At 26.4% G+C, this 57,671-nt stretch carries 67 protein-coding genes (2 of these 67 cut by a window edge); 21 read left to right on the top strand and 46 right to left on the bottom strand.

Annotated features, from left to right (window positions below; genetic code table 11):
- Positions 1 to 801: the 3' portion of a multiheme c-type cytochrome gene (locus tag ABVS04_RS03175; RefSeq protein WP_368029219.1), read on the top strand. Its footprint begins 360 nt before the window's first position; the window shows 801 of its 1,161 coding nt (coding positions 361–1,161); its start codon lies beyond the left edge, outside the window; it ends in the stop codon at positions 799 to 801.
- A gap of 49 nt (positions 802 to 850) precedes the next feature.
- Positions 851 to 1,939, top strand: a complete 1,089-nt coding sequence (locus ABVS04_RS03180) for an ADP-ribosylglycohydrolase family protein (protein ID WP_368029220.1) — start codon at positions 851 to 853, stop codon at positions 1,937 to 1,939.
- A 54-nt stretch (positions 1,940 to 1,993) separates the two neighbouring features.
- Here ABVS04_RS03180 and ABVS04_RS03185 read toward each other — a convergent pair whose 3' ends face one another.
- On the bottom strand, positions 1,994 to 2,428 hold the full coding sequence (locus tag ABVS04_RS03185; protein ID WP_368029221.1) for a hypothetical protein: 435 nt from the start codon (positions 2,426 to 2,428) through the stop codon (positions 1,994 to 1,996).
- Positions 2,429 to 2,556: 128 nt separating this feature from the next.
- Between ABVS04_RS03185 and sfsA the strand changes: the two genes are divergently transcribed.
- The 3 genes from sfsA (at position 2,557) to ABVS04_RS03200 (ending at position 4,273) form a co-directional block, all read left to right on the top strand.
- On the top strand, positions 2,557 to 3,249 hold the full coding sequence (gene sfsA, locus ABVS04_RS03190; protein ID WP_368029222.1) for a DNA/RNA nuclease SfsA: 693 nt from the start codon (positions 2,557 to 2,559) through the stop codon (positions 3,247 to 3,249).
- 83 nt (positions 3,250 to 3,332) lie between these two features.
- Positions 3,333 to 4,013: a lysophospholipid acyltransferase family protein gene (locus ABVS04_RS03195; RefSeq protein WP_368029223.1), complete on the top strand. Its 681-nt coding sequence runs from the start codon at positions 3,333 to 3,335 to the stop codon at positions 4,011 to 4,013.
- Between the two features lie 68 nt (positions 4,014 to 4,081).
- The gene (locus ABVS04_RS03200) at positions 4,082 to 4,273 is read left to right on the top strand and encodes a DUF2892 domain-containing protein (protein ID WP_368029224.1); all 192 of its coding nucleotides are present in this window, start codon (positions 4,082 to 4,084) and stop codon (positions 4,271 to 4,273) included.
- Positions 4,274 to 4,308: 35 nt separating this feature from the next.
- Here ABVS04_RS03200 and ABVS04_RS03205 read toward each other — a convergent pair whose 3' ends face one another.
- Together ABVS04_RS03205 and ABVS04_RS03210 are read right to left on the bottom strand one after the other, a co-directional pair.
- Positions 4,309 to 4,596, bottom strand: a complete 288-nt coding sequence (locus ABVS04_RS03205; RefSeq protein WP_368029225.1) for a hypothetical protein — start codon at positions 4,594 to 4,596, stop codon at positions 4,309 to 4,311.
- Positions 4,586 to 5,890 (bottom strand): M99 family carboxypeptidase catalytic domain-containing protein, encoded by a 1,305-nt coding sequence (locus tag ABVS04_RS03210; RefSeq protein WP_368029226.1) that lies wholly within the window; start codon positions 5,888 to 5,890, stop codon positions 4,586 to 4,588. Before ABVS04_RS03210 ends, ABVS04_RS03205 begins: the two co-directional genes overlap by 11 nt.
- Before the next feature lie 218 nt (positions 5,891 to 6,108).
- On the opposite strand from ABVS04_RS03210, the gene ABVS04_RS03215 reads away from it, so the two are divergent.
- Positions 6,109 to 7,677 (top strand): SagB family peptide dehydrogenase, encoded by a 1,569-nt coding sequence (locus ABVS04_RS03215; protein ID WP_368029227.1) that lies wholly within the window; start codon positions 6,109 to 6,111, stop codon positions 7,675 to 7,677.
- Positions 7,678 to 7,703: 26 nt separating this feature from the next.
- Here ABVS04_RS03215 and ABVS04_RS03220 read toward each other — a convergent pair whose 3' ends face one another.
- Positions 7,704 to 8,273: an N-acetyltransferase family protein gene (locus ABVS04_RS03220; RefSeq protein WP_368029228.1), complete on the bottom strand. Its 570-nt coding sequence runs from the start codon at positions 8,271 to 8,273 to the stop codon at positions 7,704 to 7,706.
- Between the two features lie 20 nt (positions 8,274 to 8,293).
- Positions 8,294 to 9,028 (bottom strand): NYN domain-containing protein, encoded by a 735-nt coding sequence (locus tag ABVS04_RS03225; protein WP_368029229.1) that lies wholly within the window; start codon positions 9,026 to 9,028, stop codon positions 8,294 to 8,296.
- 124 nt (positions 9,029 to 9,152) lie between these two features.
- Between ABVS04_RS03225 and ABVS04_RS03230 the strand changes: the two genes are divergently transcribed.
- Positions 9,153 to 9,554: a hypothetical protein gene (locus ABVS04_RS03230; protein WP_368029230.1), complete on the top strand. Its 402-nt coding sequence runs from the start codon at positions 9,153 to 9,155 to the stop codon at positions 9,552 to 9,554.
- Positions 9,555 to 9,596: 42 nt separating this feature from the next.
- Here ABVS04_RS03230 and ABVS04_RS03235 read toward each other — a convergent pair whose 3' ends face one another.
- From ABVS04_RS03235 to ABVS04_RS03250, 4 genes are read right to left on the bottom strand one after another with little or no spacing between them, the layout of a single operon-like run.
- A complete protein-coding gene (locus ABVS04_RS03235; RefSeq protein ID WP_368029231.1) occupies positions 9,597 to 10,508 on the bottom strand; it encodes a cation diffusion facilitator family transporter in 912 nt (303 codons plus the stop codon).
- A 53-nt stretch (positions 10,509 to 10,561) separates the two neighbouring features.
- Entirely contained in the window at positions 10,562 to 11,128 is a 567-nt protein-coding gene (locus ABVS04_RS03240) for a pentapeptide repeat-containing protein (protein ID WP_368029232.1), read from the bottom strand.
- 46 nt (positions 11,129 to 11,174) lie between these two features.
- Positions 11,175 to 12,059 (bottom strand): DMT family transporter, encoded by an 885-nt coding sequence (locus ABVS04_RS03245; RefSeq protein WP_368029233.1) that lies wholly within the window; start codon positions 12,057 to 12,059, stop codon positions 11,175 to 11,177.
- Positions 12,040 to 12,507 (bottom strand): HAD family hydrolase, encoded by a 468-nt coding sequence (locus ABVS04_RS03250; protein ID WP_368029234.1) that lies wholly within the window; start codon positions 12,505 to 12,507, stop codon positions 12,040 to 12,042. Before ABVS04_RS03250 ends, ABVS04_RS03245 begins: the two co-directional genes overlap by 20 nt.
- A gap of 79 nt (positions 12,508 to 12,586) precedes the next feature.
- Here ABVS04_RS03250 and ABVS04_RS03255 point away from each other — a divergent pair, with 79 nt between their 5' ends.
- Complete coding sequence (locus ABVS04_RS03255) at positions 12,587 to 13,192, top strand: Crp/Fnr family transcriptional regulator (RefSeq protein ID WP_368029235.1); 606 nt, start codon at positions 12,587 to 12,589, stop codon at positions 13,190 to 13,192.
- 28 nt (positions 13,193 to 13,220) lie between these two features.
- Here the strand turns inward: ABVS04_RS03255 and ABVS04_RS03260 are convergent, their stop codons facing one another.
- The 21 genes from ABVS04_RS03260 to ABVS04_RS03360 form a co-directional block, all read right to left on the bottom strand.
- Positions 13,221 to 13,640, bottom strand: a complete 420-nt coding sequence (locus tag ABVS04_RS03260; protein WP_368029236.1) for a DoxX family protein — start codon at positions 13,638 to 13,640, stop codon at positions 13,221 to 13,223.
- A gap of 15 nt (positions 13,641 to 13,655) precedes the next feature.
- Entirely contained in the window at positions 13,656 to 14,327 is a 672-nt protein-coding gene (locus tag ABVS04_RS03265; protein ID WP_368029237.1) for a cytochrome c biogenesis CcdA family protein, read from the bottom strand.
- Positions 14,320 to 14,796: a TlpA family protein disulfide reductase gene (locus tag ABVS04_RS03270; RefSeq protein ID WP_368029238.1), complete on the bottom strand. Its 477-nt coding sequence runs from the start codon at positions 14,794 to 14,796 to the stop codon at positions 14,320 to 14,322. Before ABVS04_RS03270 ends, ABVS04_RS03265 begins: the two co-directional genes overlap by 8 nt.
- A gap of 94 nt (positions 14,797 to 14,890) precedes the next feature.
- Entirely contained in the window at positions 14,891 to 15,481 is a 591-nt protein-coding gene (gene msrA, locus ABVS04_RS03275) for a peptide-methionine (S)-S-oxide reductase MsrA (protein ID WP_368029239.1), read from the bottom strand.
- A 131-nt stretch (positions 15,482 to 15,612) separates the two neighbouring features.
- The gene (locus ABVS04_RS03280; RefSeq protein WP_368029240.1) at positions 15,613 to 16,278 is read right to left on the bottom strand and encodes a response regulator transcription factor; all 666 of its coding nucleotides are present in this window, start codon (positions 16,276 to 16,278) and stop codon (positions 15,613 to 15,615) included.
- Position 16,279: 1 nt separating this feature from the next.
- Positions 16,280 to 17,041 (bottom strand): sensor histidine kinase, encoded by a 762-nt coding sequence (locus ABVS04_RS03285; RefSeq protein WP_368029241.1) that lies wholly within the window; start codon positions 17,039 to 17,041, stop codon positions 16,280 to 16,282.
- A gap of 40 nt (positions 17,042 to 17,081) precedes the next feature.
- A complete protein-coding gene (locus ABVS04_RS03290) occupies positions 17,082 to 18,056 on the bottom strand; it encodes a 7TM-DISM domain-containing protein (protein WP_368029242.1) in 975 nt (324 codons plus the stop codon).
- 1 nt (position 18,057) lies between these two features.
- The gene (locus ABVS04_RS03295) at positions 18,058 to 20,106 is read right to left on the bottom strand and encodes an EAL domain-containing protein (RefSeq protein ID WP_368029243.1); all 2,049 of its coding nucleotides are present in this window, start codon (positions 20,104 to 20,106) and stop codon (positions 18,058 to 18,060) included.
- Positions 20,106 to 22,040, bottom strand: a complete 1,935-nt coding sequence (locus ABVS04_RS03300) for a methyl-accepting chemotaxis protein (RefSeq protein WP_368029244.1) — start codon at positions 22,038 to 22,040, stop codon at positions 20,106 to 20,108. Before ABVS04_RS03300 ends, ABVS04_RS03295 begins: the two co-directional genes overlap by 1 nt.
- A gap of 153 nt (positions 22,041 to 22,193) precedes the next feature.
- Positions 22,194 to 22,535 (bottom strand): ArsR/SmtB family transcription factor, encoded by a 342-nt coding sequence (locus ABVS04_RS03305; protein WP_368029245.1) that lies wholly within the window; start codon positions 22,533 to 22,535, stop codon positions 22,194 to 22,196.
- A 2-nt stretch (positions 22,536 to 22,537) separates the two neighbouring features.
- Positions 22,538 to 23,671 carry an SO_0444 family Cu/Zn efflux transporter gene (locus ABVS04_RS03310; RefSeq protein ID WP_368029246.1) on the bottom strand — a complete coding sequence of 378 codons (1,134 nt, stop codon included), beginning with the start codon at positions 23,669 to 23,671 and terminating at the stop codon, positions 22,538 to 22,540.
- Between the two features lie 230 nt (positions 23,672 to 23,901).
- Positions 23,902 to 24,186, bottom strand: a complete 285-nt coding sequence (locus ABVS04_RS03315; RefSeq protein ID WP_368029247.1) for a putative quinol monooxygenase — start codon at positions 24,184 to 24,186, stop codon at positions 23,902 to 23,904.
- 46 nt (positions 24,187 to 24,232) lie between these two features.
- On the bottom strand, positions 24,233 to 24,580 hold the full coding sequence (locus tag ABVS04_RS03320; RefSeq protein ID WP_368029248.1) for a rhodanese-like domain-containing protein: 348 nt from the start codon (positions 24,578 to 24,580) through the stop codon (positions 24,233 to 24,235).
- Positions 24,581 to 24,691: 111 nt separating this feature from the next.
- On the bottom strand, positions 24,692 to 25,321 hold the full coding sequence (locus tag ABVS04_RS03325) for a pseudouridine synthase (RefSeq protein ID WP_368029249.1): 630 nt from the start codon (positions 25,319 to 25,321) through the stop codon (positions 24,692 to 24,694).
- A gap of 166 nt (positions 25,322 to 25,487) precedes the next feature.
- Complete coding sequence (locus tag ABVS04_RS03330) at positions 25,488 to 25,640, bottom strand: hypothetical protein (protein WP_368029250.1); 153 nt, start codon at positions 25,638 to 25,640, stop codon at positions 25,488 to 25,490.
- 380 nt (positions 25,641 to 26,020) lie between these two features.
- Complete coding sequence (locus tag ABVS04_RS03335) at positions 26,021 to 26,911, bottom strand: dienelactone hydrolase family protein (RefSeq protein WP_368029251.1); 891 nt, start codon at positions 26,909 to 26,911, stop codon at positions 26,021 to 26,023.
- Positions 26,912 to 26,949: 38 nt separating this feature from the next.
- Positions 26,950 to 27,279 (bottom strand): type II toxin-antitoxin system RelE/ParE family toxin, encoded by a 330-nt coding sequence (locus ABVS04_RS03340; RefSeq protein WP_368029252.1) that lies wholly within the window; start codon positions 27,277 to 27,279, stop codon positions 26,950 to 26,952.
- Positions 27,280 to 27,285: 6 nt separating this feature from the next.
- Complete coding sequence (locus ABVS04_RS03345) at positions 27,286 to 27,558, bottom strand: type II toxin-antitoxin system Phd/YefM family antitoxin (RefSeq protein ID WP_368029253.1); 273 nt, start codon at positions 27,556 to 27,558, stop codon at positions 27,286 to 27,288.
- Positions 27,559 to 27,725: 167 nt separating this feature from the next.
- Positions 27,726 to 28,058, bottom strand: coding sequence for a DUF86 domain-containing protein (locus ABVS04_RS03350; RefSeq protein ID WP_368029352.1), 333 nt, complete (start codon positions 28,056 to 28,058; stop codon positions 27,726 to 27,728).
- 18 nt (positions 28,059 to 28,076) lie between these two features.
- Positions 28,077 to 28,457 (bottom strand): nucleotidyltransferase family protein, encoded by a 381-nt coding sequence (locus ABVS04_RS03355; protein WP_368029254.1) that lies wholly within the window; start codon positions 28,455 to 28,457, stop codon positions 28,077 to 28,079.
- A 234-nt stretch (positions 28,458 to 28,691) separates the two neighbouring features.
- The gene (locus ABVS04_RS03360; protein ID WP_368029255.1) at positions 28,692 to 29,303 is read right to left on the bottom strand and encodes a tetratricopeptide repeat protein; all 612 of its coding nucleotides are present in this window, start codon (positions 29,301 to 29,303) and stop codon (positions 28,692 to 28,694) included.
- Between the two features lie 421 nt (positions 29,304 to 29,724).
- Between ABVS04_RS03360 and ABVS04_RS03365 the strand changes: the two genes are divergently transcribed.
- On the top strand, positions 29,725 to 29,940 hold the full coding sequence (locus tag ABVS04_RS03365; protein WP_368029256.1) for a hypothetical protein: 216 nt from the start codon (positions 29,725 to 29,727) through the stop codon (positions 29,938 to 29,940).
- 321 nt (positions 29,941 to 30,261) lie between these two features.
- On the opposite strand, the gene ABVS04_RS03370 is transcribed toward ABVS04_RS03365, so the two are convergent.
- From ABVS04_RS03370 to hrpB, 3 genes are all read right to left on the bottom strand, one after another.
- Complete coding sequence (locus ABVS04_RS03370; protein ID WP_368029257.1) at positions 30,262 to 30,432, bottom strand: type II toxin-antitoxin system RelE/ParE family toxin; 171 nt, start codon at positions 30,430 to 30,432, stop codon at positions 30,262 to 30,264.
- On the bottom strand, positions 30,426 to 30,605 hold the full coding sequence (locus ABVS04_RS03375) for a hypothetical protein (protein WP_368029258.1): 180 nt from the start codon (positions 30,603 to 30,605) through the stop codon (positions 30,426 to 30,428). The genes ABVS04_RS03370 and ABVS04_RS03375 overlap by 7 nt, the downstream gene beginning before the upstream one ends.
- 68 nt (positions 30,606 to 30,673) lie before the next feature.
- On the bottom strand, positions 30,674 to 33,205 hold the full coding sequence (hrpB, locus tag ABVS04_RS03380; RefSeq protein WP_368029259.1) for an ATP-dependent helicase HrpB: 2,532 nt from the start codon (positions 33,203 to 33,205) through the stop codon (positions 30,674 to 30,676).
- Positions 33,206 to 33,387: 182 nt separating this feature from the next.
- Here hrpB and ABVS04_RS03385 point away from each other — a divergent pair, with 182 nt between their 5' ends.
- Genes ABVS04_RS03385 through ABVS04_RS03395 form a run of 3 tightly spaced genes read left to right on the top strand, consistent with a single transcriptional unit; the run spans position 33,388 to position 36,612 of the window.
- Positions 33,388 to 34,638 (top strand): ferritin-like domain-containing protein, encoded by a 1,251-nt coding sequence (locus ABVS04_RS03385; RefSeq protein WP_368029260.1) that lies wholly within the window; start codon positions 33,388 to 33,390, stop codon positions 34,636 to 34,638.
- Positions 34,639 to 34,646: 8 nt separating this feature from the next.
- Positions 34,647 to 35,774 (top strand): acyl-CoA dehydrogenase family protein, encoded by a 1,128-nt coding sequence (locus ABVS04_RS03390; protein WP_368029261.1) that lies wholly within the window; start codon positions 34,647 to 34,649, stop codon positions 35,772 to 35,774.
- Between the two features lie 10 nt (positions 35,775 to 35,784).
- Positions 35,785 to 36,612 carry a phosphate/phosphite/phosphonate ABC transporter substrate-binding protein gene (locus ABVS04_RS03395; RefSeq protein ID WP_368029262.1) on the top strand — a complete coding sequence of 276 codons (828 nt, stop codon included), beginning with the start codon at positions 35,785 to 35,787 and terminating at the stop codon, positions 36,610 to 36,612.
- A gap of 116 nt (positions 36,613 to 36,728) precedes the next feature.
- Here the strand turns inward: ABVS04_RS03395 and ABVS04_RS03400 are convergent, their stop codons facing one another.
- The 6 genes from ABVS04_RS03400 to ABVS04_RS03425 form a co-directional block, all read right to left on the bottom strand.
- Entirely contained in the window at positions 36,729 to 38,057 is a 1,329-nt protein-coding gene (locus ABVS04_RS03400; protein ID WP_368029263.1) for a DUF6198 family protein, read from the bottom strand.
- Positions 38,058 to 38,138: 81 nt separating this feature from the next.
- Positions 38,139 to 38,705 (bottom strand): 3'-5' exonuclease, encoded by a 567-nt coding sequence (locus tag ABVS04_RS03405; RefSeq protein ID WP_368029264.1) that lies wholly within the window; start codon positions 38,703 to 38,705, stop codon positions 38,139 to 38,141.
- Between the two features lie 521 nt (positions 38,706 to 39,226).
- Positions 39,227 to 39,592, bottom strand: coding sequence for a RidA family protein (locus ABVS04_RS03410; protein ID WP_368029265.1), 366 nt, complete (start codon positions 39,590 to 39,592; stop codon positions 39,227 to 39,229).
- A gap of 37 nt (positions 39,593 to 39,629) precedes the next feature.
- Positions 39,630 to 39,842 carry a hypothetical protein gene (locus ABVS04_RS03415; RefSeq protein WP_368029266.1) on the bottom strand — a complete coding sequence of 71 codons (213 nt, stop codon included), beginning with the start codon at positions 39,840 to 39,842 and terminating at the stop codon, positions 39,630 to 39,632.
- Positions 39,843 to 39,861: 19 nt separating this feature from the next.
- Positions 39,862 to 40,008 carry a hypothetical protein gene (locus ABVS04_RS03420; RefSeq protein ID WP_368029267.1) on the bottom strand — a complete coding sequence of 49 codons (147 nt, stop codon included), beginning with the start codon at positions 40,006 to 40,008 and terminating at the stop codon, positions 39,862 to 39,864.
- 72 nt (positions 40,009 to 40,080) lie between these two features.
- Positions 40,081 to 40,428: a hypothetical protein gene (locus ABVS04_RS03425; RefSeq protein ID WP_368029268.1), complete on the bottom strand. Its 348-nt coding sequence runs from the start codon at positions 40,426 to 40,428 to the stop codon at positions 40,081 to 40,083.
- Positions 40,429 to 40,600: 172 nt separating this feature from the next.
- Between ABVS04_RS03425 and ABVS04_RS03430 the strand changes: the two genes are divergently transcribed.
- Both ABVS04_RS03430 and ABVS04_RS03435 read left to right on the top strand, forming a co-directional pair.
- Positions 40,601 to 41,407, top strand: a complete 807-nt coding sequence (locus tag ABVS04_RS03430; RefSeq protein WP_368029269.1) for a DnaJ domain-containing protein — start codon at positions 40,601 to 40,603, stop codon at positions 41,405 to 41,407.
- A 54-nt stretch (positions 41,408 to 41,461) separates the two neighbouring features.
- On the top strand, positions 41,462 to 41,899 hold the full coding sequence (locus ABVS04_RS03435) for an isoprenylcysteine carboxylmethyltransferase family protein (RefSeq protein ID WP_368029270.1): 438 nt from the start codon (positions 41,462 to 41,464) through the stop codon (positions 41,897 to 41,899).
- A gap of 161 nt (positions 41,900 to 42,060) precedes the next feature.
- Here the strand turns inward: ABVS04_RS03435 and ABVS04_RS03440 are convergent, their stop codons facing one another.
- From ABVS04_RS03440 to ABVS04_RS03465, 6 genes are all read right to left on the bottom strand, one after another.
- Positions 42,061 to 42,549 carry a hypothetical protein gene (locus ABVS04_RS03440; protein ID WP_368029271.1) on the bottom strand — a complete coding sequence of 163 codons (489 nt, stop codon included), beginning with the start codon at positions 42,547 to 42,549 and terminating at the stop codon, positions 42,061 to 42,063.
- Entirely contained in the window at positions 42,549 to 43,556 is a 1,008-nt protein-coding gene (locus ABVS04_RS03445) for a hypothetical protein (protein WP_368029272.1), read from the bottom strand. Before ABVS04_RS03445 ends, ABVS04_RS03440 begins: the two co-directional genes overlap by 1 nt.
- A 252-nt stretch (positions 43,557 to 43,808) precedes the next feature.
- Positions 43,809 to 45,344: a glutamine-hydrolyzing GMP synthase gene (gene guaA / locus ABVS04_RS03450; RefSeq protein WP_368029273.1), complete on the bottom strand. Its 1,536-nt coding sequence runs from the start codon at positions 45,342 to 45,344 to the stop codon at positions 43,809 to 43,811.
- A gap of 163 nt (positions 45,345 to 45,507) precedes the next feature.
- Positions 45,508 to 46,890, bottom strand: coding sequence for a sodium:proton antiporter NhaD (gene nhaD, locus ABVS04_RS03455; protein WP_368029274.1), 1,383 nt, complete (start codon positions 46,888 to 46,890; stop codon positions 45,508 to 45,510).
- On the bottom strand, positions 46,890 to 48,341 hold the full coding sequence (gene nadB, locus ABVS04_RS03460; RefSeq protein ID WP_368029275.1) for an L-aspartate oxidase: 1,452 nt from the start codon (positions 48,339 to 48,341) through the stop codon (positions 46,890 to 46,892). Before nadB ends, nhaD begins: the two co-directional genes overlap by 1 nt.
- Complete coding sequence (locus tag ABVS04_RS03465) at positions 48,341 to 48,487, bottom strand: hypothetical protein (RefSeq protein WP_368029276.1); 147 nt, start codon at positions 48,485 to 48,487, stop codon at positions 48,341 to 48,343. Before ABVS04_RS03465 ends, nadB begins: the two co-directional genes overlap by 1 nt.
- A gap of 72 nt (positions 48,488 to 48,559) precedes the next feature.
- On the opposite strand from ABVS04_RS03465, the gene ABVS04_RS03470 reads away from it, so the two are divergent.
- Positions 48,560 to 48,874 carry a DUF721 domain-containing protein gene (locus tag ABVS04_RS03470; protein ID WP_368029277.1) on the top strand — a complete coding sequence of 105 codons (315 nt, stop codon included), beginning with the start codon at positions 48,560 to 48,562 and terminating at the stop codon, positions 48,872 to 48,874.
- Here the strand turns inward: ABVS04_RS03470 and ABVS04_RS03475 are convergent.
- On the bottom strand, positions 48,858 to 49,451 hold the full coding sequence (locus ABVS04_RS03475) for a M48 family metallopeptidase (protein WP_368029278.1): 594 nt from the start codon (positions 49,449 to 49,451) through the stop codon (positions 48,858 to 48,860). The genes ABVS04_RS03470 and ABVS04_RS03475 overlap by 17 nt on opposite strands.
- Positions 49,452 to 49,534: 83 nt before the next feature.
- Here ABVS04_RS03475 and ABVS04_RS03480 point away from each other — a divergent pair, with 83 nt between their 5' ends.
- The 6 genes from ABVS04_RS03480 to ABVS04_RS03505 all read left to right on the top strand — a co-directional run.
- Entirely contained in the window at positions 49,535 to 50,704 is a 1,170-nt protein-coding gene (locus ABVS04_RS03480) for a pyridoxal phosphate-dependent aminotransferase (protein WP_368029279.1), read from the top strand.
- On the top strand, positions 50,704 to 51,591 hold the full coding sequence (locus ABVS04_RS03485; RefSeq protein WP_368029280.1) for a cation diffusion facilitator family transporter: 888 nt from the start codon (positions 50,704 to 50,706) through the stop codon (positions 51,589 to 51,591). The genes ABVS04_RS03480 and ABVS04_RS03485 overlap by 1 nt, the downstream gene beginning before the upstream one ends.
- Before the next feature lie 69 nt (positions 51,592 to 51,660).
- The gene (locus tag ABVS04_RS03490) at positions 51,661 to 53,994 is read left to right on the top strand and encodes an HD domain-containing phosphohydrolase (protein ID WP_368029281.1); all 2,334 of its coding nucleotides are present in this window, start codon (positions 51,661 to 51,663) and stop codon (positions 53,992 to 53,994) included.
- 4 nt (positions 53,995 to 53,998) lie between these two features.
- Entirely contained in the window at positions 53,999 to 56,146 is a 2,148-nt protein-coding gene (locus ABVS04_RS03495) for a CHASE2 domain-containing protein (RefSeq protein WP_368029282.1), read from the top strand.
- Between the two features lie 35 nt (positions 56,147 to 56,181).
- Positions 56,182 to 57,528 carry a tetratricopeptide repeat protein gene (locus ABVS04_RS03500; protein WP_368029283.1) on the top strand — a complete coding sequence of 449 codons (1,347 nt, stop codon included), beginning with the start codon at positions 56,182 to 56,184 and terminating at the stop codon, positions 57,526 to 57,528.
- Positions 57,529 to 57,539: 11 nt separating this feature from the next.
- Positions 57,540 to 57,671 carry the 5' portion of a FecR domain-containing protein gene (locus ABVS04_RS03505; protein WP_368029284.1) on the top strand. The gene runs 1,212 nt beyond the window's last position, so only the first 132 of its 1,344 coding nucleotides appear in the window; it begins with the start codon at positions 57,540 to 57,542; its stop codon lies off the right edge, out of view.

Here is a 57,671-nt window from a genome sequence, read left to right on the forward strand (position 1 = left end):
AATAAAAATGTATCTTCTTTAAAAGAAAAAGTTTTTTATTCTGCAAATGAAGATAATAGAGAAGAAAAAAATAAAGAGTTCAAAGATGAAGTTTCATTATTTGGAATGATAAAAGAGAAATCAGGCTCTCCTTTTCATAAAATAGATTATTCAAATGAAAATTTTTATACAGGAAAAATGTGTATGGGATGTCATTCTCATCTTCAAAATGACAGTAGTTTTGATTTATGCAGAGTTGAAGAAAAAGGCTCAACAAGTGAAGAAACAAATTGTATTTCATGCCATATGCCAAAAATCGCAGGAACGGCAACTTCAATAAAAATTACAAAAGAGCATAGATATCATGGTTTTGCAAATGGAGCTAAAAATCAAGAATTATTAGCAGAATATATAAAAATTGATTTTAAAGAAAATACAAATAATTTTGAAGTATCAATAAAAAATGAAGCAAGTCATAATTTGTTTTTACAACCTTTAAGATTGGCTCAATTAAAAGTAAACATATTAAGAAATAATAAAACTACAGCTCTTGAAACAAAATCATTCACAAGAATAATAGGAAAAGATGGAAAAGCTACAATGCCTTGGCTTGCAGACTCTGAAGTTACAAATACAATGATAAAAGCAAATGAAACAAGAGTTATAAACTATGATTTTAAACTAGAAAAAGATGACAAAATAGAAGTTATTTTTGGTTTTTATTCTGTTAATCCAAAAATGATAGAAAAATTAAATCTTCAAGATGATGAAGAGAGTAAAAAGTTCAATATATTATTTAGCAAATTCTTTTATGCTAAATAAATATTCCTTGGTTATAATCTGGTATTAAATAAATACTAGGTTATAAATTATGAATACATTATCAAATGAAAATTTAAAAGAAAAAAATATAAAAGGTGCTTTTTTTGGAGCACTTGTAGGTGATGCTTTATGTTTAGGTACACACTATGAGTATGATGCAAAAAAAATCTATGAAGCTTATGGTCAAAAACCAATAGAAAAGTTTATGAGTCCTGGTGAAATGATGGGTGGACAGACTCATGGTATTGGATGGGGTGAAAGAAATTATCATCCAGGAAAAAGTGCTGGTGGAACTACTGATTATGGTGATTACAATATTGTAATTCTTGAACATTTAGCAGCAACTTCAAATCCTCCTAGAGCTTTTTCTGTGCAAGATTTGATTCCACATTGGATGAATAGACTTGAAAATGGTTGGGGTTCTTGGATTTGTACAATGACAAAAGAAACTTACTCACAAGTAAAACACGGAACAAAAGTAGAAAATCTAGGTGGAATATCAAATGCTATGGCAATACGTCATGTGGCAGCTCATGGATACTATGAAAATGAAGATGAGTTAGTTGATGTTGCAAGAAAAGCTATGTTTACTCACAAAGATTTTTCTGCACTTGGTGGTGGTGAGTTTTTTGCAAGAGTTACCCATAGAGTTTTAAGAGGTGTTAGTCCTAGAGATGCTATTGAAGAAGTGGCTATTTTAATGGGTGGTTTCTTTGAAGATAAAACAAAACAAGCAATAGCAAAATATGAAGAAGAAGCAAATCCAGAAACACAGCTTTCAAAAGAGCAATTCAGTGATGATTTAGCACTAACAAGTATGGCCAGACTTTGGGATATAGGAAGAAGTGAACCTATAAAAGTAGGAAAAGCTAGTCCAACAGAAGGAACACTTCCAGGAAGCATTTATTTCATACTAAAATATGCAAATAAAGAAGAGGGATTAAAAAAAGCCCTACAAGCAAATGCAATGGTTGGAGGAGATAATGCTTCAAGATCTATTGCTATTGGTATGGTTTTAGGAGCATATTTTGGTCTTGATGCAATTCCAAAAGAGTGGAAAGAAACACTTACACAATGGGAGTATTGTGAAAACCTTTTAAATAAACTTCCATTGATAAAAAAACTACAAGAAGCTTAATATTAAGCTAAATTTTTATTCCCAAATTTTTTGGGAATAAAATATTTTACAATATTAATTAACTTCATGTTCAATTAATACATTATTTTTTAGATTTACATTTCGTAGATGAGCTGATAAATCACTATCCATACTAAGTAAATGAAAATCAAACCAATATGGTATTTTTTCTAAATAATAAGATTTTAAAATATTCATACCAAATAAACTATATGATTTATCTATAAAAAATTGTAATTCTGCTAATACTTTATTGTGCTCATTTTTATGCTCTAAACTTCTTGGATAATTATATCTATCCATTAATTTTTCTTCTTCCATAAAATGTTTTTTTGTATGAATTAATAATTCCATAGATTTTAATTTAATACTATCTGTTGAGTTTATATCAACACTATTGTAAATATCTAAAAATTCCATATGTAAAACATCCATTGTATTATTTTTTAATAGATGCTTTTTTTCATCAAATATTTTTATTTTTTTCATATAAACTCCAATAATTTAAAGATTAATTATGCAACTTTTATTCCATAGTGATTATTAATTAAAATAAAATATAAGTTGAAGTAGTATGCTATGTAAAATGATATTAATTATAAAATAAAGGGATTTTAATGCAATTTGAGAAACTGATAAAAGGAAATTTGCTAAAAAGATATAAAAGATTTTTAGCAGATATTATACTTGAAGATGGCACTTTTATAACTGCCCATGTACCAAATAGTGGAGCTATGACTTCTTGTATTGAAGATAATTGTGAAGTATGGGTAACTTTTCATGACAATCCAAAAAGAAAATTAAAATACACATTAGAGCTTACAAAAATGGGTGAAAATTTAATCTGTACAAATACAGGAGTTGCAAATAAAATCGCAATTGAAGCTATAGAAAATGGAGTTATTAAAGAACTTCAAGGATACTCCTCACTTAAACCTGAGCAAAAATATGGACAAAATAGTCGAATTGATATTTTACTTGAAAATGAAAATCAAAAGTGTTATGTTGAGGTAAAAAGCGTAAGTCTTAAGATAGAAGATAATTTAGCTTTTCCTGATGCTGTTACAAGCAGAGGAACAAAACACTTAAATGAACTTTCTTGTATGGTTCAAGAAGGACATAGAGCAGTAATGTTATATATTGTTCAAAGAACAGATGATTTGCCTTTTAGATTAGCTTGTGAAATAGACAAAAAATATTGTGAAGCTTTTAGTGAAGTTACAAAAAAAGGTGTTGAAGTTTTAGTTTACCAATCTAATATCACACTTGAAAAAATAGAAATAAAAAAATACATAGATTTTAAATTATAAATAAATATGAAAAAATTTGTATATAAATTATATATGCATCATAATAATTAGATATAATCACAAAAAAATAAATTAGGACAATCTTGAATCTAAAACAAATAAGCATGGCTATATATGCAACATATTTAACGAATAAATATGGCTTCAAATTAAAAAAAGCAAAATCATCAAAAGAGAAAAAAGATTTGAGATATGAATATTCTCAAACTCTACTGTCAAAACTAAATATTAGTATTAAAGTTACAAATAAAGAAAATATCCCAAATGATGGTAAGTATTTACTTATTTCAAATCATAGAAGTATTATTGATCCTCTTATAATCGAAATTGCATTAAAAGATTCATTAATACATGGATTTTGGGTATCAAAAAAAGAGTTATATAATTCACTTTTTTTTGGCACATTTACTAGAAATTCTGACTCTATATTACTTGATAGAGAAGCTTCTAATATGTCATCATTTTTTAAAGACACAAAAGAAGTTGTAAGTAATGGTCATTCGATATTTATTTTTCCAGAGGGAACAAGAAATAAAGAAAATACTCCTCTTAGTAGTTTTAAAGATGGAGCAAGATTAATTGCACTTAAAAATAGACTTCCATTATTACCTGTATTTATAAGAACAAATGCAAATGAAATTTTAAAAGATGCTATAAACAATAGAACAAAAGATTTAGAAATAGAAATCCAAATTGGTGAGATAATCGACTATAAAGATAAAGCTCCATTAGAAGAGAATTATAGAAAAATGTTTAATATATAAGTTATTCTTATTTATAAACTATTAAGTTTAATTATATAATAATTCATTTTTTAGAAGAAGGATAAATAATGAACAAATTTGATAAATTTAGAAGTTTTTGTAGACCATTTAGAATTGTACTAGGTTTAGTTTTAATAGCAGTTGGATTCTTTACAAGCAATGCTTGGTTTTATTTAGGTGTTATCCCATTAATTGCAGGATTAGCAGATTTTTGTCCTGTATGTATTATAAGTAAAAAGTGTACTCCAAAAATAAAATAAACTAAAAAGAAGAATTTAATTCTTCTTTTTAGTTCTTAACTTAATTCAACTCCACATTTTTCACAGTTCTTTCTAAACCATCCACGACCTGGATATTCACCACAACTAGGACATTTCCAAAGAAAAAACATATATCCTAGATAAATAACAAATCCAGCAATTGCTGCATTAAACCAAATTTCTTTTGATAAACCTAATATTTCAGTTAAACCTTTTACTTGCAATACTATATTTGGTGTTAAAAGAAGAAAAAATATAAATGCGGTGATTTTAGCATTTCTAATAACAATTGCAAACTCTTTTTTTACATCTTTATTTTTCATTTTTTTCCTTTTTAAAGTTTAAAATAATCATTCCATAGAACTTACCATCTTTATAAAATTCAGCTCTATATTTAGTTTTTCCATTATCAACTGAATAATTATCTTGAATATCTTTTTCTTCAATTAAAACATCATCTTCACTATCAAGCCCTGATTTACTAAATCCAATAATATTAACTCTATAATCACTTTTTACAATTTTAAACTCTTTTTTGATATCAATTTGAGATGCAAATGGTGCTTCTATAACTTTTCCATCAACTTCAATTTTTATATTTTTATCAGCTTTTGCTATTTCAAATATTTGAGGATAGAACTCTGTTACTTTTATATTTCCAATATAAATTTCATATCTTCCATCAATATATTTATAAGCACCTAAACTATGTTCAAATCTAAATTCATTATCATTTTCCTTTAAAGGAACAAATTTTGTGTAATTTTTAATATCACTTAAATCAAAAACTATATTATTATTAACTCTTACTTTTCCAAAATCTAAAAGCTTTTTTTGAACATCATCATAACTATTTATATCAAATTTTCTTTCAAATTTAATATGCATAATATTCATAAACTCTTCTATAGATTTTAATTGATATATAACTTTATGTGTTAAATCAGTTATATTTTTACTTGTTTCTATGGCAAAGGCAGGTTTATTATGAGTTACTGCAAAAAAAGTTAAAGATAATTGCATTTGCTCATCTTTAAATTTTGTTTCAGTATTTTTAACACCAAAAGAATGAAAATCCTTAAATAAACTATCATTATTTAGAGAATTATTTACTTGACTTGCAATTTCATCTAAGTTTCCAAACTTATCTAATCCATTTATCTTTTCTTGATCAATAATAGTTGCTTGTCCCCAAGCATTTGGATTAAAAATTGCATTTTCATACTTATTTCTATAAAAACCATATCCATCATGTAAATTTAATATTAAATCAACTTTTTTATCAAGTATTATCTCTTTTACTTTTGTAACAGTATCATAATCAGGATCACTTTTTTCAATAGTACTAAACTTTCTATTCATATCATTATAAAGACCTCTATTATTAGCCATAATACTATCTGCATTTAAATCTGGTATTACCCAAACATTTCCTGATTTAATTTCATAATATTTCTCTAAAAAAGCTGGAGCAAAATAGCCTCCTGGCTCATCTCCATGAATTCCTCCAATTATTAATAATGTATTTCCTTTTTCATTGCTTTCTTTTTTAAACAATTCAAAATTTAGATTTGCAGCATTTATAATTAAAGGAATAAAAAGTAACAAAAATTTCATTATATTCCTAATAGTTTAAATAAATATTTATAATAATTATTTTTAAAAAATAAACATTATAAATATAGTGTCGGAATAATATCATATGCTATTTTAGAGCATGTTTAAAATTTATTATATTATTAATTTCTATTATAAAACTATTAAATTTTAATTCACTTTTATTTGAATTTGTCTCAGCTTGTTAATAAATGTAATATTTTATGTTAACATAATGAATGAATAAAAATTTACAAATGGTTTATACCTATCACAACGAAACAAAACACTCACAGCAAAGATACGCAAGATCTTTAGGTTATATGGATTGGGATACACAACCAAACCCATATAGAACATATGCAGGGGCTAAAAAAATAGCATTACCCTTATCTTTTGATAATAATACTTTAGAATATAGTCAAATATTTAATCCAAATGAAAATACACTCAACGCTCCTTTATGTAAAGAAGCAATATCACAATTTTTTCAATTTTCACTAGGACTGGCTGCAATTAAAGAGTATGGAAATCAATCTTGGGCTTTAAGATGTAATGCCTCAAGTGGAAATCTACAACCAAGTGAAGCTTATATGATTTCAAATGAAATTGTAGGAATTGATGATGGACTTTATCACTATTCACCACAAGAGCATGAACTTGAGTTATTATCAAATGCAAATGAAAAATTAAGCCTTCCTAAAAATAGTTTTTTACTATGTTTGTCTTCAATAGTTTGGAGAGAAGCTTGGAAATATGGGGAGCGGTCATGGAGATATACTCAACTTGACTGTGGACACGCTCTTAAAGCTTTAGAAATTTCAGCTTTGATATTAGGATGGAAAATTGAAGTTCTAAATACAAAAGATAGTGAACTTCAAAAACTAATAGGTTTTGATCAAGCTCATAGATATGTTCCAGAAGAAAGAGAACTTCCTGATATGCTTATTTTAGTTTCTCTTGCAAATAATTCAATAGATAGTGATTCTATAGATATTAATACTATTAGAAATACCCTACAAGAAAAATATGATGGAAAAGCAAATCAATTAAGCTACGCTTGGCACAAATGGGATATCTTAGAAAAAATAGAAGATGCCACATTAAGTGATGATTTACAAACAAAAAAATATACAAATGATATATATGAGAAAAATCCATATAGAATACCATCAGCATTAGCAAAAGATGTAGTTCTAAAAAGACGATCTGCTCAAATGATGAACAAAGATGATTGTACTTTTACAAAAAAAGAGTTTGAAACTATAATAGGCTCTGTTAAATCAAACAACTCAAGTATACACTTAGTTATTTTTGTGCATAGTGTTGAAGAGATAGATTCAGGACTTTATATACTTATTAGAAACAATGAGCATAAAACACAATTACAAGCTTTATTAAAAGAAAGTTTCCTTTGGGAAAAAGTAGACACAGATTCAGGTGAACTGTATAAACTTGAAGATGGTGATTTTAAATTTCTTGCAAAAGCAATTTCTTGTAATCAAGATATAGCAAGTGATGGTGCATTTACATTAGGAATGTTAGCGCAGTTTAAAACACAAGTAGAAGATATATCAGTAGCAAAATATAAACACTTATATTGGGATTGTGGAGCAATTGGTCAACAATTATACCTTGAAACTACATCTTTAGGTTTATCAGCAACTGGAATTGGATGTTTCTTAGATGATATTTTACATGGAGTTATTGGCTTAAAAACAAATGAATTTCAAACACTTTATCACTTTACAATTGGTCGTGGTTTAGTTGATAATAGATTATCTACTAAAAAACCTTATATAAAATAAAGAAGTTTTTCTTCTTTATTTTAATTTTATCTACTTTCTAACACTCTTTTAGAAGTATCATAAACCATTTCATAGTATCTATTATTGTTAAATTCAAACTCTTGAATAACATCAATACCTAATTTCCTCTTATGAGCTGCATATGATCTTTCATTTATTTTATTTACAAAAGTTACTAGTATTGGATATCTTTTTGACATTGATTCAAGTGCAAAATCAAAAAGTTTTTCTAAAAGTCCACTTCCTCTAACACTTTTATCAATACAAACAGGCCCGTATTGATATGAATTATCTACACTTAAAGTTTGTCCTAGATATGTTAAGTTTGGTAAATCTTTTATCATAAATGCAAACATAGGCCACTTTGACCAAAATTGCCACGATGCTGACATCACATATCCTAAAACAACATCATTTTCAACAGCTATGAAAATCCCCTGCTCTAACGTTATAATATCTGCTAATTCTTCTTTTGAAAATCCAGTTGTTACAAAGCCATCTTTTTTATCATCTTCAGCTATTGTTGCTAACTGATATTTTGCGTGTAGTTTTAATATATTTTCAATATCTTTTATTTCTGCTATTTTTAATTTCATATTTGATTTCCTTTATTATTTTAATATCTCTCATATTTTTCTCTTATTTTTATATAAATATGCACATTATTTGAATCATCGTTAAATTCACGTTCATCAACTATAATATAATTTAAATTTCTAATTAATTTACCTAATTTATCATAACCATAATTTCTAGAATCAAAAGAAGGATGATTTTTATTTATATATCCACCTACATTTGATAATTGTGCCCAACCATCATCTTTTGAAACTGCATTAATTGCTGAGATTATAAGAGGTCTTAGTTCAAGATTATTTGATTCATCTTGATATTTTGGAACTTCTTTTTTTTCTTTTAGAATTTCTGTAAATACAAACTTATCACAAGCTGCAATAAAGGCTTCAGGAGTTTTTTTCTCACCAAAACCATATACTATAAGCCCTGATTCTCTGATTCTTGTTGCAAGTCTTGTAAAATCACTATCAGAAGAAATCAAACAAAACCCATCTAAACTATTTTCATGTAAAATATCCATAGCATCAATAATCAAAGATGCATCAGTTGCATTTTTTCCTGATGTATATGAAAACTGCTGCATAGGTTGAATTGCGTGTTTATTTAAGTGATCTTTCCACTGTTTTAAGTGACTATTCGTCCAATCACCATAAGCTCTTTTAATACTTGCTATTCCAAATTTAGCAACTTCTGCTAATAGTTCAGAGATAAGTGAAGCTTGAGCATTATCTGCATCTATTAATACTGCAAGTTTTATAGTTCTATTTTCGCTCATATTATTCCTTGGATTATTTCAAATTACAATTGGTATTATAATATCTACTTAATTGTTAGTTTATTCTTCAAACTAATTATTAATAACAATTTTGATAAAATTCGCAAAACAAGGAAATTATTATATGAAAACACAAAACTTATTTATACTATCATTTTTTGCAATTATAGCAACATATCTTTATGTATTTGGACAAGAAAAAACAATAGAAATGATAAAAGAAGAATATTTATTTATTATAGGATTATTTATACTTACTGCTATTTTTGTATTTTTTAAATTTAAACTAAAAGATCATAAGATAAGACAATTTCCTCAGAATAATCTATCTTTTAAATCAACAGTTATATTTTTTCTTATTTTTCAAGTAGTAGATTATATAGTAGAAGATGGTTTTATAGGAATGATATCGCAGTGGTTTTTATATTGGGTTATGGGACTTATTGCTTTAGTTTTAATAGAAAATATAAATTACTTTAAAAACTATCAATTAATAAAAAATCAAATCAATAACAAGTACACTTAAAATTATTAGTAACAATTCAAAGTAGAAAATATTTAATTGAAACTAATGCAACAGATTTTTATTCTCACAGCAATCATATTCAGCTTGCAAAGTTATATGTGAAATATGATACTTAGATTTTAAATACTTTTCAATCTTTGAAGTGATTTGATTTACTTCTTCTAAAAGAAGATTTTCCTTAAAATCAACATGTGCTTCAAGATGAATATCATGGTCATCTAATCTCCAAATATGTAAATGATGAATATTTAAAACCTCATCAAAAGTTTCTACATTTTTTTTAATATCTTTTATATCTATATTAGAAGGTGCTCCTTGCATAAGTATATTTACAGATTCAATTAAAAGAAAATAAGATGCTTTAATAAGATAAAAAGCTATTAAAAGAGATATTACAGGATCTATCCAAAATATATTGTAGTAATACATTAAAACTCCACCAATAACAACTGCAACTGAAGTCATAACATCTGTAACAAGATGTAAATATGCAGCTTTTACATTCATATTATTATGGGCATCATCTTTTACTAGTAAAACACTTATAGCATTTAAAATAATACTTAATATTCCTAAGCCTATAACTAAAATAGAATCTATACTTTGAGGATTGAAAAACTTATTTATAGATTCAATTATTAGATAAATTGCAATTATTATAAGAGTAGTACTATTAAATAAAGTCGCTAAAATTTCAGCCCTTTTATAACCAAAAGTTTTATAGTTGTTTTTATCTTTTTTAGCAATTTTATTTGTCCAGTAAGTTAAAACTAAGGCTAAAACATCACTAAAATTATGTAAGGCATCACTTAAAAGTGCAAGAGAACCTGACATTATCCCACCAATAATTTGTGATAAGGTAATGATGATATTTAAGACTATTGTGATAAAAAGATTTTTACCGCTTACATTATGACTGTGGCTATGATTGTGGTGATGTTCGTGCTCTGACATTTTTGATTCCTAAACAATTTATATTTTGTGTTTAAATAGCTTTATTATTATATCTATCTTATTTTAATAGGAAGCAAAGATAAAAAACTCAAAGCTTCAGGAAGTGAAAACTCAGCTTTATCTATATCATTTTGTTTTGGATCTATTAGATAGTTTTTAGCGCTTACAAAATTTGCTTTTTTTAAATTATTATTTATAAATGAACTTAATTCTAAATCACAATTATCAAATAACGATCGTTCTAGATTACACTCTTCAAAACCTGTATCTTTTATAAGGGAATTAATAAACTTCATTTGTCGTAAATCCATAAGATGAAAAGAGTTTTGAGAGATATTACATAAATTAAATGTTACATTAAAAGGTTCTTCACAATTACTCCAAGAAAGACCAAGTAGTCTACACTTTTCAAAAGTGATGTCATTAAAAACACAATTTTTCAATAATGCAAGAGATAAATCGCAATCTATAAAAATACATTCTGTAAACTTACAAGATGAAATAATAGCTTTTGAAAAATCACATTTTATAAAGGTACAATCATCAAAATATATTGAATCTAATTTTTTATCATTATATTCAATAAACTCTTCTTCCCAATAATCATTTATTGTAAACATTTTTCTCTTTTTTTATTTGATTTTATCCTATTTGAGATAAAAAGTCTTATTTCTTGCTAACTAAAATCCCACCAATTACAATAAGCAAAATACCTAAAAAAGTATACATATCAGGTATAGAATCACCAAGAACCATTCCAAAACCAAGAGCAAAAGGAATACTTGTATAGCTAATAACTCCTATGATACTTGCAGCGCTAATACTATATGCTCTTGTTAAAAACCATTGTGAAGCAGTTGATAAAATAGCCATAAAAGATATGAGTATCCAAATAATAGGATCCGTATGCATTTTAAAATGTACATAAGGAGTAAATACAAGTAATAAAGGAATAATCACTCCAATTCCCATAAAAGAAAGCATAATAACTCTTGCATCATAAATATCTTTTATTTTTTTAATAGTTGCATATGCAGCTGCTGCAAAAAAACCACCTAAAACTCCTAAAAGATGTGCACTTGAAATACTCATTCCAAAAGGCTCTATTATTAGAACAACACCAATAAATCCAATAATCAAAGCAAAAAATGTTCGTAGATTTATACTCTCTTTCATCAAATAATACGCAAGAATTGTCACAAAAAATGGTGATGTTTTATTTAAAATCACAGCTTCACCAAGTGGAATTTTTGCAATTGTATAAAAGAACAATAACATAGCTAGTGAACCAAAAACACCTCTTAGAAATAATAAGTGTAGTTTTGAAGTATCTATACTTACTGGAATCTTTTTTAAACTATAAAGTATTATCATAACACCTAATAAATTTCTATAAAATACAATTTCAATAGGGTCCATATCTTCTGATAGTATTTTTGCAACTGCTCCATTTAGTGCTCCAATAAAAGCACTTAAAAGCATAAATAAAATACCTTTATCTATTAATCTTAATTTTGATATCAAATCTAATCTAATTTCGCAATGTTGCAATTAATCTATTTGAATCTTTTAAAAATGCAAAAACATCAAATATTGATTTTACTAAAATATCAGAGTTTAAAAGTGTTTCAGTACAAAGTCCTTCATCTTGTAAAATTGCTATTCCTAAAATTGACTCTTTTAGCATCAATTTGTCATTTCTTCCATTACCTACACTTAAGCATGTATTTAAACCTAGTTCTTTTACAAAATTTAACTTGCTAAGATCTTGGGCCAAAGCAGGTATTGTAATTACCTTACAATTTGTATTTTCTAACTCTTTTTTAACTGTTCCATATGTATCTGCGGTTATTACATAAAAATTAAAACTTGATGATAGTTCATTTATGTATTTTGAAACATCACTTATTAGTTTTCCATCAATTGCAATTGTTCCGTTATAATCAAAAACAACGTCTTTTATTTCTAAAGTTTTTCTTCCTGGTATTTCTATTATCATAAATTACTCTTTACTTTTTATAATGATTTATATTTACTAAACATTAAAATACTATATTTACACTAAAAAAAGGATAATTATGGAATCTTTTGATTTCTTTAATACATTACTACCTTCTAGTAGAACTCAACTTCTTGAAGCATCAACTTTTATAAAAATTCCTGCTGGAACAACTTTATACTCTCAAGGAGATGTTTGTGCAGATATTCTTTTTCTAACAAAAGGACGAGTTCGAGTTGCAAGACAACATGAAAATGGTCAGAGCGTATTGCTTTATTACTTCTCTCAAGGAGAACAGTGCAATGTTAATTTTACAAGTTCATATAACTCTGCACCTGCAGTGGGAACGGCTATTGCTGAAACGGATTTGGAAGGTTTTGATTTACCAGTTGAATTGATTGCCAAACTTTTTATTGAAGATAAAGAGTTTCAAAGATATGTATTTGATCAATATGTTAATCGCTTAGAATCAATGGCTTCATTAGTTGAAGAGATACGATTTTTGAGTTTAGATACTAGATTGCTTCATTGGTTACAATCTCAAGATACAAAAGAAATTCTTCTTTCCCATGAACAAATAGGTGATATAATTGGAACTTCAAGGGAAGTTGTAAGTCGAATATTAAAAAGTTTTGAAAAGAACAATATTGTTAAACTATCTCGAAAAAAAATAGAACTTTTATAAAATAAAGAGTTCTATTTTTCAATAAGTTTTATTTACAATTTTTTCTTATTCTATCTAGAGAAAATCTGTTTAATTCAATTAAATATGAAAGAATAAAAAAGAATATTGCATATATCATTTGAGAAGACATTACATTCCAGTTTTCTTGTAAACCTGAACCAAATACTAGAGCTGTTATTAATAATGCACCTAAAAGTAAAGCCCTACTTGTAAATAATCCTAAGATTAATAAAACACCAATAATCAACTCAACAAATGGAATCACATAAGATGAAAGGCTTACCAAAAACTCTGGCAAGATAGTATTAGAAAACTGTCCTATCATCCATGTATTAAACTTCTCAAGATCTAAAAGTCTTGCGACTCCATGGGTGAACATATTTACACCCATGGTTAATCTTAATATAAAATAAGCTAATTCTATTGTTTTTTGTTTTGATTCATTCATAAATTTTTCCTTATCCTAAAATAATGATGATTGATAATAAATAATATAAACTCCTGCAACAATAAGAAAAACTGCGCTTATTTTTTGCATATGAGGTAATATAGAATTTATTTTTCTACTTATAAAATCTTTTGCAAAAATTGAACTCATAATTGTAATTAGCATTAATAAACTAATACCTACAAAATAAGCCACAATATAACTTACACCTAAAGCAGTATTTGGCTCACTAAAAGCCTGAGTTGCTACTACTAAAAATAGTGGAAATAAACATCCTAAAGCACCAATAGCATAAGCAATTCCAAAGAAAAATGCTTCTTTAATTTCGTTTTCATGCTTTTTTTGATTCATATGAATATTTACACTAAAATCTTTTCCAAGTAACATTAATATAGCAACTACTATAAGTATAGCTCCTAATGAAATTGCTACGTATTTCATGTAACTTTTTATTAGTTCAGCTGCTAAGACAATAAAACCACTTGCAATTGCATATATAACTAAAATGCCCAATATTGAGAAAAATGCTAATTTCAAACCTCTTAATAAAAGAGGAATTTTACTTTGATTTGATACATTATTTCTAGAGATAAAAGAGACGATATAAGCAGGAAGAAGTGCGACTGCACAAGGGGCAAAAAATGCAAATACCCCTTGAAGAAACGAAAAATATATAAAACTATTCATTACTTAGTGCGTCATCTAACAACTTTGTATAATCTTCTAATGTAAGATGCCCTCTTTCTTTATATGTAATTTCACCTTTTGAATTAACCATAACCGTAGTAGCTTGAGCTGTTACACCAAAATCAACCATAATTTTTGGATTACCAGCAACTGATGGATAAACTAAATCATGCTTTTTAGCTAATTTACTTAAGACTTCAGCCGTATCAGTTGGATCAATACTAATAGATACAAAATTTACTCTGTCTTTATACGTTTTATACACACTATTGATTGATGGCCAGTTTTTAGCACAAGTTGGACACCAAGAAGCTGTAAAATATACTAATGTTGGTTTTTTTGTTGCTAAATATCCATCTAAACTTACTTTTTCACCTGTAATTGTTGTTGCTTCAAATTGTGGAGCCATAGTAGGTGCTGCAAAAAGAGAACCTATAAATAACGCTAAACCTAATATAATTTTTTTCATAATATTCCTTTAATTTTTTTAAGATACAAGTATTATATGTAATAATAAAATAATTGTATGTGACAAATGTTACTTTCGACTTTTAATTATTTAATTAGTCAAATATTTTTTTATAAACATGACAATATGGAGTTTTACCTGTTCTTACATAATAATCTTGATGAAATGTTTCTGCTGCATAAAAAGGACTACTTGGTTTTAAAGTTGTAGCAACGTTGTAGCCTTTTGTTTTAAGAATTTCAATTAATTTTTGAGTTGTTCTCTTCTCTTCATCATTTTCGTAAAATACTACAGAAAGATATTGACTTCCAATATCTGGACCTTGACCATTTTTTTGCGTTGAGTCATGTATTTCAAAAAATAGTTTTGCAAGACTTTCATATGATATTTCAGAAGGATTATAAACAACTTCCACAGTTTCAACATGACCTGTATCGCCTTTTATAACCGCTTTATAAGAAGGATTCGGTACATGACCACCCATAAATCCACTAACTACATCTTTAACACCTTTTTGCTTTTCAAACAAATGCTCGACTCCCCAAAAACAACCACCTGCAAAGTGAGCTTTTTTAGTATTTGTATAATCAATATTTTTAGTTATTGGTTCGGATATATCTTTACTAAAAGCGGTTGTCATAAAAGCTAATACTCCAAAAGCAATCATTAGTATATATTTATTCATGTTATTCCTTTTTTATTTTTGTTTAATTCTACTTGTATTTTATGTAGTGATTGTTTATTTCTTAAAAATAAAAAAATATAAGATGGAAGTTTTAATAAAGATGATTTTAAATGATATTATTTTGATAATTTTTATTCAATATTAAATTTATATCCAAGCCCATAAACATTTAATATAATATCTTGATGAGTTTTTAGTCTGAATCTTTTTATTACCATTTTTAATTTATTTTCATTATAGTCAAAATCATCATAAAGTTGGAGATACATATCTTCATAACTTACTACATTTTTACCTTTTAGACAAAAATTATTTAATAATGAGATTTCCATTTTTGTGAGTTGTATATTTATACCATTATGAGATAATAATTCTTCTTCTTGATTCCAAATAAAGTCACCAACTAATTTTATAGTTTTATTATTATACTCTTTATCTTTTACTTTAGAAATAGCTTCTAATAGAGTTTCTTTGAACTCTTTTCTTTGAATTGGTTTTAATAAATATTTAGTTAAACCTAAAGTAGTTGCTTCAAGTAAAGTTTCTTTATCTTCCCTTGCTGAAAGAATTATAATAATTGTTTTACGATCAAATTCTCGTATCTTTTTAGCAAGGCTTATTCCATCAATCGAAGGTAAATTAATATCTAATAAAATAATATCAGGTTTTATTACTTGATAAAGTTCAAAAGCTATTTTTCCGTCAGATGCTTCATAAATATCATCAAACAATGTATTTAAATAGTCTCGAAAGCTATTTCTGATTATGTCATCATCTTCAACAAATAATAATTTCATATTATCCTCTTATACAAAATTTAACACCATTTTTGGTATTTCTAACTTTTATTTCTTTATTCATACTTTCTTCTATGATCATTTTTGCTATATATAAGCCAAGACCTTCATTTTTTTTATTGATTTTTGTTGTAAAATATGGATCAAAAATTTGACTTAAATTTTCATCAGAAATATTATTTCCACTATTTTCAATAGAAATAAAAGATAATCCAGACTCCTTACCAATTTCACAAATTATTTCTTTTTTATGAATATTATCATTTGTAAAGGAATCTAAAGCATTATCAAATATTATTAATAACACTTGTTTAAACTCTTCTTCAAATCCCTTTATAGCAATATTTTTATTATCACAATTTATATATACAAATATCTTTTTTTTTTCAAATTGATCTTTATACATATTAAGAACTTCTTCTAAAATATTATATAAATTTATAAATTTGATCTCCTTATGCGGATGAAAATACTTACTAAAAGTTCTTATAGTTTTGGCCATATAATCGGTTTCATGCTCTATGGAATCCAAGTATTTATCTAATTTCTTACTTTTTTCTAAATTTGTATCTATAGCTAAAAGAATTGAATTTATTCTCATTAATGGTTGTTTCCATTGATGAGTTATACTAGATAACATTTTTCCCATTGATGCAAATTTTGATTGTTGAAGTAAATTTATTTCTGCATTTTTACTTATAATAATTAATTCATTTTTCTCTTTTTCTATAATGCTTAATTTTAATCCAATAATCAATGACATTAACATAGCTTCAATAATTAAAATAAATTGGACAAAAACATTAAGTATATTTAAATCTATAAAAAATGCTTATTGTCACTACCACAAGTACTACTAATGCAAGACAACTAATTGAAGTTGCGATATAAAATATCTGTTCAGAATAATAAGAATATAAATATGTATGTATACTATTTAATAAAAAAACAATGATTAACAAAAAATTCAAAGAAATATTAAATCTAGACTTTTTTTCTAGTTCTAAAATACTTTTCACAAAAAAAACCAATGTAACTAAAAATATAAATTCACTATATTGAATAAAAATCTTATTTAAAAAAGTTTGATTTGGATAAATATATTTAAACGTATATCCTAACTCAACAATATTTAGAATTAAAATAGAAAAAATATATATCAAATAGTATTTATATGATTTAACTTTTATAAAGAAATAAATAATGAGATTATAAAAGAATACGAATAATAATAAAGATATTATTATTCCCGTAATAAAATTAAAGAAAAAATCACGTTTATTAAAAATTTCTTCAGAATATAAGGTAATTGACGCTAAATTAGGTTGTAAATTATTTGAACTTTCTATATAAATAGTATAAATCTCATCTTTTTCAATATCAATTGGAAACATAAATTTATTTGAATCAATTGGCCTACTTTGGAAATTTCTACTTAGACCCGTTTTAAACTCACTAATAAGTTTATTTTCTTTTGTAATATATACATTTAATACTTCAACTGTTGTTGATCCATATTCTAAAAATATTTTATCAGAAATACTTTTCCTTAAATCAAATTTTACCCATCTGAAAATTGTTGAATATCTAAAATTAATAATTTCTTCTGTTGTAATTTCCCAATTCTCACTTTTTATTGCTTGCTCTAGAGATAAAGATTTTTCAGGAATTAATATTTTAGAATTAGGAATAGCATTAATAATTTTATTATCTTCAATTTTTAATATTGAAGCATTAATATAAATAAATAAGAATAAAAATAAAAATATTTTTTTCAAACTAAGTATTATCCTTACATAATTCCAATAAAGGAACAGGTTTAGCAAATAAATACCCTTGGAAATATTTGCATCCCATAGATTTTAATTTCTCAAATTGTTCTTTAGTTTCAACACCCTCTGCAATTAGTTCTAAATTGAATTTTTCAGCAATAGAAATCATAGTTTCAACAATAATATAATCATTTGAATCTCTTGTTAAATCTTCAATAAACGATTTATCAATTTTAAGTTCGTCGATTGATAACTTCTTTAAATATGCAAGAGATGAGTATCCTGTACCAAAATCATCTATTGATAAACTTATACCTAAATTATTTAGCTCATTAATTTTATTAATTGCTTCTTGCGTATTTTTAATTAAAAGATTTTCAGTTAATTCCAATCTTAATTTTGAAGGATTAATATTATATTTCTGAATTAATGATTTTATTGTATCAATAAAATTCTTTTCTTCAAATTGTTTACTGCTTATATTAATAGAAACACGCCAATATTTTCTGACTTCATCATTTTCCCATTGCTTAATTTGACTAATTGTAGTTTCTAAAATCCATTTTCCCAAAGAAATAATAAGTCCAGTTTCTTCAGCAAGTGATATAAATTTATCTGGACGAATAACTCCTTTTTTCCCATCAATCCATCTAACTAATGCTTCAACTCCTATAATAGTTTCACTATTATTTTCTGAAAAAATTTGAAGTTGATAATACATAGCCATACTATTATTTTCAATAGCCTCTCTTAAAAGCTTAATTAAATCAGCTTTTTCTTCAATAATTAGTTGTAATTTAGGATCAAAATATGTAAAAGTATCTCGTCCTTTATCCTTAGAACTATACATTGCAATATCAGAAAATCTTAATAATTCATTTATTTCATATTCATCTTTGAATAAAACAATTCCTATACTTGCAGAGAGTCTAAAATCAAAGTCAGATATTAGATATGGCTCTCTAATTTCACTTAAAATCTTATTAGCAATGATATTTACATGATGAATTGATATTAATTCATTTTCATGATTTAATTCAAGAGCAACTAAGAACTCATCTCCACTTAAGCGTGATACAATATCTGTATCTCTTAATACCTTTTTAATTCTGTTCGCAGTTTCAACAAGAACCATATCTCCAATTATATGCCCTTTTGTATCATTAATTATTTTAAAATGATCTAAATCAACAAATAATAATGCACCATAACAATTATTTCTATTAATTCTTTTAACCATACTTGAAAAAAGTTCTTTAAATAACAATCTATTTGGAATTTTTGTTAATCCATCATAATGGGCTAATTGTAAAATTTCTTTCTCTTTTCTTTTAGCCTCTGTGTTATCTATAACTGCTGATATTCTGATTTTTTTTCCAAAAAGATTTAAGTTTCTACCTCTTAGAATTGATGGGAAAGTTGAACCATCTTTTCTAATCATTTCAGCTTCATAATGCTCTTGATCATCATTTTCAATTACTCTTTTTACTAAAGCTAAGGAGGATGGAGAGATAAAGTCAAATGCAGATTTTCCAATCATTTCTTCTTTTGTATAACCTAAAAAATTTGAAGCAACTTGATTTGATTGAATACATCTTTTATCTTCATCATATGCAATAATTCCTTCTAATGTTGAATCAATAATCAATTCAAATGTTTTTATAAAATTATCTTTTTCTTCAATTATTTTTTTTTCTAACCTTTTTTGTTCAGTTATATCTATACCAAATTGAACATTAACTTTTCTTTCATCTTTCCATTTTGCAACACGACTAGTAAAGGCATAATAATTATTGTTTATTGAATTTTCATTTTCCCATTTATAAGTATTTCCAAAAGAAAGATTTAATGAAGAAACTGTTTGTTGATTTAAAGGGCAAAAAAAGCAAGGTTTATTTATATTTTTTTGTAAAACTTTATAACAAGTTTTATTCACAATATTGCCAAACTCTTCTATACATCTTTTATTTGCAAAAAGTATTTCATGTGTTTCTAAATCAATTACATAAATTAATGCTCCACTATTTTCAACTATCGTTTCCATTTCATCAAACATTAGAAATTTTCCCATTCATCTTTAGTTAAATTTTCATTTTTTGTTTCAACTTTTTTTACATTTGTAGATTTTGAAACAGCTTGTGATTTACTTGAATTTAATTTTTTAGATTTAACTTCATTTTTTCCTATAAACTCTTTTTCATTTGCATCATTTACAATTAATTTTGCAATTTGATCTGTAATTGATGCTACATCATGTGTTTGTGCAGCAACGGCAGCATTTTTTTGAGTTTGTTGATCAAGACTATTTACAGCATCATTTATTTGTTCAATTCCTAAAAGTTGTTCTTTTGAAGCATTTTGAATATCTGAAATTAAATTAGTTGTATGGGAAATATTTTCATTTAGTTTTTTATATCCATCAATCATATCAGCAGATATTTTTTTACCATCATTTGCTTTAGCTGTTGCATTTTCAACTATTGTTTTAATCTCTTTTGCAGCTTCTGCACTTCTTGAAGCTAGGTTTCTAACTTCAGCTGCAACAACTGCAAATCCACGTCCTGCTTCACCAGCTGTTGCTGCTTCTACAGCTGCATTTAAAGATAAGATATTTGTTTGAAATGCAATTTGATCAATTACAGTAATTGCTTCATTTATCATATTAACTTGTATATTAATTTCATCCATTGCAATTGTAGTTTCATTTGCTAATTTTTCACCATTTGTTGCTGAAGCTGTTACTTCTGTTGAAAGTGCTGCCATTTTTGAAATATTTTCAGTATTAAATCTAATATTACTTGTAATTTCTTCAATTGCAGCAGCTGTTTCTTCAAGATTGGCAGCTGCTTCATTTGAACTTATATTTAATTTATCAACATTTGCTAATAAAATATCTGAGCTCTCATCAAGAGTTAAACCATTTGATTTATTATCAATTAACATTTGAGTAATTGAACTTTGTAGAGTATTAATTCCAAGAACTAATCTTTCAAATACTCCACCTTTTTCATCTGATGGTTTCAAATGAAGATTTTTTGTATAATTTAGTTTTGTGTAATCTTCTAGTACTATATCAACTTCTTCAAATCTTTCTTTTGTACTTTGAATCATTTTGTTTACATTATTTTTAAATTCTTCTAAAGAAGCATTAGTAGTTGATTTTTCAATAAGCTGAGAATACCAACCATTATTTACCCTTGACATCACAACTTTAGCATCTTCAATTAAAGCTGCATCCTGATTTAAAGTTTTTTCGATTTGTTTAATATTTTCATTTACAAATGAAGCCATTTCTCCAAATTCATCTTTAGTAGTATCTTCTAATAATATCGAATTAGATGTTTTTTTATTTAAATAATCAAAGAACGATAAAAGTCCGTTTTTAAAATCATTTAAAGATTTTGTAATCATATTAGAAATCAGTAATGAAATTAAAACAAAGAAAATTATTGAAAGAATAGCTAAAATTATTAAACTAGTATTTAATAAATTATTAGATTCTTCTTTTAGTTTAGTTGCACTATTTCCAATTTCTAAGATTTTAGTTTCAAGTAATTCTCCCTCCTTAACCATTTTAGAAATTATAGTTTTAAACTCAGGTGATTCTACTTTTTCCTTAATAAGTATTGATGAAAGTAAATCAAAACTAGTAATATAACTTTTTGAAGAAGCAAGAATTTCATCACATAAAATTCTATTATTTTCTAGTGTTAAAATATTTTTGAGTGCTAAAACATCCGTATCTAATTTTTCAAAATTAGTTACTACTTTTTGAGCATTTTCATTAGTAGGTGTTCTCAAAAATTGGTAAACAGAAATTCTTCCTTTTAAAAGTTGTTCTACAAATTCATTGGTTTGAAAGGCAACATTCGTTCTTACCTCTTTTTGATTATCAAAATAAGAGTACACAAACCCTGATATAGCAGTTATTATTATAAACATAAGAGGGAATAATAATAATTTACTTTTTGTTTTCAAGTTTTTAAACATCTTTTTCCTTTTTCTAACATTTTTAATCTGTACTTGTTTTAAAAATATTATAATTAGAAATAGTGTCAAAATAATCACAATAATAAGATTTTTTTTATATTAAAATAACTATTGTTTTATTTATTTTTAGTTTGTTATCTTTTAAAATTTATTTTAAAAAAATGAAGCTAATTCAGTTTTATATGAAGAATTTACATAATAATTTATTAAAACACCTTCTCTTTTAGCAATCAAGATATCTGCATCTTTTAATTTTCTTAAGTGTTGTGATACGGGTGATTGATTCATTTGTAGTATTTCACTAATATCACATACACAAAGCTTCTCGTATTTTAAAAGAAGATAGATAATCTTTAGTCTAACTTCACTGCCTAATAAGGAGAATAGTTTTTCTTTTTTAAAAAATTCTTCATTTTCTAAAATTAATTGTTCTTTTTCATAAGCAATGATATCCTTATTATTATCTACTTTTAAACAAATATTTTCGTTTCCCAATTTTATTCCTTTACTCTAAAAATGATATCTTTTTTTATATCATTACTAAACTTAGGCTTTAATGTCAAATCAATATTTTTATTTGAACAAGAACTTTCTTTTTTACTAAATGTATCTTTGATTAGATGATAAAATATTAAAACCATCATTAACACAGATGCCATAATATTAAAAATATTAATATGTTCATGATCTGTAATAATTGTCAATAATGTAAGCTCTTTAAAAAAAGTATCATAAATAAATCCAAATAATAATGCTAAAACAGCAATAATACTTGAATAGATAATCAAAGAAGTTTTTCCTAACATTTTATAAACTACACTCATGGTAATAGCACTTGTAGCAGGTCCTGCTGTCAAAAAGATAAATACTGCTCCAGGAGACATTCCTTGTAACATAAATGCAGCAGCAAGTGGAAGTGAAGCAGTTGCGCAAGTATATAAAGGCATTGAAAATAAAATAATTACAATATAAGTTAAAAATTGATTTTCAAATAAAACCTGTGTATATTCTTTTGGCATAAATGTTACAAATAATGAACCCAAAACAAGACCAATTAAAAGTGCTTTTGCCATACTATTAAACAATACAACATATCCATAAGTAAAGACATTTGTAAATGAGAATTTCTTTTTAACACTTTTATTAGCTTCACAACTTGAAGAAGAACAACAAGAAGTTTTAAAAGTTGTTTCAAAAGATTCATTTTTTATATTATCATTCTTTTGTACAAAATTTTGAATAAGACCAACAGTAATAGCAATAATAATAGATGAAATAATTCTAAAAATAACAAAAATAAAACCAAATAATGAGTATGTAGCAAGTATAGAATCAACACCTGTAATTGGAGTTGATATTAAAAAGCTTTGAATAGCACCTTTGCTTGCTCCTTCTTTTTTTAACCCCTGAGCTAATGGTATAACAGAACAGCAACAAACAGGTAATGGTATTCCAAATAATGTTGCTTTGATAACTGAAGCTGTAGAATTTTTCCCTAGGTGAGAACTTACAAAATTTTCTGGTATTACTTGTTTTAAAATACCTGCTATGAATAAACCTATGATTATGTAAATCGACATTGCATTTAATAAAATTATAAAATTGTCTAAAAAACTTGATACTAATTCCATAGTAACTCCTTTATATATTAGAATATTCTAATATATAAATATTTAAAGAATTATAAAATCAAAATAATAACCTTGAATATTTTTATACCATTAAAGAAAATCATGTAGTTCAGTCTTATAAATAGTGCTAAGATTTAAAAATTCTGAATACATATTAATTATTTTATAACTCATAGTTTTAAATTTAATCTAAATTAAAAAGAAGTAGATTAACTAGATAATTTTTTTGACTATAAAACTTCCAACTCAAAAGGCTCAATATGAGCATTATATTGTTTAAAGTTATTTAAAAAATATGAATAATGTTCACTTTCATAATGTTTATTTAAAGCTTCTTCATTTTCCCATGAATCAATAACTATAAATTCTACTAGATTAGTTTTTGTTTGAAAAACCTCATACATTAAACAACCCTGCTCTTTTTTTGTATCTTCAATAGTATTTTTAAGAAGAGCTTTTAATTCTTCAATACAATTTCTTTTTGCTAAAAAGATTATTTGCCTTGTTATTGCCATTATTATTACCTTTATTTCTATTTATTTTTATAAAAAATAGACACTATTAAAACTTATTAAGAGATCTCCATGTTCCTGCATTGTGAACATTTTCATATCCATTTGAAAGAAAAGTACGCTTTGCAATTGCACTTCTGCTTCCACTTGCGCAACAAACTATTATAGGTTTAGTTTTATCTAATTCGTTTATTCTGCTATTAAGTGCATTTAATGGAATATTGATACTTCCTTTTTTATTAGCTCTCGCAAATTCTTCTACAGTTCTAACATCAACAATTTGTCCACCTTGCTTAAGCAAAGCTGGAACAAGTTTTAATACTTGGTATTGAGTATATTTTTTATAAGCTATATAAGCTGCTAGTCCAATAAACGCATAAATTATATTATCATTCAAAAATTATCCTTATTTAATTATTTCGTAACTTACAGCATATTATATGAATTTTAACTTAACAGTAAAAGAAAATTTAGATTCATTTTTATTTCATTTATTTAGAATTTGAGATTAGCAATTAAGTGCATCATTAAAATTAGCTAGAGCAACAACATCGCTTGCATTCATACTATCTATATGAATATCACCAATTCTAACTCTTACAAGTCTTAAGGTGGCAAAACCAACAGCAGCTGTCATTTTTCTTATCTGACGATTTTTACCTTCACAAATTGTAATAGAAATCCAGCTAGTAGGTCCATGTCTTGAATCACGAATTTTAAAACCACGAGCGGGAAGTTTAGGCTCTTTTTCAAGCACCAATGCCTTACAAGGAAGTGTAAGATAATTAGTCCCATTAATACTAATTTCAACACCATTTTGCAGCTTTGATATGGCTTCTTGCGTAATTTCTCCATCAACTTGAACATAGTATTCTTTTTCTATATCTTTATCTCTTATTTTATAACTCATCATACCATCAGTTGTAAGTAACAATAATCCTTCAGAATCATGATCTAATCGCCCTATTGCCATAGTTTTATCAGGAAAGTTAAATAACTCACCCAATAATTTTTTTTTCTTTCTAGGTTCAGGTACAAACTGACTTAAAAAACCATATGGTTTAAATATTTTGAAGTGTTGGTGAGTTTGAACTGGTTCGTGGAGTTCTGTTAAACTGTTTTGATTAGTGTTTGGCATTAAATATGACCTTGAATGTTTTGAATATTGAGTTTTGTTGTTCTAATTTTAATTTTATAAAATTGATTATGACCTTTTTCTATTTTTAATTAATTATTGAAAACTTATTATATATAAGATAGGCTGAATTATATAAAATTTATTTATTGAAAACTTTCATTAATTCTTATAGTCTATCAAATGCTTTTTTATAAACTTCCATATCGTGACGTTTACCAATAACAATGGTATAAATACTTAGTATATCATCTTGTATTTCGTAAACTATTCTAACTTTCTTTTTTGATACATATACTTTTCTAAAACCACTAAGATCCATATTGTTTTTATTACCAAGAGGAAGTCCTAATTGAGGTGATTCTTATATTTGTTTCAGCTTCTTAAATACTTGAATTCTAATAGAATGGTCAAGTTCTTTTAAATCATCTTCAATTTTAGGATGTAATTTTAATTCATACATAATTTATATTCTGATAATTCAAATTCTTCTATGCCTGTGCTTAGGTATTCATCATAAAGTTTATCTTCTGGTATATGCAAAATTTTTTTCTCATGTTTTTGATAATACAAAAATAGATAATAAAACATATCCAATAAAACCTGAAAATGTGGATTATGATTGTCCTTATTGTAAGTAAGTAACTATACAATACCAAAATTTACACACTCATCGCTGAAGATGAGTGTGAGAAAAAAATACTAAATTAATTTTTTATTAAAAAACTCAATAGTACGACTCCAAGCAAGTTGCGCATTTGCTTTATCATATCGAGCGGTAGAGTCGTTGTGAAAGCCATGATTAGCATCTTTATACATGTACATTGTATATTCTACATTATTTGCTTTTAAGTCCTGTTCATATTGGGGCCATGAATCATTAACACGTTTATCTAATTCACCCAGATGAATCATAAGCGGTGCTTTGATATTTTTACGTAAATTTTCACTTGCAGGAGTACCATAAAACGGAACACCAGCACTAAGAAGGTTTGAATCAACTGCAGCTAAATAATTTACAATATAACCACCAAAACAAAAACCAACAGCACCTAATTTACCATTACTATGAGAGTGGGATTTTAAAAAATGAGCTGCTGCTACAAAATCATTTTGGATTTTATCTTTATCCATAGATTTTTGCATTTCACGCCCTTCATCATCATTACCTGGATAACCACCTAAAGGAAATAATACATCAGGAGCAAAGGCAATAAAGCCAGCTTTTGCAAGTCGTCTTGCAACATCTTGAATATAAGGATTTAATCCACGATTTTCATGTATAACTAATACAATAGGAAGCTTAGCGTCTAAATTTTTAGGAACTACAAGATAACCTCTTCCTTTACCATGCCCATCAGGTGAATCAAATTCTTCATATGTTGCTTTTATCGCTTCATCATTAAAAGACACTTGCTCTGCTAAGAGATAATTAGGTAATAAAGCTGAAGTTAATACACTCATAGAAAAACCAAGAGCAGTTAACCCGCCAAGCTTTTTCATAAAAGTACGTCTATCAATTAAACCATGTGCATATTCATCATACCAATCGAATGCTTCTTGAGGTATGTGATCTGATTGTTGAGTATTCATATTTAATCCTTTTTTCTTTTTTTTGTTATGAGTTGTTATCATTTTTTGTCAATTAATCTTTGAAATAATATATCTTCTAAATTTCTTCGTGAATCAACTACTAACAAAACATAAACTTTTGTATTATCAATTTTAAAAATCACTCTGTGTCTTTCAAGAATAATTTCTCTATATTTTAAAATACCAATTTGTTGTAATTCAGGTACAACTCTTTTTCTTTGGGGAAAATAGTGTAAATTAGCACACTCATTTTTGATTTCAAAAAATATCTTTTTTGCTATATTTACACTATCTATTTTGATATATTCGATGATTGATTCCAAATCAAATATAGCATTTTTTGTCCAGATAACTTCAAATTGCTTCATTTGAGATTATCCAAATAATTTTTGTTCAAGATTTTCAAACATTTTGTCTTGCTCTATAACTTCATTATTCTCAATATCATTCTCACTTTGAACAATTAATTTTAATAAATTCAAAGAATTTTGTAAATTTTCATATGTTTTAATATCTTGAATAACAGCTTTCGCTTCACCATTTTGTGTGATGATTATCGTTCTTTGATTTTCATTTACACTATTTATTACATCAGCTGTTTTTGCTTTTAGGTAACTAATTGGTTTTATATCTTGACTTAAATGCATAAAATTTACCTTTTTTATTAAGATAATAAATTGTACTAAATTTAGATTTAATTTGGTATTAAAGAGGCAAAATCAAAAGTGGGAAAGGAGGGAAAGGGGACAGGAAAATTTTTTATTAATTTAAAGTTGCTTGTTTCCTTTATTTCTTTATATTTCTTTATTTTTTTTTAATTACTTTTGTCTATAACTTTTAAACATTGAGTTTTAAACTTAGGAAGACCAAATCTAATTATCCATTCAATAATAGATAAGTTTACACCTTCATAATCATGTGCAATATATGTTCTCACATCATAAAGACCTTTTAAATCATCTTTATCAAATTCATTTAAAATTTCATCAGCATGGGATTGTTTTAATTTATTAAATTGTTCAGCTATAGCTGTTAGATGCATAAGTATTGCAGGTCTTGAAGTAACTAGGTCTTCTAAAGCAGCAGAAATAGTTCCATTATTTTTTACAATTTCTTCTATATATTCTATTTTCTCAATAATAAATATATTTTAGAAATAGATTCTTTAGACATAAATAGCTCTATCAATAATAAATTTTTTTGCAGTTTTTCCCATGCCTGAACTATCTGCTAAATCCACAGGTATCCCAAATATAGTACTAATTTCTTCTTTTATTTCATTTATTCTACTAATGGCTTTAAAACCATATGTTGAAGCAAAATCAGGTGTTGATTCAACTAGAATATCAATATCACTAGTATTTGTAGCTTCATCTCTCGAATATGAACCAAATAAGCCTTGTATAATGAAACCCTCTTTACTATAAAGAGGTTTTAGTTCTTTTAGTTTTAAAATTATTTCATTTTTTTGAATCACGATTTTACCTTTATATTTTATATCAATACTATATCCAAAGTTTCGTTTATCATTGTTTATAAATATCATTAATTCATTAAACGAAAATATTTCTAAATATCTCTAAATCTCACTTTATTTATAACTATGATAAAAAGTATACTTAATTTGTCTATTTCTTTCTTCTTTGATATTTATATTTATAAATATTTTCTCTTTTTATTTTATAGAGTGGCGATTCATGACCTGACCCCTTGTTTTTCTACTATTTTTTTCATACTTTATATTTTCCTTTTTAATAAATTATAGTTTTTAAATGTAAAATTATTTTTTATTTAATTTTATATATGCATCACATCCTTGTTGTAATTGATTATCACAAGCTTTTCCAAATAATTCTTTTGCTTTTTTAATATCTTGTTTTATACCTTCTCCTTTAAAATAACTAATACCTAAGTTAAAACAACTCATTGCCAAGCCCCCATCACAACTTTTTCCAAATAATTCATTAGCTTTAAAATAGTCTTGTTTTACTCCTTGTCCATCATAATAATTATTTCCAAGATTATAACAACCTTCTAGAATTTTTGCATCACAAGCTTTTGTATATAATTCATTAGCTTTAAATCGATCTTGCTTTATTCCTTTTCCATTAAAATACATAATTCCAAGGTTTAAACAACCTTGCATAAATCCACCATCACAAGATTTTGTATAAAATTCTTTTGCTTTTAAATAATCTTGTTGTGCTTCAAATAATTGTGCAATAATTCCACAACTATTTGAATTGCCATCTTCACAAGCTTTTCTAAATAATTCTTTTGCTTTTGGGGAATCACCTTTTTTATATGTTTCAATACCTAATTCATAATCTCCACCAAACAAATTTAATCCACAAAAAATACTAAAAATCAACCCTACTACTATTTTTCTCATACTTTATATTTCCCTTTTTAAGTGCTCATACTTTTATTTTATTATTTTATCCTAACAATTATTAATTATTTGACTATCTAATTTTTAAAAGCAATAGAAAAAAAACTCTATAAATTTACTAATTTATCTTTCAAAACCATAAAAAAACGAAGTACATAAAATCTTTTCCTTAAAATAAATTCTATATAAAAATTAATTTTTATATACAAATATTTATAAATAAGGATTAAAAAATGGATAGTAAACTAACACTTGATAGAGTTGAAGATAGTTGTAAAAGCAACAACAAAACAATAATTTATATTAAAAAAGATTTTTAAAAAAATTTTTAGAAAAAGATACATTAAAACAAATCTTATTACATTCATCAAATGTAATATTTGATAGTTCAAATCAAGATTTTTTAAAAAAGCAAAGAATTTTGGCTTTAATAAATTTAGTAAAGAGTATTAGAGAAAATATTGAAAATAAAAATGATAAGTATTCATTAAATCTAATTATTAGAAATCTTGAAGCCTATAAGGAAAATCAAAAACTAAATGAAAATTATGTTTTAAATGAAGATATAGAAATTGTTATAGCTACACTTATAATATTAGCATTTAATAAAATCTTAAAATCGTTATATATTAAGTAATAGAGTATATACAAATGACTTTACTAATTATAGATTTATTACAAAATTGATGAAACTAACATCAAAATGAAAAGGGGTCAGGTCATGAATTGCCACTTTTAAATTTCCTTAATAACTTTTGATATTGTAAATTCCAGTGACAATTTATAACTATAAGAATTTAATTAAGGTTACGACTGCCTTAAAATTTCGACTATTTTATAAATATCTTTCAATATCCAATGCTTCATGAAATACACCTAAAATATCAATTGTATTTTCATCTTTAATTAAATATGCAATTCTATAATGACCATAAAGTAATATTCTTATCTCTTTATCTTAGCTATTTTCGTATTCATAACCAATTCGTGGAAATGATTGAAGTATTTGTACCTTTTGATATATTTCTGTTACAACTTTTTTGGCAATAGTACTTTTATCTAAGGCTATATAATCATATATATTTTTAAGCCAATTTTCTGCTTCATCTGTCCAATGGATATCTACCATTGTTTAATTCTATTTTTCATCTCTTGATTTGAAATAGTTTTATTTTCAGATGAGTCTTTTAATCCTCTTTGAATCATTCTATCAAAAGCTAACTCTTTTAATATTTCATCATAAGATGTGTCTTCTGGTAAGGAATCAATCACTTTTTTTGCTTCTTGTTTTGGTGCTGTCATAATAAACTCCAATATTTAAAATATAAATTATTTTAGCAAAATGATGTATATTTTATCTTTAAAAAATATCACTCACCAGAATTCAATTCACCCTTCATCATATGCTTCTTAGTCCTACTAGTAGCCACCGCCTCAAAAGGGTTTAAAGGCCAATAATGTTTTTTATACTTTGGAAACAACTCTTTTCTTACCTCATCGTATGAGTTTTCCCAGAAGCTTTTTAAATCACTTGTTATTTGTATTGGTCTTAAAGCTGGGCTTAGAAGATGTATTTGTAAGGCTATGGTATTGTTTAGTATTTTTGGAGTAACACTCAGTCCAAACATCTCTTGTATTTTTACTGCTAAGATAGGATTTTTTTGGTTTGAATAATCAATATTTATATTTGAGCCACTTGGGACTTTTATACTAGTTGGAGCCAAAGTATCTAAAAGCTGTTGTTTATCCCAAGGGATTATTCCTAGTAAGATAGTGTACATATCTAAGGCTTCTAGTTCTTTTACTGTTGTTATATTTTGAAGATATGGTTCAAGCCAAAAATCTACTGTTTCTACTAAGGCTTCATTTGTGAATAGTGGAAATTCATTATTCATATTTTCATTTATAAAGTTCACCCTATTTTGTAGCTCTATAGCTTTTTTACTCCAAGTTAGTAGTTCTAAGCCCTCTTTTTTTATCAAGTCTAAAAGAAGTTTTGAAAAGTCATGTTTAGCATCAAAGAATATTGCTCTTGAGTATAACTCTAATTCATAGAAATAGTAGTGTTCTTTTATATCAAATTTTTTATTCTCTTTATTGTAAGTGATTGATTCTTTCTTTTTTATATATGATTCAAACTCTTTTTCTATTGTTTGCAAAGATATCTTTAGGGCTTGGTTTATATATGAGTCTTTTGTTTGTGCATTTAGATTTGCTATTACTAAAAACTCTTCATTAAATAAGCTATCTTCTATATTTAGAACTGCGCCTTTACCGTTGCTTAGTTTATATTTATTGTCATTTTTTCCTCTTTGTTTTGCAAGTCTGTCTGGATATGCTAAAAGAAGTAAAATGCTCAAACTCTCTTCATCTATCTTTCTTGTATTTTTATTTATAGTTTCAATGCTTTTTAATTTGCTATAAAAAAACTCTGCTTGTTTTAAAACAGCTCTTGCGTTGTGGGAACTTATATATGCACTATTGAAATCTTTTTCATACAAGTGTAAAAACCTTGAATATATATCGCAGTTAAAACTCATATTTTTAAATATATCTTTTTCACTCAACATTGCACTTAAAAGAGAAGCTTCATATGCAAAGCCTAAGTCATTAGCCTTTAATATCATAAAAGCAAATCGTGGATGAACACCAAGATTTAAGGCTTTTTTACCAAAGTTTGTTATTTGATTATCTTCATTTAGCATTTGAAGTTCTTGAAGTATTAGTTTCGTACTATTTTGTACAGCTTCAATAGGATAATCCAAAAACTTAAACTCTTTTATATCTTCATAACCCCATAAAGATAAATCTAAAAAAAATGAACTCAAATCAGTTCTTAGAATTTCTGCTTTACTTGACTTTTCTAATATCTTACTTTTATGCCAAAGTTTATAGCACTTTCCATTGCTTAACCTTCCTGCTCGCCCTGCTCTTTGTATTGCTGAATCATTTGAAATAAATGATAGTTCTAAGTGATTCATACCATTTGAGTAGTTGTAAAGTGATACTTTTTCTAAACCTGAATCAATCACAACTTTTACACCTTCGATTGTCAAAGATGTTTGTGCGATATTTGTAGAGAGGATTATCTTTCTTTTATTTGATTTACTTATTGCTTTATCTTGTTTTTCTTTACTTAGAGTTGAGTATAAAGGAAGTACTTCTATGTCTGCACCTGATAATCTCTCTTCTAGTAAAGCTTGCAGTTTTTGTATCTCTCTTGAGCCTGCTAAAAAAACTAATATATCACCCTCATCCTCTTTTATAGCTTTTTCTGTAGTATTTAAAAGAAGTGTATTTATACTTTTACTATCTGGCTGTTTTATATTTGTTTCAAGATATATATTTTCAACATCATATATTTTTCCTTTTGAAATAATAACTGGCACTTCACCTAAAAGGTTTATTAGTTCACCTGAATCAAGAGTTGCAGACATAATCAATAGTTTTAAATCAGCTCTTAAAAGTTCTTGCACTTGAACACAAAGAGCAAGGGATAAATCAGTATGAATACTTCGTTCATGAAACTCATCAAAAATCACCATTGCCACATCTTCCAAAGCTTGGTCACTTTGCAGTTTTCTCACTAGTATTGCTTCTGTTACAACAAGTAGTTTTGTATTCTTTGAGTAACAGCTATCCATTTTTACTTGATAACCTACACTTTGCCCTACTTCTTCTCCAAGAAGTTTTGCCATTTGAACAGCCACCATACGAGCAGCTACTCTTCTTGGTTCTAGCATTATGATGATTTTATTTTCAAGCCAAGTTTCATTTAGTAAAGAAATAGGAACAACAGTGCTTTTTCCTGCACCTGGAGGTGCTTCAAGGATAAGTGTTGATTCATTGTTAAGAGTTGTTTTAATATGGCCTAAGACATCATTTATAGGTAGTTTTTTCATATGGACTATTATACTTCAAAGATAAAATATTTCCAAGTTTTTTGAAACTATTATTGGTTAACTTTTTTTTACCATTTCAATTAACTTTTAATAATATTTTAATACAATATATCAATGTCTCAGGTTGAGATGCCATCATATTATTAGATGGACCAAAATCAATCATAATTTTGGAAATTCTTTTGCACACACTAAATCACTCCATATCAATCCAAATAGGTAATATACCTCCTTCAAAAGAGCTTTTTTTAAAGCTAGAGAATGCTTTTTTAATCGCATCATATGGTGAAATCATTGAAATAGTATCTTTGAAATCTAACATTGAAATAGAACTTCGAGGTTGGGCAAGACTAAGAGGACATCTTTATTTAGGTAGAGAAAGTCTAAAAGAGCAATACTCATATAAAATCCAAAAAATCTCTCAAGATAATTTTTCTCAAAAAGCATCTTGGAATAAAAAAATGAAAGGGATTGAAACTTCAAATCCAAAATTAAAAGATTTGGAACTTTCAAATGAAATACTTTCAAAAGCACCCGATTCAAATGGTCTTATGACAAGAGGTATAATAGCTCAAGAAGGAAGTACTGTTTATGGTTTTGAACTTTCCCATAAAGAACAAGTTTGGTCACAATCTGTTGCATCTTTATATGAAGAAGGGAAAAATGCCCAATGGAATGCCACAAGTGATATAGCGTGGAATGAAATACCAACTTTTGATCCAATAATGGAAAAAGCTATTTGTCAAATCATGACATATTTAGTAGAAAACGAGTTTTCAGCACTTTATATTCCTGGAAAATTTATCAGTAAAATCAATCCTTACTATATGGAAGTACCACTTTTTTTATCATCTTTGATGAATGATGAAGCAAGACATATAGAAGTTTTTACAAAAAGAGCAAATGCAAATGGTGGTGGATTTCAATACTCTAGTGAAGTAACACAGCGTTCTTTATTTTCACTATTCAAAGAAGATGATTATCTAAAAAGTTCTTTTTTACTTCATGTTATGGGCGAAGGCACTTTTATAGATTTATTAAGTTTTCTAGAAAAACATATACCTGACGAAACTACAAAAAAAATCATACGACTTTCAAAAAGAGATGAGATAAGACATGTTACTTATGGAATGCAACATGTAAAATCAGCAATTGAACAAAATCCAAATAGAATAAATGCTATAAAAAATAGTGCCTATAAAAGAAAAGAGTTTATGGATGAAGTTAGTTCAGAATCATCTATGCTTTTAGAATCACTTGCAATATTAGCAGGAGGAAGTGATTCTGCAATTGATTATAAAAGAGGATTTGATTTAGTTGAAGAGTTAAAAGCAACAATGAATGAAAATAGAATTAAAAGATTAATACAAATAGGTATGGATGAAGATTTAGCCCATGATATTTCTAAAGTTCATACACCAAATTTTATGTAAGGAAAACAATGGAAAATATATATAATAAAATGATAGATTTTGCAAAACAAAATATTGCACCTTATACAGACAAGGTTGATGAAGATGCAAAATTTCCGATTGATAGTTTTGAAGCTATTAAAAAAGAAAAAATTACAGGATTAGTTGTACCAAAAGAGTATGGAGGAATGGGTCTAGGTCTTGAAGAACATACTCAAACTGTTCTTGCTTTTGCTTCATCTTGCGCAACAACAGGACTTTGTTATATGATGCATAATGTTGCAACTATGTGTATTGTTGCCTTTGGTAGTGATGAAATGAAAAATGATTACTTACCTAAGATTGCAAATGGTGAATTACTTTTAGCTTTAGCATTTAGTGAAACAGGAACAGGAACACACTTTTATAATCCAGAAATAAGTGTTACAAAAAAAGATAATAGTTTATTGATGAATGGTAGAAAAAGTTTTGTTACTTCTGCACTTTATGCTGATTTTTATTTGGTACTAACAGGTAGTTTTGATGCAGAAGGTTTAGATAATTGGATTATCAAAAAAGACTTAAGCGGAGTAAGTTTTGAAGAAACAGCTTGGAATGGATTAGGTATGAGAGGAAATGCTTCTATGCCTATGTTATTTAACAATGTTAGTGTAGATGTAGAAAATAGAGTTGGTCCTGCTGGAAGTGGAGCACAACAAGTGTTTACAGTTGTTGCACCATTTTTTGTAATAGGTTTAAGTGCTGTTTATACAGGTGTTGCATTAAATGCTTGTAATACTATTATTGAATACTCTCAAGCAAGAAAATATAGTGATGAATCAGCATTGTGTACTATTCCAACAGTTCAAAATCATATAGCTGATATTTTCACAAATGCAACAAGTGCAAAACACTTTACTCTTGCAGCTGCAAAAAGTGGAGCTTGCGGTGATGCAGATGCACTAGCTCAAATTATAGCAGCAAGATTGAATGCTTCTAATATGGCTGTTGAAGTTTGTAGTAAAGCTATGAAAATTGGTGGTGGTACAGCCTATGCTAAACGAATTATTATTGAAAGATTACTAAGAGATGCTTATGCAGCACAAGTTATGGCACCAAGTACTGATGTATTATCAATATGGCTTGGAAAAGCACTTACAAATCAACCAATACCTTAAGGAGAAGATTATGCAAAAACCAATAATGCTAGGAGCTGTAGCTTATGATCCAAAAGTTATTCCTATTTGGGATATTATAAGAGACAATTTTAATGAAAATGGCCTAAGACTTGATTATATTTTGTTTTCAAATTATGAAGCACAAGTAGAATATTTATTATCAGGGAAAATTGATGTAGCATGGAATACAAATGTTGCATGGGTAAGATCTTATGAACTAAGTGGTGGAAAAACAAAAGCTTTAGTTATGAGAGATACAGATATAGATTTTCAATCTGTGTTTATCACAAAAGCAAATAGTGGTATCAAAACTATTCAAGATTTAAATGGAAGAAAATTTGCCCTTGGAAGTGCTGATTCTGCACAAGCGGCAATCTTACCTTTAAAATATATTGAAGATGCATTAGGGAAAAGTCATAATGTAAACATTATAAGATTTGACTCAGATTTAGGAAAACATGGAGATACAGGAAGAAGTGAATTTGATATTCTTGATGCACTTTTAAGTAATGAAATAGATGCAGGTTCTATTGGGATATCTTCTTGGATTAGAATGTTAGAAGAAGGAATGTTTCCAAGTGGAGAAGTTGAATCATTTTATGTAAGCGAAGGTTATTGTCATTGTAACTTTACAGTATTAGATAGCTTAGATGAAAATATACAAAAGCAATTTACAAATAGATTACTTTCACAAGATCCAAATGACCCTATCATTAAAAAAATGATGCAAATGGAAGGATTAAATAAGTGGGTTAAAACAGGCTCTAAAGAATTAGAAGGATATGAACTTTTAACTCAAGCAATGAAAGAACAAGATTTAATGAAAAATAATTGGTAGATTTTATATATTATTTACAATAAAAAATATCAAAATATCTCTTAATACTTTGTATATTTTTTCAATTATTTGAAAAAAATACAAAGATAGAGATAAGTTTTATTTCTAATAATTTATTAATTCTTAAAAAATTTATTTCCCACTCTACTTTTAAAAAATTTGATAATTTTTCTTGCACTCTCTTTTGAGCCATACAATGAACTATCTAGTGTCATATGATAGTTTGTAGCATCTTTCCAATCTTTTTTTGCAAAGTGTCTGCTATAATTTGCTCTTTGCTCATCTGATTGTGCTAAATCTGCGTTTGTAATAGGTCTTTCTAGCTCATAGTGATTATTTAAAATTTCTTTTCTGTATTCTTTATTTGCATGGATAAAGATATTTATACAATTAGGATGATCTTTTAAAATAAAATTGGCACACCGTCCTACTATAACGCAAGATTCATCTTTACAAATATCTCTTATGATTTTACTTTGGATTAAAAAAAGTGTATCTTTTGGTGGTATTTCATTATTTACATAAGAAAAGTTTTGTTCATATAAATCGTACATTAACAAGTTTGCAAGTTTTTGTTCATTTTCCTTTATATACTCAGCTGTATAACCTGTTTCTTGTGCAGTTAAATCAACCAATTCTTTATCATAAAATCCTATTCCTAAACTTTTTGCAATATATTCACCAATCTCATGTCCACCACTTCCAAATTCTCTTGAAATAGTGATTACAAAAGTATTGTTATATTTTGGACTCTCAACTGCTTCACTTGATACTTCATTGATATTTTCTTCAAAAAGCCATTTTTCTACATGAGGTATCTTCATAGTAAAATATTTAATAAGAGCCCCAATAGATAAAGCAGCTATAAGACTTCCTTCTCTAATTCCTAATAATTCATGTAAAAAAACAAAAGAGCTAAATACACCTATTATAAGCATCAAAACATCCATAGAAATCTTCATTTTTCCAAACTCTTTTTGAAATTTCTGAGCAATAACAAGCACTAAACCTTCTAAGGGCATGTAAGTTAGTTTTGTTTTGATTAGAAGAAATATCCCAAAAGCTAAAAAAACACAAGCTATTAAGCATAAAATTAACTGCAAAAAATAGTTTGTAGGATTTAGACCATCAAACATCCACATAGTAATATCAATACAATAACCAAAAACAATAATTGCAGGAAGCTGTACTAACTGCATAATATTGTAATCTTTACGAAGTATAGCTATTTGTATTAATATAAATAAAGTATTTATAATTATTGTAAACTCACCAATAGTAAGAGGAAACCTCAAACTATAAATATAAGGTACACAAGAAATTGGAGATATTCCTATTTGAGCTTTTACGGAGAAAGTAACTCCAAAAGCCATAATAAAAACTCCCACAATAAAAACTAAAATTCTTTTTGCGAAAGGTATATTGAATATATTTTCTAATTGCATATTATTAATGTCCATCTGTAGAATTTAAAAGTGTAGTTAACACTTAATTTGGTGTAAGTATTTAAGTACTTAATATAGTATTTATACTCTTTCTTTAAACCATAAAGGCATAGCTTCTATTACAAATGGATATTTATTTAATAAATGAATTGTAATATCAAGTGCAACGGCTGCATCTTCTGCTGCATATTTGATTTGACTATCGCTTAGAATATCATTTTCCCAGTTTGAAGTACTCATTTTTTTTGATTTTTGTAAATCTTTTTTTAGAAATATTTTTGCTGCTTTTTTTGCACCAATACTATCTTTTGAAGTAAGTTTTGATAATATACTATCAATCTCGATAGTAGCTTTCATTCTAATTTTAAATTGAGAATATAAAGCATGATTATCTCCTGCTAAATTTATTCCAACCTTTGGAATATCTTCACTTTCAAGTAGTTCAAAAAGTGCAGATAAATTATCTATTTTTTTAACTTGAATAATATAACACTCTTTTGTACTAGATAATTGAATTGTAGCTATTCCATGAGATTTTTCATTTTTTTTAAAAGTAGGTTTTTGTTCACTATCAAAGCCTAATAATTTTTCTGATTTTAGTGATTCAATAGCTTTTATTAACTCTTCTGTATTTTGAACAACCTGCACTTTTCTATCATCTAATGAATAAGAAGGATATATTGTTGATTGATCTTGTTTTGATGTATCTAGTAAAGCAAAAAACTCCGTTAATAATGTAAGAGATTCAGGTCCATTTAAAAAAACTTCACTTACAGCTTTATTTAATTGGTCTATTACATCTTCGCCAACATATTTACGTATTAAATTTAATCGACGTGAATTAGATATTATTTCAATATTTTTGATTTAATTTTCCTTACTAATATAAGGCTTTACTCATATTAGCTTGAGATTAGCATTATTTTTAATTTGATTTTATCATCTTTTAAATTTAATTAAAGAGAGATTAAATAAATACTTTATAATTTGAATATCCAAAAGACAAACATTATTGCAATAATTATACCCATAAGAGGAAGAAAAACACCAGAATAAGGCATTTACAGGATAATACCAGGAAAAGTAATTTCACAAAATAAAAAAACTCTATTAGTATAAAAAAACATAGAAATATTTTTTATATCTAAGTTTTTTTACTTTAATTTAAATTATGATTGATATTTTTCACCAGCTGCAACTGTAAAAGTCATTTCAACTAATAAATCAGGATCAATTAATTCAGCTTTTACACAAGCTCTACTTGGAGCACAATTTTCAGGGAACCATGAATCCCAAACTTCATTAAACCCATCTACATTTGCAAAATCTGTTAGATAAATAGTCACTGCTAAAACTCTAGATTTATCACTATCAATTAAAGCAAGGCTAGTTGCTGCTTGTTCAAATATTTGAGCAACCTGCCCTTTAATATCAGCTTTAGGATCAGTATCAGCCACCTCTGTAAAAGTTGCAATTCCATTAAAAACTGTTATATCCGACCATCTTTTACATGGGTTTACTCTATGTATTTTCATTGATTATTTCCTTGATAAATAAAATTTATTTAATATATTAAAGATTAATTTTATCTAAAATAATTTTAAATAAATAAATACCCCAATCATCTATATCAAGAACTATCAAAACTATTTGTTTCATTACACTTTTTGCATCATCATGTTGTAGGGCAAGGAGCATTTCCTGACATGGCTCGCACCAACTTGCAGATATACAAATAAGAGGTATTTTACCTGCTTCTAAAACAATTTTTCTATATTCTGCCATTCGTTTTTTTGTGTTCTTATCATTCTTGACTTTCTATCTCTTTAATAAAATCTGGACACTCTTCAATCAATCCAATTGTTTTAGCAATAACAACTGCTTGCCATTGAACTTCTTTATAATCACGAACATCAACTTGAAGCCATAGCCACTCTTTTTTATTATCCATAGATGAAAAAACATCATTAAATGCATCTTCTATTGCATTTTTCTCAATTTTTTTATCTATTTGATTCCATAATTATTCTCCATTTAATACAGACATTATTGTTACTCTACTTGTATTTAATTCTTTTGATATTTTTGATATATTTAAATCACCATTGATAGTATAATAGTTTTCATCATCTAACATTTTCAATATCATATCTTTTTTATCAAGTATCTCTTGGGATGTTTGTTTAGTTTGAAAAGTGAAATCTTCATCACTCATGGTTTTTAGTGCTTCTAAATCTCTTTTTATTGTTGGAAGGGTAACTTTCAGTTCTTTTGCTAATTCTTTTGGCTCTTCAATACCTTGTAAAATCAAATCTCTTATTACTATTCTTCTTATTTTGATTTTACGCCTACGGTGATAAGAAATTTTCATTATTATTTGTATCCATTAACTTTTTTATTTTTATTATTTATACCCGTTAATCATTTGATTTTATCATAAAATTCATTATTTTTACTTTCTACAATATAAGGTTAAGACGATATAATCTTATAATACAAAATAAATGGTCTTAAAAATTGACCTAATGAAAATGGAAAAAATGATGAATTTAAAAAAATGGATATACATAGCAATATTTTTAGTGATATTTTATTACGCATTTATCGCAAACTTTTTTATAACACTTTCAGTTCTTATTTCTTTATACATAGCATTCAAACTTTATAGATTTTATGCTAGAAGAAAGTTAAATAAATTGACAGATTCAAAAGAATTATTTGCAAAAAGTGAGTTGGGACTTTTTGTGGCACTTGTAGCAAAAGTTGCAAAAGCTGATGGAAGAGTGCAAGAGTTAGAAGCTCAACTTATTGGTATTATGTTTGATGATATTTCTAAACTATTTATTGAAAAAGAAAAAGCAAGAGCTATTATGAAAGAGATTTTCAATGAAGAAAAACAAAGAGATGATGATACAAAACAAATAGCACAAGCCTTAAATAAACAACTTAATCGTAGTATGCTTAAACGTAAACAATTTGTAGGATTCTTAATTCAACTAGCATTTATAGATGGTGGTATTAGTAAAGAAGAAGAGAAAGTTCTAAAAGATATTATGCAAGAATTAAATATTCCAGCTAATGTATATGATGAAATTATTAATAAATTTGAAAATATGATGAAAAACAAACAACAAACAATGAGCTCAAAAGAAGCTTATGAAATTTTAGGTGTAAAAGAGAGTGACGATATGGACACTATAAAAAAAGCATATAGAAAACTGATTCGAGAATACCATCCTGATATTATAAGTTCACAAAATAAAGATGAATCTTATATGGAAAAAGCAACAGCTAAAACACAAGAGATAAATCAAGCTTATCAAGTTATTAAGGATGAAAGGAAATTCTAAAAAATACAACATTAATAACTGTATACTTTAAAAAACTATAATTTCAGGACAAAAATGAATATCATAAATTCAAATATTTTAGTATTAATACAGTTCTTTATTATCTTGATACTATTACTTATAAACCAATCAATTTTCAATAACTACCTTTCTCTTATTATTTCTTCAATAGGTTTTATCTTTGGCTTGTACACACTTTATTTCAACCGAGTTGGAAACTTCAATGTTAGACCTGAAATCAAAAGCAATGCAAAACTAATAAGCACAGGAGCATACAAATATATACGTCATCCAATGTATTTTTGCGTCTTACTAATCATGGGTGGAGTTATCGTATCTGATATTAATCTTATCAATATCATTTGTTATAGTATTTTGATTATAGTTTTATATTTAAAATCGATAAAAGAAGAAATGCTTTGGAGTGAAAAAATGGAAGAATATGCTAGTTATAAAGAAAAAACCAAGATGTTTATTCCTTTTGTTTTGTGAAAGATATACTTAGGATATATATAAAGCCTTTTTATAATGACCGAACAAATCAAATCAATAGATTTTAATACAAGAAAAGTAAAGTTTGTTGAAAAAGTAGATGAAAATACACTAAATCAAGTTTTAGGTATTACCAAGAGTATAATTTTTTAGTGAAAAAACTATTCTTTGATTAATTTATTCCAATCGACATATTGCCCAATATTTTTAAAATTACTTATCTCAATAAATCTCTTTTTTAATTCTAATTTACAATTTTCTAAATAATCTAAAATTAAAATATATATTTCAAAATTGGTTTTATCATGAATGCTTATTTCAGGGCTAAGCTTATGTGTTTTAAGAATAAATGATTTAGTTCTAGTTTTTCTTATTCTAGTTGATTTATGTTGATAATATTCACCTCTAACTTGATTTCCTTGTATATATAATTTTATATAACCAATAATTTCGTTATAGTCCCAAATATCATAATGTCTTATTGATTTTTTATAATAATTATCAAAAGTAATTAATTCATTCTTTTTTGTTCCATCTTTATTTACAAAAAAATAATTATATAGATTTTCTATATTTTTATCACACTCATTTATATATTCATTCATAGATAATCTGTAAATAGGTATATCAAAAAAATACTTTTTTTTCATTAAATATTTAAACTCATCTTATATTCTTCATACTTGATAAAATATGTATCAACAGTATATTTATATTTAAAATAATCAACTTCTATCAATTGATTGATTAAACTTTTATATACATCCATACAATCTTTTAAATATTGAATAGCTTCTTTTGAAGTTAAAATTTCATTTAGATATAACATATCAATATCTTTTAATTTATCAAAACCTTTAAAATAAATTTGATTAATTGAAATATTAATTTTATCTTTTGATATTAAATTTTCAATAAATTTTTTCACCAACTGAATCTGAAATAATTTGGATATTCTTGGTCTTAAAGAGTCCATAAGTAGAATCAAATCCATAATATAATTTTTAAATTTTGGATTACTCAAGCTATCAAAAATTAATGTTCTTATATCCTGTTTATAAATATATTTTACTTTATACAAATATTCTTGTATTGTTTTAATTTCATATAAAACTTTACTCACCTTATCATTATCAATTTCATATTTAATAAAATTTATAAAATAATCTGATATTGGATTAAAAGAGTTTTCAGTTAAAACTATAGATAAATTATTATCTAAAACATATTTTCTTACAAGTGTATTTGATGTTGTAGTGTGTGAATTTAAAGAATCTAAATATACATATATCAAATCATATATAGATAATTTCACACAATATGGTTTTATAACGTTATATTTAAGACTAGAACTATACCAATAAAGTTCAAAAAGTTCTTTATTTAAAATATTCTTGGGTATTGGAATTTCAATATATTTATTTTTATAATCATTTTCTTCAATAATTTTATTAATCTTATTAAAAAGTATTTTTTTATCTTCATTATAAATGTCAAAATCCACAAGATAATACATTCTATCAATAAACATATCATATATATACATAGCAGAAATTTTCTTTTTATTGAATGATATAGTTTGAATATCTTTTAATGTTTTAGAAAGTATTTTAGGTATTTTTTTAGAAATCTTATAACTTTTGTAATATTTAAACACTATATTTTCCCTTTAATAAAGAAAAATTATATCTAAAATAATTATAAAAAAAGTTATATTTCTAACAAGTTTTATGTAGATTTTGTAAATTTTTGGTAAAGATGATTGAAATTACCAGAAACTCAATAAAGCCCTAGATTTTAGCTTCAGACAAGGAAAAGAAGAAAATCAATGATTGAGCATACGAGGAGTATGTGATTGAGTTGATTTTCTTATTTGACGCAGTATCAAGTTAAAAGATACTGCTTTATTTTATTCCCACTCGATAGTTGCTGGTGGTTTTGATGAAATATCATAAACTACTCTGTTGATTCCATCAACTTCGTTGATGATTCTTCTTGAGATAGTTTCAAGTATATCATGTGGAATATGTGCAAATGTTGCTGTCATTCCATCTGTTGCTTCTACTATTCTTACGCAAACTGTGTTGTCATAAGTTCTATTATCACCCATAACTCCAACTGATTTTACGTTTAATAGAACTGTAAATGCTTGCCATGTTTTGTCATAGTATCCACTTGATCTTAAAACATCTAACATAATAGTATCAGCTTCTCTTAGAATTTCTAAATCAGGTTTATTTACATCTCCCATAATTCTAATAGCAAGTCCAGGACCTGGGAATGGATGTCTTCCTATCATATCTTTTGGAAGGCCAAGTTCTAATCCTAAAAGTCTTACTTCATCTTTGAAGATTTCTCTTAGAGGTTCAATTAATTCAAATTTCATCCAATCTGGTAATCCACCAACGTTATGGTGAGATTTAATTGTTTTTGAAGGACCTTTTACTGAAACTGATTCAATAACGTCAGTGTATAAAGTACCTTGAGCTAAGAATTCAATACCATCATGTTTTTTTGCTTCTTTATCAAATACTTCAATAAATGTAGCTCCGATGATTTTTCTTTTTGTTTCAGGATCTGTAACACCTGCTAATTTTGATAAAAACTCTTCACTAGCATCAACAGTTATTAATTTTACACCTCGTGAAGCAAACATAGCTTCAACTTGTTCTCTTTCATTTGCTCTTAACAATCCATTATCAACAAATACAGGAATAACTTGATCACCAATTGCCTCTGCTAACAAAGTTGCAACAACAGAGCTATCAACTCCACCTGAAACTCCACATAGAACTTTTTTATTTCCTACTTGATCTTGAATCTTTTTGATTTGTTCTTTTGCGAAAGAACCCATATTCCAAGTTGATTCACATCCACAAATATGTTTTGCAAAATTTTTAAGTAGTTTTGCACCTTCAGTTGAGTGATAAACTTCAGGGTGAAATTGAAATGCATAAACATTTCTATCAGTATTAGCAATAGCTGCAAATGGTGAATTTTCACTAGTTGCAATTTTTTCAAATCCAGAAGGGATTTTTTCAACTCTATCACCATGTGACATCCATACTATTTGACCATCTGTGGTATCTTTGAAGATTGGATTTTCAACTTCAAATTTTAATTTTGCTTTTCCATATTCATGATGATCTGCAGGAATTACACTTCCACCAAAATGTTGAGAAATTAATTGCATACCATAACAAATACCTAAAATTGGAAGTCCAAGTTCAAATATTGTTGCATCAGGATGATACGAATCTTCAGCATAAACAGAAGCAGGTCCTCCTGAAAGAATAATTCCTTTAGGAGTTCTAGCCATTATATCTTCGATACTCTCACTATAAGGTACTATTTCAGAATAAACCCCTGACTCTCTAAGTTTTCTAGCAATGATTTGAGTATATTGACTACCGAAATCTAATACTACGATTGGTACATGTTTCATATATTGTTTTCCTTCATATTTCACACTATTGTGCTTGAATATTACAAATTTTAATCTGAGATTTTATCCAAAGAGTTGTAAAAAACTGGTTAAATAAAAAAATAGGCATAAAAAAAGGTTACTAGGCAAAACCTAATAACCTTTTTTATTATATAAATAAGTATTAAAAGTGAGAAATACCTAAAACTTCATACTGTAAATACCATACACTACAAGATACTATATAACCAATTAATATAGTCCAAGCATATTTCATATGAGCACCAAAAGTATATATACCATGTAATTTTCCCATAACACCAACACCAGCAGCTGATCCAAATGAAATTAATGAACCACCAACTCCAGCTGTTAACGTAACTAACATCCATTGATCAAGTCCCATATCAGGATTTGCTTTTAAAATAGCAGACATAACAGGAACGTTATCAACAACAGCAGATAAGAATCCAACCCCAATATTTGACAAAGTAGGACCCAATACATCTGGATTATAAACAACAGCTGCTAATCCTAACCATCCAACAAAATATAAAGCACCAACTGCTGCTAAAATACCAAAGAAGAACATTAGAGTATTATTTTCAATTTTTGCCATAGAATGGAAAATATTAAAATGTTCTTTTCCATATTTTTTCCCTAAACTATAAGAATAAACTTTAACTAATGATAAACCAAACATCATACCCCACATTGCAGGTAAATGTAATACTTGATGAGACATAACAGCACAGAAAATTGTAAAAACTCCAAGAGCCATTACAACTTTTGCACCTTCAGCCATTTTAGGTTTTATTTCTTTTGATACATCAAAATCAGGAACTGTGTTTGGAACAAATTTAGATAGTAAAAATGCAGTAATTAAATATCCTGAAATTGCGGCAGGGAAAATATAGAAGAAATCAGTAAATACACCTTTTCCTGCTGTCCATGCCATAAGTGTCGTAATATCACCAAATGGAGACCAAGCACCACCTGCATTTGCAGCAACAACAATGTTAATAGCGCCAGGAACTAAGAAGTCTTTTCTTGTTTTTTCAATCGTAATTAAAACTGTTGATAAAATAAGTGCAGTAGTCAAGTTATCAGCAATTGGAGAAATAAAGAATGCTAAAAATCCTGTTACCCAGAATAATTTTCTATATGTATAACCTTTTGAAATAAGATTATATTTTAAAGTATCAAATACTCCCATATGTAATAACGATTCAATATATGTCATCGCAACAAATAAGAAAAAGAAAATTTCAGCAATTTCCAAAATCAAATGTTGTGCTTGAGTATGAACTAAATTCATATCTAAGCCATTTAATGAATAATATAAAGCAACTAACATAAACATAAACGTACCAATAAATAAAGCAGGTTTTGCCTTATCAATAGCATATTTTTCTTCAGCAGCTACAAAATAATACCCAACAACAAATATAAGTAAAGTTGAAAAACCAACCCATGTCATTGTTAAATCAGGTATTTCACCAGTACTTGCAGAACTTGCAAATAAAGACAATGAACCCAGCAGTAAAGTCATAATAACTTTTAACATCAATTCTCCTTAATATAATGTGCACCTAAAGACTTTTTACGTTCAAGTGCAGAACTTAAAATAGATTTTGCCGTAAGTAGCCTTAAATAAAGTAATCGTCCAACACCCATTTTTAAATACTCTTCTATTGTTTCTAAAGATTTCTTCAAATTTTCAGGATCTCTTACTATAGAAGCATGAGTCCACATAATCTCTCTTAGATTATCTTTTATATTTTTATCAATTTCTTTATTTCTAACATAATTAATAATTTTCTTATCATAGTATTCTTTTTCTATTTTAAAATCATTTTTCAATGAATCTTCAACAGCAATTTGAGAAAAAACCAAACCTTCAAGTAAAGAATTAGAAGCTAGTCTATTTGCTCCATGAACTCCTGTACATGCAACTTCGCCTATTGCATATAAATTTTTCATTCCTTTTACTTTTGCATCTAAAGAAGTTTGTATTCCTCCCATAGAGTAATGAAAAGCGGGACTAATAGGTACTCTTTCAAAAGGTAAATCATAACCCAAATCTTTTAAATTTGCATAAATATTTGGAAATCGTTTTTTAAAAGCTTTTTTCTCAAAAGTTTCGAATGATAAGTAAATTCCTAATCCTGTCTTTTTATGATAATCAAAAATAGAACGACTCACCACATCTCGTGGAGCTAATTCTCCATCTTCGTGATAATCAAATAAAAATCTGTAATTATTTTCATCTACAATATGAGCCCCTTCTCCTCTTAAAGCTTCACTTAAAAGTGGTTTTCGAGCAAATGTAGTTCCTTTTACGACAGTTGGATGAAATTGCATCATCTCCATATCTTTTAAAGGAAGATTTTTTTCAGCAATGATTCCTTGAATTTCACCTGCATTTGCAGTTGAGTTTGTATGATATCTATAAATAGAACCTACTCCACCACTTGCTAATATAGTATTATGAGCATAAGCAATTTTTTGTTCTGTTTCACTTATAAAATATTGAACACCATAACAAATATCATCTTTTATTAGCAAATCACAAACAACTGATTCTGTTACAATTTCATGTTCACAATGCTCAAGTAAAAATAGATGCATTATTCTTCCTGTTGCATCACCATCTGCATGAAGTATTCTGTTTCTACTATGAGCTGCTTCTTTTGTAAAACATAATTCGCCGTTTTCATTTTTATCAAACTTCATACCAGCGTCAATCAAATTTTTAATAGCTTTTATTGATTTTTCACTTAGTAGCTCAACTGCCTTTTTATCATTATGGTCAACACCTGCTATTAATGTATCTTTAATATGAGATGGAATATCTGTTTCATCAACTGCTGTTGCTATTCCACCTTGCGCCCAAAAGGTATTGCAATTCCATGTTGACATTTTACATAAAATTAAAACTCTTTTATTTTTTGGTATTAATCTTGCAGCATTAAGTCCTGCAACACCTGTTCCTATTATTATATAATCATAAATCATTATTTTGAGATTTCTTGATTGCTTTTAGCAACTGAAGAATCAGGAGCTAGATAAATTGGATTATCTTTATAACCACAACCACTGAATGATAATATAAAACCTGCTATAATTAGCACATGAAAAAAATTAATGAAATACTTAGTCATCTTAAAAATAATCCTGAATTCAGTAAGATTAATACATCTTTTTTAATAATGAAGTTCATAGATGTTCTTCCTTTGAAATTAAAAAAAGGGGTAAAATTTGGTTATGTTAAAAACCAAACCTTATATTTTGTATTAACCCATCCTGTTTATAAAATGGAATTCGAGTATAACAAAGCAGATATAAAATCATTATTAAAAAATTTCAAGATTGCAAATGTTGAAGATATAGGTTTTTTTGTAACAAATGTAATTGAAAAGAAAGAGCTTCGAAAAGCACATGAACCCTTATATAAAGAGCGTTCTTATGGAATATTTGAAAATAAAGCAAAGGATGAAAAAATATTTAAAAAATTTGAAAGAATAAGAGAAATTATAAAAACTTCTTAAATAATTTTTCAACTTCTTTATAGTTTGGACAATATAAAGTCACTAAATTCCAAAAATCTTTTGAATGGTTTTTGTGTTTTATATGAGCTAATTCATGAATAATCACATATTCCATAACTTCTATTGGAAATTTCATAAGTAAAATATTGAAATTTAATCCGTTTTTATGATTACAAGATCCCCATGTTCTTTTATTTTTTCTATATGAGATTGAAGTAGGAAATAAATTCATTTTATTTGAGTATTCCTCTACTTTTTGAGGTAATATTTTTTCTATTTCACATCTATAAAAAGTATCAATATTTTTTATTTCATAATCTTCATGTTTTTTTCTTTCACCTAAAAGTAAAAATTCATCATCATTTAGTGATTTTTTTAACATTTTTAGCATAGATGCTTCTATCCAATCTTTTTTTCTATTTATTAAATCTTTAGCATCAAAAATTGTGAAATATTTATTCGCTCGAATTTGTATTAAATCAGCTTTTAAAATACGTAAATAGCAATGTTTTATATTTTTTTTATTTTCTAACTTTACAGTTACTATTGTTTTATTAATTTCTATTTGAAAACTCAAACTATTCCTTAAGTAATTTTTTGTTAAAATCCGGGACTATTATATCAAAAAATATAGTAATAATTTTATTGAGGAAAATGATAATGAAAATTGCGAACAGAATGGAGAACTTGTCTCCATCGGTTACTATGGCAATTACTGCCTTAGCAAGAGAGCTAAAAGCTCAGGGTAAAGATATACTAAGTTTTAGTGCTGGAGAACCAGATTTTGACACTCCAGAAATCATCAAGCAAGCAGCTATTAAAGCTATTAATGATGGTCAAACTAAATATACAGCAGTAGAAGGTATTATCGCTACCAAGCAAGCAATTATTAATAAATTAAAAAAAGATCATAATTTAGATTATAAACTAGATAATATTCTTATAAGTAATGGAGCAAAACACTCATTATTTAACCTATTTCAAGTTTTAGTTGAAGAAGGTGATGAAGTTATTATTCCAGCACCATATTGGGTTACATATCCAGAACAAGTTAAGTTCTCAGATGGTGTGCCGGTATTTATTGATACAGATGATTCTACAGAATTCAAAATTACGCCAGAGCAATTAAAAGCTGCAATTACACCAAAAACAAAAATTCTACTTTTAAACACTCCTTCAAATCCAACAGGATCTGTTTATTCAAGAGAAGAATTAACAGCTCTTGGTAAAGTTTTAGAAGGTACAGATATTATAGTTTTATCAGATGAAATGTATGAGAAAATCATTTACAATGGTAAAAAATTTACAGCTGCTGCTGAAGTATCTGAAGATATGTTCAAAAGAACTGTAACAATCAACGGTTTAAGTAAAGCAGTTGCAATGACTGGATGGAGATTTGGATATCTTGCAAGTCCTGATGTTAAACTTGTAAAAGCATTAACTAAACTTCAAGGTCAAGTTACTTCAAATATCAACACTATGACTCAATATGCAGCTATTCCTGCTCTTGAGGGTGATGCGGATGCTGATATTGAAATGATGAGAGCTGCATTTGAAGAAAGAAAAAATATAGTTGTTAAATCTTTTAATGAAATTAAAGGATTATCTACTATTGATCCAGATGGTGCATTTTACGCATTTGTAAATATAAAAGAAGTAAGTAATGATTCTATGAAATTTTGTGCTGATTTACTAGAGCAAAAAGGTGTAGCTTTAGTTCCTGGACTTGCATTTGGAACTGAAGGTTATGTTAGATTCTCATTTGCTACTGATTTAGCAACTATTCAAGAGGGAATCAAAAGAATCAAAGAGTTTGTAGAAAACAAATAATGACTCCGCAAAAAAAAGCTACCGTTGTTTCATCTAGTGTTGCAGCGGTACTTACTCTTATAAAACTTGTAATCGGAATCGCTAGTGGTTCCGTTGCAGTACTTGCATCTGCTGTTGATTCTGTGTTAGATATGTTTGTGTCAATCTTTAATTATTTTGCAATTTCAAATTCTGAAAAACCAGCTGATAAGACTTTTAATTACGGTCGTGGGAAAATTGAAGCTCTTGCTTCCGTAATAGAAGGTACAATAATTACAATTTCTGGTCTATTTTTACTTTATCAAGCGATTGACAAAGCTATAAATGGAGAAGTTTCAAAATACTTAGATATATCTATTTATGTAATGATTGTTTCTTTAGTTATTACTATATCATTGGTTATGTACTTAAATTCAGTTGCTAAAAAAACAAATTCTATGGTTATAAAAGCTGATGCACTTCACTATAAAACAGATGTTTTTAGCAATGTTGCTGTATTAACTTCATTGGTTCTTGTTACATTTACAGGTTATGAAATTATTGATGTATTTGTAGGTGGAGGAATCGCTTTATATATTATTTATTCTTCATATGAATTAATTCATGATGGAGTTTTAGTTTTACTTGATCGTGCAGTGGATGCAGAACTTGTTGTAAAAATTGAACAAATAATAAAAGATAATAATAGAGTAAATGCTTATCATTTATTAAAAACTAGAGAAGCTGGACATCAAACTTTTGTTGAAGTACATCTTGTTTTTGATTGTATTATTACTCTTATGGAAGCTCATAAAGCAAGTGATTCTATTGAATTTAAAATTAAAAAACTTGATAAAAAAAGAAATTGGATTATTAATATTCATATGGATCCATATGATGACTTTAAAATGAATGATTCTGATCATTAATTATTCAAAAATAATCATTAAATAAGCTATTTTAGTTATAATTTATATTATAACTAAAGGTTTTTTTTAATGAACTACATAAAAATTCTTGGAGCTAGTGGAAGTAAGTCTAAGCACCTAAATACTACTTCATTTCAAATATACAGAGATATTGTTGTTGATGCAGGAAATATAATGAATGCATTAGGAAGTGACGCACAATATATAAATCATGTTTTTTTAACACACTCTCATGCCGATCATATAACAGATTTGCCTTTTGTAATTGAAACTTTTTTTGAAATCAGAGAAACTCCACTTACAATATATGCATTAAAAGAAACAATTGAAGTGATAAAAAAACACTCATTTAATGACGCAATTTGGCCTGACTTTACAAAAATAAAATTACCTAAAACCAATGAATACTCTTTAATATTAAAAGAGATAAAAATTGATGAAATTATCCAAATACATGATTATACTATAAAAGCAATACCTGCTGTTCATATAAAAGGTTCCTGTGGTTTTGTAATATCTAAAAAAGAAAATGCCTTTATTGTAAGTGGAGATACTTATAAAAATCCAAAGATTTGGGATGAAATAAATAAAAATCCAAAAATTAAAGCCTTATTATTAGAGTGTTCATTTCCTGATAAAATGGATGAATTAGCAAAAGTATCAAATCATCTAACACCAAAACTAATTGCAGAAGAATTAAAAACACTTAAAAGAACTGATTTATCAATATTTTTATATCATTTAAAACCTGTTTTTCTAAAGGAGATAAAGAAAGATATAAAAAAACATGGAATATTAAATTTTAGAGGTAAAATTCTAGAAGAAAATGATGTGATACATATAGATAAAGGAACCATTGAAACCGAGTTAATAAGTGATCATAAATTTGAAGAAATAATGAAAATTAATCAACAATTATCATCAGAGCATAATAGAGAAAAACTTCTTGAAAATATTTTAACATTAACAAAAAAATTAACCTCAGCAGAAGCAGGAACATTATATATAAAATCAAAAGATGAACAAAGCTTAGATTTTAAAGTTGTTCAAAATGATGAACTAAATATAAAAATGGGAGGAACAAAAGATAATCTTGATTGGCCAAGTCTTCCTATTTATTTAATTGATAAAAGTCTAAATAATGGAATGGTTGCAGTAGTATCTTGTAATGAAAAAAGAATTATTAATATTCCTGATGTTTATAAAACAAATAAATATATATTTGATGGAACAAAAGTGTTTGATAAAAATACAGGATATCATTCAAAATCAATGCTTGTAATTCCTTTGATAAATCATGAAAATGAAGTAATAGGAGTATTACAACTTATTAATAAGAAAAAAGATGGAAAGATAATTGATTTTGATAAACTAGATGAAAAAATAATTCAGTCTTTAGCTTCACAAGCTGCTATGGCTTTAACAAATATGAATTTAATTGATAGCTTAGAAAATTTTATCAACGCATTTGTTTCGACTATTGCAAAAGCTATTGATGCAAAATCTCCATATACAAGTGATCATATAGTAAAAGTAGAAAAAATTGCACTATTACTTGCAAAAGCCATTCATACTGACAAAACTATATATAAAGACGTAAAATATACATCTAATGACTATAAGCAAATTGCACTTGCAGCTTGGATGCATGATATTGGAAAAATTTCCATGCCAGAACATATAATCGACAAAGCTACAAAACTAGAAAAAATATTTGATAGAGTTGAGCTAATTGAGCAAAGAATAGAACTTATAAAAAAAGATAAAGAAATAAAACTTCTAAAAAAAGAGATTAGTTTAGAGTTCTATGAAAACTCTATTTTAGAACTAAATAAAATATTTGAATTTATTAAGAGAATAAATATTGGTGCTGAATTTATGGAAGAAGAAGATATAAAAAAACTAGAAGATATTTCTAAAATGACTTTTTATAAAAATGGTGTAGAAACAGCACTTTTATCACATGATGAGTTCTATAATTTATCTATAAAAAAAGGAACTTTAACAAAAGAAGATATAGCTATTATTAGAAATCATGCTCAATTATCTTTAGATATGATTTCAGAACTTCCTTTCCCTAAAAAATATAAAGATGTATTAAACATAGCTTGTAATCATCATGAAAAATTAAATGGCTTAGGTTATCCAAGAGGACTAGATGCTTCACAAATAAGTTTAGAAGATAGAATTATGATACTAGCTGATATCTTTGAAGCATTAACAGCATCTGAAAGACCTTATAAAGATGCAATGACCTTATCAAAAGTAAAAAATATATTAGTGTCTATGGCAAATAATGGTGAACTAGATAAAGATTTAATTAATTTTTTCTTTAATCATAGAATATTAGATGAGTATTCAAAAGAAGAATTAAAATCTTATCAGTTAGATTTAGAATTATAAAATAATGTTAAGTAAAAATTATAAACTTATTATTTTTACATTACTAATAAGCTCTTTTATTAGTTCAATATATATTTACCTTCCTAATCTTCCTTCTTCTATTGATTCTAGATTAAGAGATTATATGTTTAATTTAAGAGGCGAGATTAAACCTAAAAGCGAAAGTGTTATTATTGTAGATATAGATGAAAAATCTTTAAGAGAGTTAGGTCAATGGCCTTGGTCTAGAGATATTTTATCAAAAATTTTATACAACCTTAAAAGTGCAGAAGTGGCAGTCATTGGATTCGATATTGTTTTTGCAGAAGAAGATAGAACATCACCCCATAAAATTTTCAAAAAATTAAATATTAAAAAAGAAAATATTCCAAATTTTGATTTAGAATTTGCACAAGCAATTGCTAATACTCCAACTATTCTTGGTTATCAGTTTGAACTTACAGACAAAAAATATATAAATAAAAATACCCCTTCTATTCAAACAATATTTATTGAAAAAAATAAAAAACAAGGAGAAAATTATCTAATCACAGCCCAAGGAACAATATTAAATATCCCAATACTTCAAGATAGTTCTTACTCTTCTGGTTTTTTTAATAACATACCTGATGATACTGGAATAATTAGAAGTATCCCTTTAATAATCTCTTATGAAAATGAAATCTATCCTTCTTTGAGTCTTGAAGCTTTAAGAATAGGATTAGCAGTAAATAAAATATATATAAACTACGATGAAAATGGAATTGTAAATCTTCAATTAGGTGATTTTATAATTCCAACAGATAGATATGGTAGATTATTGATTAATTTTAGAGGAAAAGAAAAAACATTTAAATATATATCTGCAGCAGATATTTATAAAAATAATTTTGATAAAGAAGATATTAAAAATAAAATAATTCTTATTGGAACTTCAGCAGCAGCACTTATGGATTTAAGAGCAACTCCATTTGAGTCAATATTTCCAGGGGTTGAAATTCATGCTAATGCAATTGATAATATAATATCTCAAGATTTTTTATATAAGGCCTCTTGGGTTGAAGGTGTAAATATAGTTATAATTTTTATTTTATCTATTTTTACATTTTTTGTTGTAAGAAAAATAGATATTTGGCTCACACCTATTTTTATTATAGGCTTAATATTTATAGTATGGTATGGTATATACCATTTACTCTTTAATGTAGGTATTGTTTTAAATATATTATTTCCAATCTTTACTATTGTAACTAGTGGAGTAATTAGTTTATTTATTGAGTATTTTTATGAAATAAAAAGAAGAGAAGAAATAAAAAATAAATTTGCTTCAAAAGTTTCAAAAGATGTAATGGAAGTATTGCTAAAAAATATTGATAATAATAAATTAAAAGCTCAAAATAAAGAAGTAACTATTTTTTTTAGTGATATAAGAGGATTTACAAATATCTCAGAAAAAATAAATAAACCAGAACTTTTAGTTAAATATCTAAATCAATATATGACTCCAATGAGCAAAATAATAATTAAAAATAATGGAACGATAGATAAATACATAGGTGATTCAATTATGGCTTATTGGAATGCTCCTTTTGAAATAGACAATCATGCTGATAAAGCAGTAATTAGTGCTTTAGAGCAATTAGAAGAATTAAAAAAACTAAATATTATTCTAAAAGATTTAAATCAACCCCAAATAAATATTGGAATTGGAATAACAACAGGAATAGCAACAGTCGGAGAAATAGGAAGTATTGGAAGAAGTGATTATACAATTATTGGTGATAATGTAAATTTGGGTTCTAGAATAGAGTCTTTATGTAAATTTTATGGGTGTAATTTAATAATATCTGAAAATACAAAAGAGAAACTAAAAGAAAATTATATTTTTAGATATTTAGATTTTGTTCAAGTTAAAGGAAAAGAAATACCAATAAAACTTTGGGAAGTTATATCATTGGAAAATGATTACAAAAATATTAACAATGAATTAGAAAAATATAGCCAAGCAATAAAAGAATTTGAAAATAAAGAATTAAAAAAAGCATTAGCAATATTCTATGAATTAAATACTGAATATGAAAAGAAAGAAATTTACGATATTTATATTAATAGGTGTGAAGAATTTATCAAGAATAAGAATTTTTCTTTATTACACAAACATGAATTTAAATAATGATATAATTAAATAACTTTTAAAATGGATGTACAATGTATAAGAAATTAATAATTTTAACCTTTTTAAGTATTTTTATAGAGGCAAATAATGAAATAACAGCAAATAATATAGTTAAAGATCAAGAAGAACAATATACACAATCAATAGAAAATTCAAATGATTATATAACCGCTTCAGTTATGTATAAAATTAAAGATTATCAAAAGTCTTATGAACTATTTTTTAAACTATTTAAAATAGATTCATATAATATTAATGTTAATTATTTTTTAGCCTTAAGTGCAATCCAAATAAATAAGAATGACGAAGCAATGGCTGCTTTTGAAAGAGTTTTAACTCAAAAGCCAGATTTCAATCAAGCAAGATATGAATATGCAAAACTTCTTTTTAAATTAAATTTGAAGAATGATGCAAAAAAAGAGTTTATGATTTTAAGTAAATTGGATATTAATAATACTACTAAAAAATCTGTAGATAACTATTTAGATTTAATAAACAAAGAATCGAAATATTTTTATGCAAATGCTTCAATTTTAGTGGGGGTCGGAAGAAGTACAAATATTAATAGCGGCTTGGATTCTCCTGAATATAGATTATCAGGATTAGATAATATTTCAGTAAGTGGAGAAAAACCTATTGCTGACAACTATCATAATGAAGTGTTAATGCTAAATTTCTCAAATAATTTTAAAGACTCTTCATATACTCTAAAAAATTCTATTTTTATTTATAATAAAAATTATTTTAATGAAAGTATAGAAAATCTAACAGCTTATTCTTATAAACCAACTATTTCATATTTTGATCAAAAAACAAAAAATATTTATAGTTTGAATTTTGGTTTTACAAGAATAGATAAAAGAGATAATGAAAATTTTAATATTTTTAATTTAACACCTAGTTTTTCTAATTCTTCTATTTTAAGTTCTTTAAATTATCAAAGAGTATTATATTTAAATGATTCAGACAAGGATAAAAACTTTGACAAGTATGAGTTTTTATTAAAATATAATTTATTAACTACTTTAAATATTTATTCTAAATTCTCAAAAAGTGTAAGAATAGATACTACGAGAATCGATTTAGATAAAAATAGTATACTAGCTGGGATGGAGTATGTTTATCAAATTAATAATAAAAATTTAATAAAATTCGATTTAGAATATATGAAGAGTTATTATAAATATACAAATAGTTATTTTGATTCAAAAAGAGAAGATAACTATTATTTTGCAGGATTATCTTATTTAACTAAAATAAATAAAGAAAATCAAATTATGTTATCTACTTCTTTTACAAAAAATAATTCTAATCAAGGAGCATATCCTTATGAGGAAATTGATGGCAAAATAAACTATATAAAAACATTCAATTGGTAAAGGAATAAAAAATGAAAAAAATTATTTTATTTTTGCTTTTTATTAGTAATTTTTTATTAGCAAATAATATAGGAAAAATTGTTTCATTTAACGGTGAAGCAACTATTACAAGAGAAGGTGAAAGTATCCAAGTAGATAAGAAC

The organism is Arcobacter sp. s6, assembly GCF_040884245.1.
GTDB lineage: Bacteria > Campylobacterota > Campylobacteria > Campylobacterales > Arcobacteraceae > Aliarcobacter.

What these genes read in the sequence shown, in the direction of transcription:
- ABVS04_RS03180 (WP_368029220.1), top strand. Translation starts at nt 851, where the DNA reads ATGAATACATTATCAAATGAAAATTTAAAAGAAAAAAATATAAAAGGT.
- ABVS04_RS03185 (WP_368029221.1), bottom strand. Translation starts at nt 2,428, where the DNA reads ATGAAAAAAATAAAAATATTTGATGAAAAAAAGCATCTATTAAAAAAT.
- sfsA (WP_368029222.1), top strand. Translation starts at nt 2,557, where the DNA reads ATGCAATTTGAGAAACTGATAAAAGGAAATTTGCTAAAAAGATATAAA.
- ABVS04_RS03200 (WP_368029224.1), top strand. Translation starts at nt 4,082, where the DNA reads ATGAACAAATTTGATAAATTTAGAAGTTTTTGTAGACCATTTAGAATT.
- ABVS04_RS03205 (WP_368029225.1), bottom strand. Translation starts at nt 4,596, where the DNA reads ATGAAAAATAAAGATGTAAAAAAAGAGTTTGCAATTGTTATTAGAAAT.
- ABVS04_RS03210 (WP_368029226.1), bottom strand. Translation starts at nt 5,890, where the DNA reads ATGAAATTTTTGTTACTTTTTATTCCTTTAATTATAAATGCTGCAAAT.
- ABVS04_RS03215 (WP_368029227.1), top strand. Translation starts at nt 6,109, where the DNA reads ATGAATAAAAATTTACAAATGGTTTATACCTATCACAACGAAACAAAA.
- ABVS04_RS03220 (WP_368029228.1), bottom strand. Translation starts at nt 8,273, where the DNA reads ATGAAATTAAAAATAGCAGAAATAAAAGATATTGAAAATATATTAAAA.
- ABVS04_RS03225 (WP_368029229.1), bottom strand. Translation starts at nt 9,028, where the DNA reads ATGAGCGAAAATAGAACTATAAAACTTGCAGTATTAATAGATGCAGAT.
- ABVS04_RS03230 (WP_368029230.1), top strand. Translation starts at nt 9,153, where the DNA reads ATGAAAACACAAAACTTATTTATACTATCATTTTTTGCAATTATAGCA.
- ABVS04_RS03235 (WP_368029231.1), bottom strand. Translation starts at nt 10,508, where the DNA reads ATGTCAGAGCACGAACATCACCACAATCATAGCCACAGTCATAATGTA.
- ABVS04_RS03240 (WP_368029232.1), bottom strand. Translation starts at nt 11,128, where the DNA reads ATGTTTACAATAAATGATTATTGGGAAGAAGAGTTTATTGAATATAAT.
- ABVS04_RS03250 (WP_368029234.1), bottom strand. Translation starts at nt 12,507, where the DNA reads ATGATAATAGAAATACCAGGAAGAAAAACTTTAGAAATAAAAGACGTT.
- ABVS04_RS03255 (WP_368029235.1), top strand. Translation starts at nt 12,587, where the DNA reads ATGGAATCTTTTGATTTCTTTAATACATTACTACCTTCTAGTAGAACT.
- ABVS04_RS03260 (WP_368029236.1), bottom strand. Translation starts at nt 13,640, where the DNA reads ATGAATGAATCAAAACAAAAAACAATAGAATTAGCTTATTTTATATTA.
- ABVS04_RS03265 (WP_368029237.1), bottom strand. Translation starts at nt 14,327, where the DNA reads ATGAATAGTTTTATATATTTTTCGTTTCTTCAAGGGGTATTTGCATTT.
- ABVS04_RS03270 (WP_368029238.1), bottom strand. Translation starts at nt 14,796, where the DNA reads ATGAAAAAAATTATATTAGGTTTAGCGTTATTTATAGGTTCTCTTTTT.
- msrA (WP_368029239.1), bottom strand. Translation starts at nt 15,481, where the DNA reads ATGAATAAATATATACTAATGATTGCTTTTGGAGTATTAGCTTTTATG.
- ABVS04_RS03280 (WP_368029240.1), bottom strand. Translation starts at nt 16,278, where the DNA reads ATGAAATTATTATTTGTTGAAGATGATGACATAATCAGAAATAGCTTT.
- ABVS04_RS03285 (WP_368029241.1), bottom strand. Translation starts at nt 17,041, where the DNA reads ATGTCATTGATTATTGGATTAAAATTAAGCATTATAGAAAAAGAGAAA.
- ABVS04_RS03295 (WP_368029243.1), bottom strand. Translation starts at nt 20,106, where the DNA reads ATGTTTGATGAAATGGAAACGATAGTTGAAAATAGTGGAGCATTAATT.
- ABVS04_RS03300 (WP_368029244.1), bottom strand. Translation starts at nt 22,040, where the DNA reads ATGTTTAAAAACTTGAAAACAAAAAGTAAATTATTATTATTCCCTCTT.
- ABVS04_RS03310 (WP_368029246.1), bottom strand. Translation starts at nt 23,671, where the DNA reads ATGGAATTAGTATCAAGTTTTTTAGACAATTTTATAATTTTATTAAAT.
- ABVS04_RS03315 (WP_368029247.1), bottom strand. Translation starts at nt 24,186, where the DNA reads ATGGCAATAACAAGGCAAATAATCTTTTTAGCAAAAAGAAATTGTATT.
- ABVS04_RS03325 (WP_368029249.1), bottom strand. Translation starts at nt 25,321, where the DNA reads ATGCCAAACACTAATCAAAACAGTTTAACAGAACTCCACGAACCAGTT.
- ABVS04_RS03330 (WP_368029250.1), bottom strand. Translation starts at nt 25,640, where the DNA reads ATGGATCTTAGTGGTTTTAGAAAAGTATATGTATCAAAAAAGAAAGTT.
- ABVS04_RS03335 (WP_368029251.1), bottom strand. Translation starts at nt 26,911, where the DNA reads ATGAATACTCAACAATCAGATCACATACCTCAAGAAGCATTCGATTGG.
- ABVS04_RS03340 (WP_368029252.1), bottom strand. Translation starts at nt 27,279, where the DNA reads ATGAAGCAATTTGAAGTTATCTGGACAAAAAATGCTATATTTGATTTG.
- ABVS04_RS03345 (WP_368029253.1), bottom strand. Translation starts at nt 27,558, where the DNA reads ATGCATTTAAGTCAAGATATAAAACCAATTAGTTACCTAAAAGCAAAA.
- ABVS04_RS03355 (WP_368029254.1), bottom strand. Translation starts at nt 28,457, where the DNA reads ATGATATTTATAAACAATGATAAACGAAACTTTGGATATAGTATTGAT.
- ABVS04_RS03360 (WP_368029255.1), bottom strand. Translation starts at nt 29,303, where the DNA reads ATGAGAAAAATAGTAGTAGGGTTGATTTTTAGTATTTTTTGTGGATTA.
- ABVS04_RS03370 (WP_368029257.1), bottom strand. Translation starts at nt 30,432, where the DNA reads ATGGTAGATATCCATTGGACAGATGAAGCAGAAAATTGGCTTAAAAAT.
- ABVS04_RS03375 (WP_368029258.1), bottom strand. Translation starts at nt 30,605, where the DNA reads ATGACAGCACCAAAACAAGAAGCAAAAAAAGTGATTGATTCCTTACCA.
- hrpB (WP_368029259.1), bottom strand. Translation starts at nt 33,205, where the DNA reads ATGAAAAAACTACCTATAAATGATGTCTTAGGCCATATTAAAACAACT.
- ABVS04_RS03390 (WP_368029261.1), top strand. Translation starts at nt 34,647, where the DNA reads ATGGAAAATATATATAATAAAATGATAGATTTTGCAAAACAAAATATT.
- ABVS04_RS03395 (WP_368029262.1), top strand. Translation starts at nt 35,785, where the DNA reads ATGCAAAAACCAATAATGCTAGGAGCTGTAGCTTATGATCCAAAAGTT.
- ABVS04_RS03400 (WP_368029263.1), bottom strand. Translation starts at nt 38,057, where the DNA reads ATGCAATTAGAAAATATATTCAATATACCTTTCGCAAAAAGAATTTTA.
- ABVS04_RS03410 (WP_368029265.1), bottom strand. Translation starts at nt 39,592, where the DNA reads ATGAAAATACATAGAGTAAACCCATGTAAAAGATGGTCGGATATAACA.
- ABVS04_RS03415 (WP_368029266.1), bottom strand. Translation starts at nt 39,842, where the DNA reads ATGGCAGAATATAGAAAAATTGTTTTAGAAGCAGGTAAAATACCTCTT.
- ABVS04_RS03420 (WP_368029267.1), bottom strand. Translation starts at nt 40,008, where the DNA reads ATGGATAATAAAAAAGAGTGGCTATGGCTTCAAGTTGATGTTCGTGAT.
- ABVS04_RS03425 (WP_368029268.1), bottom strand. Translation starts at nt 40,428, where the DNA reads ATGAAAATTTCTTATCACCGTAGGCGTAAAATCAAAATAAGAAGAATA.
- ABVS04_RS03430 (WP_368029269.1), top strand. Translation starts at nt 40,601, where the DNA reads ATGAATTTAAAAAAATGGATATACATAGCAATATTTTTAGTGATATTT.
- ABVS04_RS03435 (WP_368029270.1), top strand. Translation starts at nt 41,462, where the DNA reads ATGAATATCATAAATTCAAATATTTTAGTATTAATACAGTTCTTTATT.
- ABVS04_RS03440 (WP_368029271.1), bottom strand. Translation starts at nt 42,549, where the DNA reads ATGAAAAAAAAGTATTTTTTTGATATACCTATTTACAGATTATCTATG.
- guaA (WP_368029273.1), bottom strand. Translation starts at nt 45,344, where the DNA reads ATGAAACATGTACCAATCGTAGTATTAGATTTCGGTAGTCAATATACT.
- nhaD (WP_368029274.1), bottom strand. Translation starts at nt 46,890, where the DNA reads ATGTTAAAAGTTATTATGACTTTACTGCTGGGTTCATTGTCTTTATTT.
- nadB (WP_368029275.1), bottom strand. Translation starts at nt 48,341, where the DNA reads ATGATTTATGATTATATAATAATAGGAACAGGTGTTGCAGGACTTAAT.
- ABVS04_RS03465 (WP_368029276.1), bottom strand. Translation starts at nt 48,487, where the DNA reads ATGACTAAGTATTTCATTAATTTTTTTCATGTGCTAATTATAGCAGGT.
- ABVS04_RS03480 (WP_368029279.1), top strand. Translation starts at nt 49,535, where the DNA reads ATGAAAATTGCGAACAGAATGGAGAACTTGTCTCCATCGGTTACTATG.
- ABVS04_RS03485 (WP_368029280.1), top strand. Translation starts at nt 50,704, where the DNA reads ATGACTCCGCAAAAAAAAGCTACCGTTGTTTCATCTAGTGTTGCAGCG.
- ABVS04_RS03490 (WP_368029281.1), top strand. Translation starts at nt 51,661, where the DNA reads ATGAACTACATAAAAATTCTTGGAGCTAGTGGAAGTAAGTCTAAGCAC.
- ABVS04_RS03495 (WP_368029282.1), top strand. Translation starts at nt 53,999, where the DNA reads ATGTTAAGTAAAAATTATAAACTTATTATTTTTACATTACTAATAAGC.
- ABVS04_RS03500 (WP_368029283.1), top strand. Translation starts at nt 56,182, where the DNA reads ATGTATAAGAAATTAATAATTTTAACCTTTTTAAGTATTTTTATAGAG.